This window comes from Streptomyces sp. NPDC057136, assembly GCF_042670885.1.
Classification (GTDB): domain Bacteria; phylum Actinomycetota; class Actinomycetes; order Streptomycetales; family Streptomycetaceae; genus Streptomyces.
The window spans coordinates 1-57135 of record NZ_JBHUUV010000030.1 but is presented as its reverse complement, the minus strand read 5'-3'; the positions used below and the strand labels follow the sequence as shown (position 1 = coordinate 57135).

The 57135-nt window shown below is 70.7% G+C and carries 50 protein-coding genes and 2 pseudogenes (1 of these 52 only partly in view); 36 read left to right on the top strand and 16 right to left on the bottom strand.

Annotated features, from left to right (window positions below):
• On the top strand, positions 1-251 hold the final stretch of the coding sequence (locus ACFT7S_RS28895; protein ID WP_382736837.1) for a multicopper oxidase domain-containing protein. It extends 772 nt beyond the left edge of the window; the window shows 251 of its 1023 coding nt (coding positions 773-1023); its start codon lies off the left edge, out of view; its stop codon occupies positions 249-251.
• A 47-nt stretch (positions 252-298) separates the two neighbouring features.
• Here ACFT7S_RS28895 and ACFT7S_RS28890 read toward each other — a convergent pair whose 3' ends face one another.
• Positions 299-2482, bottom strand: coding sequence for a DEAD/DEAH box helicase (locus ACFT7S_RS28890; protein ID WP_382736835.1), 2184 nt, complete (start codon positions 2480-2482; stop codon positions 299-301).
• 215 nt (positions 2483-2697) lie between these two features.
• Between ACFT7S_RS28890 and ACFT7S_RS28885 the strand changes: the two genes are divergently transcribed.
• On the top strand, positions 2698-3492 hold the full coding sequence (locus ACFT7S_RS28885) for a VOC family protein (RefSeq protein ID WP_382736834.1): 795 nt from the start codon (positions 2698-2700) through the stop codon (positions 3490-3492).
• 71 nt (positions 3493-3563) lie between these two features.
• The gene (locus ACFT7S_RS28880) at positions 3564-3818 is read left to right on the top strand and encodes a WhiB family transcriptional regulator (protein WP_382736832.1); all 255 of its coding nucleotides are present in this window, start codon (positions 3564-3566) and stop codon (positions 3816-3818) included.
• Positions 3819-3843: 25 nt separating this feature from the next.
• Here the strand turns inward: ACFT7S_RS28880 and ACFT7S_RS28875 are convergent.
• Positions 3844-4570: pseudogene (locus tag ACFT7S_RS28875) on the bottom strand (chitosanase).
• Between the two features lie 74 nt (positions 4571-4644).
• Between ACFT7S_RS28875 and ACFT7S_RS28870 the strand changes: the two are divergent.
• The gene (locus ACFT7S_RS28870) at positions 4645-8043 is read left to right on the top strand and encodes a hypothetical protein (RefSeq protein ID WP_382736830.1); all 3399 of its coding nucleotides are present in this window, start codon (positions 4645-4647) and stop codon (positions 8041-8043) included.
• Between the two features lie 73 nt (positions 8044-8116).
• On the opposite strand, the gene ACFT7S_RS28865 is transcribed toward ACFT7S_RS28870, so the two are convergent.
• The 3 genes and pseudogenes from ACFT7S_RS28865 to ACFT7S_RS28855 form a co-directional block, all read right to left on the bottom strand.
• A complete protein-coding gene (locus ACFT7S_RS28865; RefSeq protein WP_382736828.1) occupies positions 8117-9091 on the bottom strand; it encodes an acyl-ACP desaturase in 975 nt (324 codons plus the stop codon).
• A 116-nt stretch (positions 9092-9207) separates the two neighbouring features.
• A pseudogene (locus tag ACFT7S_RS28860) lies at positions 9208-9684 on the bottom strand (N(G),N(G)-dimethylarginine dimethylaminohydrolase); the annotation flags it as partial.
• Between the two features lie 83 nt (positions 9685-9767).
• Positions 9768-10184: an SsgA family sporulation/cell division regulator gene (locus tag ACFT7S_RS28855; protein ID WP_382736826.1), complete on the bottom strand. Its 417-nt coding sequence runs from the start codon at positions 10182-10184 to the stop codon at positions 9768-9770.
• A gap of 180 nt (positions 10185-10364) precedes the next feature.
• Here ACFT7S_RS28855 and ACFT7S_RS28850 point away from each other — a divergent pair, with 180 nt between their 5' ends.
• Positions 10365-11471, top strand: a complete 1107-nt coding sequence (locus ACFT7S_RS28850) for an oxidoreductase (RefSeq protein ID WP_382736824.1) — start codon at positions 10365-10367, stop codon at positions 11469-11471.
• Between the two features lie 25 nt (positions 11472-11496).
• Here ACFT7S_RS28850 and ACFT7S_RS28845 read toward each other — a convergent pair whose 3' ends face one another.
• Positions 11497-11784, bottom strand: coding sequence for a YciI family protein (locus ACFT7S_RS28845; RefSeq protein WP_382736822.1), 288 nt, complete (start codon positions 11782-11784; stop codon positions 11497-11499).
• A gap of 31 nt (positions 11785-11815) precedes the next feature.
• Between ACFT7S_RS28845 and ACFT7S_RS28840 the strand changes: the two genes are divergently transcribed.
• The gene (locus ACFT7S_RS28840; protein ID WP_382736820.1) at positions 11816-12493 is read left to right on the top strand and encodes an endonuclease V; all 678 of its coding nucleotides are present in this window, start codon (positions 11816-11818) and stop codon (positions 12491-12493) included.
• Positions 12494-12556: 63 nt separating this feature from the next.
• Positions 12557-12700: a morphogenic membrane protein MmpA gene (gene mmpA, locus ACFT7S_RS28835; protein ID WP_382736819.1), complete on the top strand. Its 144-nt coding sequence runs from the start codon at positions 12557-12559 to the stop codon at positions 12698-12700.
• 10 nt (positions 12701-12710) lie between these two features.
• On the opposite strand, the gene ACFT7S_RS28830 is transcribed toward mmpA, so the two are convergent.
• On the bottom strand, positions 12711-13901 hold the full coding sequence (locus tag ACFT7S_RS28830; protein WP_382736817.1) for a saccharopine dehydrogenase family protein: 1191 nt from the start codon (positions 13899-13901) through the stop codon (positions 12711-12713).
• A 202-nt stretch (positions 13902-14103) separates the two neighbouring features.
• On the opposite strand from ACFT7S_RS28830, the gene ACFT7S_RS28825 reads away from it, so the two are divergent.
• From ACFT7S_RS28825 to ACFT7S_RS28810, 4 genes are read left to right on the top strand one after another with little or no spacing between them, the layout of a single operon-like run.
• Positions 14104-15258: a CaiB/BaiF CoA transferase family protein gene (locus ACFT7S_RS28825; RefSeq protein WP_382736815.1), complete on the top strand. Its 1155-nt coding sequence runs from the start codon at positions 14104-14106 to the stop codon at positions 15256-15258.
• Positions 15259-15267: 9 nt separating this feature from the next.
• Positions 15268-16410 (top strand): acyl-CoA dehydrogenase family protein, encoded by a 1143-nt coding sequence (locus ACFT7S_RS28820; RefSeq protein ID WP_382736813.1) that lies wholly within the window; start codon positions 15268-15270, stop codon positions 16408-16410.
• Positions 16411-16446: 36 nt separating this feature from the next.
• Positions 16447-17661 carry an acetyl-CoA C-acetyltransferase gene (locus ACFT7S_RS28815; RefSeq protein WP_382736812.1) on the top strand — a complete coding sequence of 405 codons (1215 nt, stop codon included), beginning with the start codon at positions 16447-16449 and terminating at the stop codon, positions 17659-17661.
• Positions 17662-17700: 39 nt separating this feature from the next.
• Positions 17701-19872, top strand: coding sequence for a 3-hydroxyacyl-CoA dehydrogenase NAD-binding domain-containing protein (locus ACFT7S_RS28810; protein ID WP_382736810.1), 2172 nt, complete (start codon positions 17701-17703; stop codon positions 19870-19872).
• A 31-nt stretch (positions 19873-19903) separates the two neighbouring features.
• On the opposite strand, the gene ACFT7S_RS28805 is transcribed toward ACFT7S_RS28810, so the two are convergent.
• The gene (locus tag ACFT7S_RS28805; RefSeq protein WP_382736808.1) at positions 19904-20635 is read right to left on the bottom strand and encodes a MerR family transcriptional regulator; all 732 of its coding nucleotides are present in this window, start codon (positions 20633-20635) and stop codon (positions 19904-19906) included.
• 172 nt (positions 20636-20807) lie between these two features.
• Between ACFT7S_RS28805 and ACFT7S_RS28800 the strand changes: the two genes are divergently transcribed.
• The 5 genes from ACFT7S_RS28800 to ACFT7S_RS28780 all read left to right on the top strand — a co-directional run bounded on the left by ACFT7S_RS28800 (position 20808) and on the right by ACFT7S_RS28780 (position 26347).
• Entirely contained in the window at positions 20808-21284 is a 477-nt protein-coding gene (locus ACFT7S_RS28800) for a macro domain-containing protein (RefSeq protein ID WP_382736806.1), read from the top strand.
• Positions 21285-21381: 97 nt separating this feature from the next.
• Positions 21382-22011: a TetR/AcrR family transcriptional regulator gene (locus ACFT7S_RS28795; RefSeq protein ID WP_382736804.1), complete on the top strand. Its 630-nt coding sequence runs from the start codon at positions 21382-21384 to the stop codon at positions 22009-22011.
• 137 nt (positions 22012-22148) lie between these two features.
• Complete coding sequence (locus ACFT7S_RS28790) at positions 22149-23051, top strand: oxygenase MpaB family protein (RefSeq protein ID WP_382736802.1); 903 nt, start codon at positions 22149-22151, stop codon at positions 23049-23051.
• 144 nt (positions 23052-23195) lie between these two features.
• Positions 23196-24539, top strand: coding sequence for a M14 family metallocarboxypeptidase (locus ACFT7S_RS28785; RefSeq protein ID WP_382736800.1), 1344 nt, complete (start codon positions 23196-23198; stop codon positions 24537-24539).
• 74 nt (positions 24540-24613) lie between these two features.
• On the top strand, positions 24614-26347 hold the full coding sequence (locus ACFT7S_RS28780) for a BCCT family transporter (protein ID WP_382736798.1): 1734 nt from the start codon (positions 24614-24616) through the stop codon (positions 26345-26347).
• A gap of 44 nt (positions 26348-26391) precedes the next feature.
• Here ACFT7S_RS28780 and ACFT7S_RS28775 read toward each other — a convergent pair whose 3' ends face one another.
• Complete coding sequence (locus ACFT7S_RS28775; RefSeq protein WP_382736796.1) at positions 26392-27354, bottom strand: NAD(P)/FAD-dependent oxidoreductase; 963 nt, start codon at positions 27352-27354, stop codon at positions 26392-26394.
• 80 nt (positions 27355-27434) lie between these two features.
• On the opposite strand from ACFT7S_RS28775, the gene ACFT7S_RS28770 reads away from it, so the two are divergent.
• Positions 27435-29072: an ABC-F family ATP-binding cassette domain-containing protein gene (locus tag ACFT7S_RS28770; RefSeq protein WP_382736794.1), complete on the top strand. Its 1638-nt coding sequence runs from the start codon at positions 27435-27437 to the stop codon at positions 29070-29072.
• Positions 29073-29200: 128 nt separating this feature from the next.
• Here the strand turns inward: ACFT7S_RS28770 and ACFT7S_RS28765 are convergent, their stop codons facing one another.
• Positions 29201-31678 carry a Tex family protein gene (locus ACFT7S_RS28765; RefSeq protein ID WP_382736792.1) on the bottom strand — a complete coding sequence of 826 codons (2478 nt, stop codon included), beginning with the start codon at positions 31676-31678 and terminating at the stop codon, positions 29201-29203.
• Between the two features lie 124 nt (positions 31679-31802).
• Positions 31803-32666 (bottom strand): hypothetical protein, encoded by an 864-nt coding sequence (locus ACFT7S_RS28760; protein WP_382736790.1) that lies wholly within the window; start codon positions 32664-32666, stop codon positions 31803-31805.
• Between the two features lie 144 nt (positions 32667-32810).
• On the opposite strand from ACFT7S_RS28760, the gene ACFT7S_RS28755 reads away from it, so the two are divergent.
• Both ACFT7S_RS28755 and ACFT7S_RS28750 read left to right on the top strand, forming a co-directional pair.
• Positions 32811-33773, top strand: coding sequence for a GlxA family transcriptional regulator (locus ACFT7S_RS28755; RefSeq protein WP_382736788.1), 963 nt, complete (start codon positions 32811-32813; stop codon positions 33771-33773).
• Positions 33774-33813: 40 nt separating this feature from the next.
• Positions 33814-34449 (top strand): DJ-1/PfpI family protein, encoded by a 636-nt coding sequence (locus ACFT7S_RS28750; RefSeq protein WP_382736786.1) that lies wholly within the window; start codon positions 33814-33816, stop codon positions 34447-34449.
• On the opposite strand, the gene ACFT7S_RS28745 is transcribed toward ACFT7S_RS28750, so the two are convergent.
• A complete protein-coding gene (locus ACFT7S_RS28745) occupies positions 34436-35221 on the bottom strand; it encodes an enoyl-CoA hydratase/isomerase family protein (RefSeq protein WP_382736784.1) in 786 nt (261 codons plus the stop codon). The two genes, ACFT7S_RS28750 and ACFT7S_RS28745, sit on opposite strands and share 14 nt — an antisense overlap.
• Positions 35222-35301: 80 nt before the next feature.
• On the opposite strand from ACFT7S_RS28745, the gene ACFT7S_RS28740 reads away from it, so the two are divergent.
• Both ACFT7S_RS28740 and ACFT7S_RS28735 read left to right on the top strand, forming a co-directional pair.
• Positions 35302-35940, top strand: coding sequence for an HdeD family acid-resistance protein (locus tag ACFT7S_RS28740; RefSeq protein WP_382736783.1), 639 nt, complete (start codon positions 35302-35304; stop codon positions 35938-35940).
• 136 nt (positions 35941-36076) lie between these two features.
• The gene (locus tag ACFT7S_RS28735) at positions 36077-36532 is read left to right on the top strand and encodes an ATP-binding protein (RefSeq protein ID WP_382736781.1); all 456 of its coding nucleotides are present in this window, start codon (positions 36077-36079) and stop codon (positions 36530-36532) included.
• Between the two features lie 22 nt (positions 36533-36554).
• Here the strand turns inward: ACFT7S_RS28735 and idi are convergent, their stop codons facing one another.
• From idi to galE, 4 genes are all read right to left on the bottom strand, one after another.
• Positions 36555-37148, bottom strand: a complete 594-nt coding sequence (gene idi, locus ACFT7S_RS28730) for an isopentenyl-diphosphate Delta-isomerase (protein ID WP_382736779.1) — start codon at positions 37146-37148, stop codon at positions 36555-36557.
• 169 nt (positions 37149-37317) lie between these two features.
• Complete coding sequence (locus tag ACFT7S_RS28725) at positions 37318-38616, bottom strand: GNAT family N-acetyltransferase (RefSeq protein ID WP_382736910.1); 1299 nt, start codon at positions 38614-38616, stop codon at positions 37318-37320.
• A gap of 251 nt (positions 38617-38867) precedes the next feature.
• Positions 38868-39809: a cation diffusion facilitator family transporter gene (locus ACFT7S_RS28720; RefSeq protein ID WP_382736777.1), complete on the bottom strand. Its 942-nt coding sequence runs from the start codon at positions 39807-39809 to the stop codon at positions 38868-38870.
• 165 nt (positions 39810-39974) lie between these two features.
• Positions 39975-40958, bottom strand: coding sequence for a UDP-glucose 4-epimerase GalE (gene galE / locus ACFT7S_RS28715; RefSeq protein WP_382736775.1), 984 nt, complete (start codon positions 40956-40958; stop codon positions 39975-39977).
• 380 nt (positions 40959-41338) lie between these two features.
• On the opposite strand from galE, the gene ACFT7S_RS28710 reads away from it, so the two are divergent.
• The 15 genes from ACFT7S_RS28710 to ACFT7S_RS28640 all read left to right on the top strand — a co-directional run.
• Positions 41339-43021: a DUF5941 domain-containing protein gene (locus ACFT7S_RS28710; protein WP_382736909.1), complete on the top strand. Its 1683-nt coding sequence runs from the start codon at positions 41339-41341 to the stop codon at positions 43019-43021.
• Positions 43018-43755: a sugar phosphate nucleotidyltransferase gene (locus ACFT7S_RS28705; RefSeq protein ID WP_382736773.1), complete on the top strand. Its 738-nt coding sequence runs from the start codon at positions 43018-43020 to the stop codon at positions 43753-43755. The genes ACFT7S_RS28710 and ACFT7S_RS28705 overlap by 4 nt, the downstream gene beginning before the upstream one ends.
• Positions 43743-44804, top strand: coding sequence for an iron-containing alcohol dehydrogenase family protein (locus ACFT7S_RS28700; protein WP_382736771.1), 1062 nt, complete (start codon positions 43743-43745; stop codon positions 44802-44804). Before ACFT7S_RS28705 ends, ACFT7S_RS28700 begins: the two co-directional genes overlap by 13 nt.
• On the top strand, positions 44782-45561 hold the full coding sequence (locus ACFT7S_RS28695; RefSeq protein ID WP_382736769.1) for a CDP-alcohol phosphatidyltransferase family protein: 780 nt from the start codon (positions 44782-44784) through the stop codon (positions 45559-45561). The genes ACFT7S_RS28700 and ACFT7S_RS28695 overlap by 23 nt, the downstream gene beginning before the upstream one ends.
• Before the next feature lie 20 nt (positions 45562-45581).
• Positions 45582-46454, top strand: a complete 873-nt coding sequence (locus tag ACFT7S_RS28690) for a glycosyltransferase family 2 protein (RefSeq protein ID WP_382736767.1) — start codon at positions 45582-45584, stop codon at positions 46452-46454.
• Positions 46455-46560: 106 nt separating this feature from the next.
• Positions 46561-47490 carry an ABC transporter permease gene (locus ACFT7S_RS28685; RefSeq protein WP_382736765.1) on the top strand — a complete coding sequence of 310 codons (930 nt, stop codon included), beginning with the start codon at positions 46561-46563 and terminating at the stop codon, positions 47488-47490.
• Positions 47483-48268: an ABC transporter ATP-binding protein gene (locus ACFT7S_RS28680; RefSeq protein ID WP_382736764.1), complete on the top strand. Its 786-nt coding sequence runs from the start codon at positions 47483-47485 to the stop codon at positions 48266-48268. Before ACFT7S_RS28685 ends, ACFT7S_RS28680 begins: the two co-directional genes overlap by 8 nt.
• A 416-nt stretch (positions 48269-48684) precedes the next feature.
• Positions 48685-49605 (top strand): squalene synthase HpnC, encoded by a 921-nt coding sequence (gene hpnC, locus ACFT7S_RS28675; protein ID WP_382736762.1) that lies wholly within the window; start codon positions 48685-48687, stop codon positions 49603-49605.
• 29 nt (positions 49606-49634) lie between these two features.
• On the top strand, positions 49635-50555 hold the full coding sequence (gene hpnD / locus ACFT7S_RS28670; RefSeq protein ID WP_382736760.1) for a presqualene diphosphate synthase HpnD: 921 nt from the start codon (positions 49635-49637) through the stop codon (positions 50553-50555).
• Between the two features lie 124 nt (positions 50556-50679).
• The gene (gene hpnE, locus ACFT7S_RS28665) at positions 50680-52068 is read left to right on the top strand and encodes a hydroxysqualene dehydroxylase HpnE (protein ID WP_382736758.1); all 1389 of its coding nucleotides are present in this window, start codon (positions 50680-50682) and stop codon (positions 52066-52068) included.
• Entirely contained in the window at positions 52065-53168 is a 1104-nt protein-coding gene (locus ACFT7S_RS28660) for a polyprenyl synthetase family protein (RefSeq protein ID WP_382736757.1), read from the top strand. The genes hpnE and ACFT7S_RS28660 overlap by 4 nt, the downstream gene beginning before the upstream one ends.
• Positions 53169-53275: 107 nt before the next feature.
• On the top strand, positions 53276-55276 hold the full coding sequence (shc, locus tag ACFT7S_RS28655; RefSeq protein ID WP_382736755.1) for a squalene--hopene cyclase: 2001 nt from the start codon (positions 53276-53278) through the stop codon (positions 55274-55276).
• The gene (locus ACFT7S_RS28650) at positions 55276-55929 is read left to right on the top strand and encodes a 1-hydroxy-2-methyl-2-butenyl 4-diphosphate reductase (RefSeq protein WP_382736753.1); all 654 of its coding nucleotides are present in this window, start codon (positions 55276-55278) and stop codon (positions 55927-55929) included. The genes shc and ACFT7S_RS28650 overlap by 1 nt, the downstream gene beginning before the upstream one ends.
• A gap of 6 nt (positions 55930-55935) precedes the next feature.
• Positions 55936-56955 (top strand): adenosyl-hopene transferase HpnH, encoded by a 1020-nt coding sequence (hpnH, locus tag ACFT7S_RS28645; protein ID WP_382736751.1) that lies wholly within the window; start codon positions 55936-55938, stop codon positions 56953-56955.
• A gap of 4 nt (positions 56956-56959) precedes the next feature.
• On the top strand, positions 56960-57135 hold a 176-nt coding region (locus tag ACFT7S_RS28640; RefSeq protein ID WP_382736907.1), incomplete at its 3' end, for a flavodoxin-dependent (E)-4-hydroxy-3-methylbut-2-enyl-diphosphate synthase.

The window sequence follows — 57135 nt, the reverse complement described above, 5'->3', positions numbered from 1 at the left end:
TCGACACGAAGATCTGCGGGCCCGCCGACTCCTTCGGCTTCCAGTTCATCGCGGGCGAGCAGGTGGGTGCGGGGGCCTGGATGTACCACTGCCACGTCCAGAGCCACTCCGACATGGGCATGGCCGGACTGCTGCTGGTCGCGAAGACTGACGGCACGATCCCGGGCTACGAACCGCACCATGTAGCCGGAGCCGAAAAGGCCGCCGAGGCCGAGGAGGACACCGACAGCGGGGAGGCACACCAGCACTAGGCCCTGTCGGCCTAGGGCCTGTCCGGCGGATCAGGCCCCAGCCCCGGTCAGCCCTCCGCGGCCAGCCGCCGCTGTTCCTCCTCGACGATGCGCCGGGCGAGCGACCCGTCCGACACATCGACGGCATCGGGCGTCGCCTCGGCGACATCGCTGCGCCGTGCGTACGCGTCGAAGAGCCGGTCCTTGCGCGCGAGGATGTCCAGCATCCGCTGGTCGACGCTGTCCGTCGCCAGGAGCCGGTGCACCTGGACCGTGCGTATCTGCCCCATGCGATGGGCGCGGGCCACGGCCTGGTGCTCCATCGTCGGTTTGATCTGCGGTTCGCACAGGATGACCACCGAGGCCGCCTGCATGTTCAGCCCGACGCCCCCGGCCTGGATCTGGCTGAGCAGGACCGCATGCCCCTCTGCCGCGCCGAACGCGTCGACCAGGTCCTGACGGCGGGCGGCCGGCAGACTCCCGGAGACCGGCCCGAACACGCCCTTGCCCAGGGCCTCCTGGACCGTGGCCAGCACCTCGCGGAAGTAGGAGAACACGACCACCTTGAGCCCGTTGCTCTCCGCCTCCGCGACCAGCTCGCACAGCCGGCTCAGCTTTGCGGAGGTGTCCGGCCGTGCGTACGCGGCGCGGCGCATCCGCATGAACTGCCCGGAACTCACGGCCTCGCGGTAGGCGTCGAGATCGGCCGCGCTGAACTCCTCCCACTCGTCGACGCGGACCAGCGCGGGGAGTTCGCTCAGCACGTCCACCTGGTTGCGCCGCAGATAGGCGGGGGCGACCGCTCTGCGGAAGGCGTGCGAACCGGCGGCGCCGTGGGTCGTGGAGACGGCAGGGGCCAGTTCGGGCCGGAGCTGGCGGACGAGGCTGCGGAACTCCTCGACCCGGTTCTCCATCGGAGTGCCGGTCAGATACAGGACCCGCTCGGTGCGCTCCGCCCAGCCGGCCACGCTCCGGGCGCGGCGGGTCGCCGGATTCTTCACGAAGTGGGCCTCGTCCACCACCAGCATGCCCGGCCGCACCGCACCGGCCCACGCGTCCGGCAGGGTGTGCAGGGCGTCGAACGTGGTGAGGGCGACCCCGCCGCTCCCGCACCACTCGGTGAACGCCTCGCGCCGCTCCGGACCGTGCACCGGGAGCGCGCGCAGCGTGGAGCGGGCACGGATCTCCCGCGTCCAGTTGATCAGCACGCTTGCCGGGCACACCACCAGGAAGTGGGTCTCGCCCCGCGCGGAGAGATGGGCGAGCGCCGCGATGGCCTGGACGGTCTTACCGAGTCCCATCTCGTCGCCGAGGATCACCCGCTTCTGCGCCAGGGCGAACCGCGCGCCGAACGACTGGTAACCGCGCAACGAGACCCGCAGGTGCGCATCGTCGAGCCGCAGCCCGCGCACCCGGTCCGCGATCCCGGTCGGGAGAAAGCCCTCGGCGGCGTCCCGGTCGGGTCCCGTGCCCGACATCTCGGCCAGCAGGCTGTAGTACTCGGCGGACCGCAGCTCGAAGTCGACCCAGGCTCCGGGCGCGGACTCCGGTGCCCGCAGCAGGTCGACCGACACCTGCCCGAACAGCAGCGGCACGTCCCGTTGGTCCGCCTCGGCCACGACGGTCCGTACGGAGAGGGCCGCGGCCAGCACCTGTTCCCGGGCCGCCCGGCCGGTGAACAGCATGCGCAGCCGGCCCGCGGCCGGTCCGGCCGTGGTCAGCAGGGGCTCCAGCCGTGCGAGGAGCCCGCGTGCGGCGTCGCAGGCCCGCCGGACGTCGGGCCCCGCCTCGACCAGCCGGTTCAGGGCCACCACCAGCGCGGTCGTCGGCTGGTCGGGAGCGTCCACGTCTATGCGTACCGAGACTGTGTCACGGACGGCGTGCGCGATCTGGCGTGCCGCGGCCAGCGCCTGGTCGGCGGTCTGCGCCCCCACGCCGGGGATCTGCCGGAGCTCGTAACGGCTCGCCGTGTGCACCTGGCCGACCGTCGCGTAACCGGCCTCCTCGACCGCACCGATCCGCAGGCGCCCCTCGGTCACGTCCTTGAGCCGCGACACGGGGATGGCCGCCAACTCCTGGCTGACCAGGCTGTCCAGCAGCGGATCGAGTGAGCCGCGGACGGCATCGAGGGCCCGGCCGCGATCGGCCAGCACCGCGCGGGCCGTCTCCAGCAACCGCTCCGCGCGGCCGAACAACTCCCGGGCGGCTCGTCCCGTGGGCGCCTCGGTAGGCGTCGCCCCGGCCTCAGTCATGTACGTCCCTCTGTCCCACAGCCCTGCCCTCAAGCCCTGCCCTCACCGTGGCACTCACTCACCCGCCCGGCCGGTGCTCATGGTCCCACGGCCCCAGTCCGCCCCGGCCGTGCCGGCCTGCGGTTGTCAGTGCCCGGTGCAAGACTCGGTCGTGCGGGGAATTTCCCCGCGCCACGAGACGAGCGAGACAGCCGGGCTCGCTGAAGGGGCACACCATGCTCAACCCCAGCTTTGTCACCGGAGTCCCCAACTGGATCGACCTGGGCACGCCCGACCTGGCCGGGGCCACCGCGTTCTACCGCGGCCTGTTCGGCTGGGAGCTGGTGCCCGGTGGCCCCGAGACCGGTGAGTACGGGATGTACACGCTGAACGGGGATGCGGCCGCGGGTGTGATGACCGTGCCGGAGGACCAGGCGAAGCCCTCCTGGTCGGTCTACTTCCAGACGCCCGACGCGGACGCCACCGCCAAGACCGTGGCCCAGGCCGGGGGCAATGTGCTCTTCGAGCCGATGGACGTCCTGGAATTCGGGCGGATGGCCGGCTTCACGGACAACGAGGGGGCGTACTTCGGTGTCTGGCAGCCGGGAACCAACCGCGGCCTGGCCGTCATTCAGGAACCGGGCTCCCTGCTCTGGTCGGAGCTGCACACCCCCGACGTGCCGGCGGCCGTCGCGTTCTTCCAGACGCTCTTCGGCTGGGAAGCCGACGAGACAAGCTTCCCCGGCGGCTCCTACACCACGGTGAGACCGGCGGGCGGCAGCCCGGAGTCGGCCTTCGGCGGGCTCGTCCACCTGGGCGATGTGCGGGCCGAGGCCGACCGGGGCCCGCACTGGCTGCCGTACTTCACGGTGGAGGACTGCGATGCCGCGTCGGCGGAGTCCGAGCGGCTGGGCGGCAGTGTGACGGTGGCGCCCCAGGACATCGAGGGCGTGGGCAGGATCGCCCATCTCGCCGACCCGTTCGGCGCGGCGTTCGCCGTGATCAAGCCCGCACCGATGCCGCACGACTGAGCACGTCTGCGGTGCGCCGTATTGACGGGTCGTTGATCGGTTGTTTATCGGCACCCGGCACTGTGGTCACCATGCTGATCAACACCATCACCGACGACGCGATCGCCTGGCGGGAGACGGCGCTCTGCGCGCAGGCGGGACCCGAATTCTTCTTCCCTGCTCCGGGCAGCTCGACGCGCGAGGCCAAGCAGTTGTGCAACGCCTGCGAGGGCCGGGTCGCCTGCCTGGAGTACGCACTCGCCAACGACGAGCGGTTCGGCGTCTGGGGCGGGCTCTCCGAGAAGGAGCGGGACCGGATGCGCAGAGGAACGCGCGACCAGGGCTGACCGCCCGGGTGCCGCACCCGCCGGTTCAGGACGGAATGCGGAAGGTCTCGCCGTACGTCTGCCACACCAGAGGCGCCCGCAGGTCCAGATTGCCGTCGCGCAGGAACACCCGCTGCGCTGCGTCGATCCGTGAGGTGTCGCGCTGGGTCTTCCTCGCCTGGATCACCGACCTGCCCGCGTCCAGGAAGGCATCGAGATACGCGGTCTCGTCGCCGCCCTCGGCCGCCGTGTCGGCCGCCTCCATCGCCGCGTCGCGGATTCCGTAGAAGCCCGTCGCCTCGATTCCGGGGCCGTGCAGGACCATCGCGTCGTAGTAGATGAACTGCCCCAGCGTGCCGAGCCCGTTCGTCGAGTCCTTCACCGAGGAGCATCCGGACAATCCGAAGCTGAAGCATGTCGTTCGTCCCGGAACAGAAGCCGATGATGCCCGCCGTGTAGCCGGTGCCGTCCCCGACGTCCTCGATGGTGCCGTACTGGCTGCGCCAGTCCAGGGTGGAGTTCTCCGCACTGGCCACCAGCTGCGAGGCGATCTCCTTCGTCCGCGGCTTCGCGAGCCCGGCGGGCAGACCGGCTATCTCCGCGTCCTCCGCCTCCCGCTTGGCCGAGGCACTGGCGTCGCCGCCGACAGGCGTGGCCGGTGCGGGCTCCGCCGCCTGCGGCGAACCCGTGGGCAGCGACGGGTCGCCGCTGCTGCCGAACACGATGGATGCGGCGATGGCGATCGGCGCGCCGAAGAGGAAAAGACGCGTCACTGGCTTCACCCGGCACGGAGTACGGTCCGGAAACCTCTGGGGTCGGGCCACCCTCGCACGGCACAATCAGCCCCATGACCGATGCCCGGCCCGTCGCCCTCGTCTGCGCCCTGCTCGATACCGTCGACTCCCTGTCGTATCCGCAGCGCATGCGGGAACTCGCCGCGCGCGCCCGGCGGTTCAGGGCCGACGGCGTGCTGCGGGCCGTCCTGGAGGAGCTGGAGAACGGCGGCGGACCGTACGAGCGGGGCCTCGCCGTCATCGCCGCAGCCGTCGGTCAGGACCGCGAGTGGATCGAGAGGTGTCTCGCCGACGAGGACTCCTTCGTCCGGAGTCACGCACTTCAGGTGGCCCGCAGTCTCGGCGTACCGGACACGGCGTACGAGAGGGCACTGGCCGACGCGCCCACGGCCGTACGCCGCCGGCTGATGCGGGCGATCGTCGCCGACGGCCGCACCGGGCTCGCCGACCGGCTGATCGACGGGGTACGCGAGACCTGGGGCGACGCCGAGGCGGCGCGCCTGCTGCCGGGTTGCTCCACCGGCACCGTGAGCCGGCTGCTGCCCGACCTCTTCCGTTCGGTCGGCGGCTGGACCGCGCTGGGCCGCCGCCACCCCGGCCCGCTCCTGGACGCCGCCGAACAGGACCTCGCCGCACAGCCCGAGGCGCTGCGCGACGACTGGTGGCGGTGGTACGGACACGACCGCGCGGTCGCCGCCGCCGCGCCCCGGCTTCCGCACCGCGTCCTCGACCTGCTCGAACGCCACGGACCTTCCACCGTGCCCGTGGGCCTCCACGGCAGCCTCGGGCCCCTCGCGACAGCCGACCCCGCCCGGCTCCTCCGGCTCCTCGTCGCCTCCGGCGGCCTCGACGCGCTCGCGGTCTCGCGCAGCGGCGCTCTCGGCCACACGGTGCTGCACCGACTCGCCAGGCAGGCGCCCGAGGGCCTGGTCGTCGCACTCGCCCGGACCCTGGCCGGTCACGGCGACGTCCTGAACAGGCTGCTCCTCGCCCTGCCTCCGGCCCGGCGCGCCGCCTTCCACGAGGCGGTCGTCGAAGGCCGGGGCGAGAGCGACACCGTGGACGCCCCACTGCTCGATGCGATGCCCCGCAGCCATGTGGCGCACCTGGCGCGGCGGATGGCGGACCGCGCCCGGGACCGCGGAGAGCACTGGAGCAGCGTGCTGCTCGCCGAGTCGTATCTGCCGCCCGCCGAGGTGCGCGAGCGGCTGCTGACCGCCACCCGCCGGCCGGCCGCCGCGGACCGCGCCGAAGCCTGGCCGCTGCTGATCCGCAACGCCGGGCGCTCGGGCGACCCGTCCGTCGTCGCCACCGTCCTCGACGACATGCTGCGCCTGCGCAACGAGCAGGACCCGGTCCGGTCCGCCGCGCTCCGCGCCCTGCTCGGCACGGCGCCCGCCCTCTTCACCGACGAGGTGGAACCGCTGCTCGACCGCATCACCACCGATGCCGTCGAGGCCCCCGACTCCTCCCCGCACACCCGGTCCACGCTGAGCTCCCTCGCGCTCGGCATCCTGCGCGAACACACGGCCACCGGGCAGCGCGCACTCGTCAACTGGGCGCTGCGCACGCTCGTCAGGCTGTCCGGGAGCACCGGCCACGCCGACCTCGGCCGGCTCGACCGCACGCTGCGGCGCGGCCAGGAGCACACCGTCTTCGAGGCGCTGCGGCCGTGGCTGGAGGCGGGGAGCGACAAGTCCGACTACGGGCTCGTGTTCGCGCTCACCCGGGCCGTCGGCCGGCGCGCCGCCGCCATGCCGGAGCTCCAGGAACTGCTGTGGCAGGCGGTCCGCTACGGAAACAACAGCGCCGCCCGGACCGCGATCGGCCTCTGGCTGCAACCGGCCGCCGACCGGGACGAGCGGGTGGAACGCGTCCTCGCCCGGGAGCCGTCCGCCGCCGTACTGCCGGACATCATCGCGCTGCTCACCGGCCGCCGCACCGATTTGCTCGACCCGTACCTCGCCGAAAGTCCGCCGTACGGGCGCTTCCTTACCCACGGGACCTCCTGGACACCACCGGTGGAGCACAGCGCGCGTTGGGTGCCCCGTCAGCAACTGGCCGCCGCCCACACCCTGGCGCGGGCCGCCCGGGACGAGAAACTGCCCCTCTACGCACGGGCCGCGGCCATCACCGACCTGGCCCGTATCCCCGGGCACGGCGTCGACGCGATACGGGAGTGGACCGCGTCCACCGACGTGGTGCTCGCCGAGGCGGCCCTCGCCGCACTCGCCCGGACGGACGCGCCGGCCGACGCACTGCCCGAACTGCTCGCCCACACCGGCGACGACCGCGCCCGCGTCGCTGTGTACGCCGCGAGCCGCGCCGCGCTCCACACCCGCCCCGCCACGCTGGGCGCACTGCTGCGGGACCGCACCGCGCCCGGCACCGGCAAGGTGACCAGCCGCAAGGAGATGGTCAGGCTCGCCGCGACCCGGCTGCCGGTGGACCAGGCCGCACAGGTGCTCGCCGAGGCGTACGCGACGGCGGACCAGCATCCGGACGTGCGGGCGGCGTGCGTGGCGTTCGGTACGGATCTGCTCGGCGACGAGCGGATGTGGGAGGTGATGACGGACGCGGCACGCGGTGGCCGCGCCCTGCGCACCGCCGTACTGCGGGCACATCCGGCGCAGCTGCCCGAGGCCCACCGTCCCCGCTACGCGCGGCTGGTGCAGGAGGTGTGCGCCACCGACGACGAGGAGCTTGCCGCCCTCGCCCACCACACCCTGGCCCGCTGGGTGCCCTGGGCGCCCGGGGCCTGCGACGTATTCGTGGCCGCGGTCATCGGTCTGGACCGGCGCGGGGCCTGGCAGTCGGCCGCCGACGCACTGGTGGGCGCCGCCTTGAGCACGCCGGAGGCGGCACTCGCCCTGAACCGGACGCTGCTGGCCCTGGCCGTCAACGACACCGCCGACGAGGCGGGCAGCGAACGGGACCGCCCGGCCAGACAACGGGTCGTGCACACGGTCCGGTCGCTCACCGCACGTTCGACGCCCCGGCACTACACCGCCCGCCCCGTGCTCGCCGCCGCGGGCACCCTCCTCGCCGCGCACCGGGACTTCGTACCGCAGGCCGTCGAACTGCTCGTGCACGCCGTCGATCCGGACCCGGAGTCCGGGCCGGGCGCGCTGCACACCGAGCTGGCCCGGCTGGCCGTGCTCCACGAAGGGCGGCCGGTGCTCGCCTCCCGCACGGCCAGGACACTCGGCGAGCGGATCAGCTCCGGCAACCGGCCGGCGAGCGGGGACACCGACGGACTGCTTACCGTCGCCGCCCGGCTCACGGAGAGCGGCGGCTGCGCCGAGGGGCTCTTCGCGGCGGCGATCACCGCGGCCGCCGGACGGCGCACCGCCTGGACGGGACCCTGGCGCACCCAGCTGAGACTGCTGCGCCAGCACCCGGTCGCCGATGTGCGGGACGCGGCGTACGCACAGGTGACGGCAACGGAGTGAGGGCGCCGGGCATACGCCCGGCGCCCTGACTCACAGGACCTCACTCACAGGACCTGACTCACATGGATCTGCCTCACGCCTTGCCGCGTGCAACCATCCGCGCCTTGCGGGCGGCCAGCTTCTCGTCGAACTTCGACGCCTCGCTGTCCAGGCCGCTCATGTACATACCGAGCTCTTCCTGCGCCTTGAGGCCCTCCGGGCCGAGCCCGTCGATGTCGAGGACCTTCAGGTAGCGCAGCACCGGCTGGATGACGTCGTCGTGGTGGATGCGCATGTTGTAGATCTCGCCGATCGCCATCTGCGCGGCGGCCCGCTCGAAGCCCGGCATGCCGTGTCCGGGCATCCGGAAGTTGACCACGACGTCGCGCACGGACTGCATCGTCAGATCGGGGGCGAGCTCGAAGGCCGCGCCCAGCAGATTCCGGTAGAAGACCATGTGCAGGTTCTCGTCGGTCGCGATCCGCGCGAGCATCCGGTCACAGACCGGGTCGCCCGACTGGTGGCCGGTGTTGCGGTGCGAGACGCGCGTCGCCAGCTCCTGGAACGCGACGTACGCGACGGAGTGCAGCATCGAGTGGCGGTTGTCGGACTCGAAGCCCTCCGCCATGTGCACCATCCGGAACTGCTCCAGCTTGTCCGGGTCGACGGCACGCGAGGTGAGGAGGTAGTCGCGCATCACGATGCCGTGCCGGCCCTCTTCGGCGGTCCAGCGGTGCACCCAGGTGCCCCAGGCGCCGTCGCGGCCGAAGAGGGAAGCGATCTCGTGGTGGTAGCTGGGGAGGTTGTCCTCGGTCAGCAGGTTGACGACGAGGGCGATCTTGCCGATGTCGGTGACCTTGGACTGCTCGGCCTCCCACGCCTGGCCGTCCTCGAAGATGCCGGGGAAGTTGCGCCCGTCGGAGAACGGGACGTACTCGTGCGGCATCCAGTCCTTGGCGACCTTGAGATGGCGGTTGAGTTCCTTCTCCACCACCTCTTCCAGTGCGTACAGCAGCTGGGCGTCTGTCCACGCCTTCGAACTGCCGAGATGGGGAGAGGTGATCGTCACGGGGGCTCCTGGGGACGGGAGAATTACCTACGGCTTCGTAGGTTACGTGACCGTAGGTTAAAGCGAGGGTAAGGCCCCGGCCAAGCCCGTCCCCGGCTGTGCCCGATTACGCCCCGTTATGTGTGCAGGTCACGGACGCATACGGAGAGACAAGTCACGCAGCCTTCGAGCTTCTCGTACTCGCTGATGTCCACCACAACGGGTTCGAAACCGGGGCTCCGAGAACAGCTCGGCGGACTTGGGCGCGCTCGCGGCCATCAACAGTTTTCCGCGGCTGAGCAGCACCATGTGCGCGCCCGCCTCCTCCGGAACCGGCAGGAAGCGACCGAAGGGCTCGTCGACCAGGGGCGGATATCCGATGACCGTGCCGTCCGGAAGCGCCGTCACCGCGGACTTGAGGTGTGCCACCTTGCTGATCGGTACGGCTACGACACGGGCTCCCAGCGGTTCGAAGGCGGCCCGGAGCTGCCGTACCCCCTCCGCGTTCGTCCGGCCGCCCCGCCCGACGTGGATCCGGTCTCGCCCCTGCGGGACTCCGCCCCGGACCGGGCGATCAGGGCGACGTTCCGGAACATCACCACCGTGTCATGTAGCGCTCCGCCGTACACCGTCACGCCGCCTGCCGACCCCGGCAGCGCAGCACAACGCCCCGCCCCGTGACGGGCGGTCGGGAGAGTCAGCAGGACCCACCCAGCAGATCGGTCAGATTCCGGTCGAGGTCCAGGAAGCGGTGCTCGTCACCGACCGGTACCAACTCCTGTGCACGCTCCAGGAACCGGCGCAGTTCCGCGGTCCGCACATGCACCATCGCGACACCTTCGGCGGCATGGAATTCCAGGACCGTCCGCTCGTAGCCGAAGGGCCGCACCCGTACGTCGCCGATGCCGGCCGGGGCGTCCACGCCCGTCGTCAGCAGTTCGCGCGAGAACTCCCAGGAGACCTCCGTCCCCTCCAGAGTCGCAGGGGCCGGGAACGCCATGCGTACGGCGAACGGGTTCTTGCGGTCGTACTGCAAGGTGGCGGGCAGGGTCTCCATCCGCGGAGCGGATGCGACCATGCGGGCCTGTACGGACTGCTCGATAACGCTGGACAAGACCTGCTCCCTCTCGCGCGCGGTGAACGGTTCCCGGCATTGGAGTAGACGACGGAACTCCCTCTTTCGTGCACTGGGGTGCGGCGTGAGCTGCGTCACCGCATGCATCACCTCCGCGTGTGCCCACTTCCGGGTGTGCACGCTGGACGGCCCGCCGCCCGTGGGTTAGCTTCCAGCGCCATGAAGGCCATGGGAAAGACGAGACGACTGATAGCAATGGGGCTGTGCGGGGCGGCTGTTACCGCCGCTCTGGCCGCACCGACCGCGCAGGCCGCACCGGACGCATCAGCGGGACCGGAGGGGCGGAGCGCGAGCTGGTCCCTCACCGACACCGGTACGACGGCACGCTTCCGAGGACTCGCCGCTGTCAGCCGCAGTTCCGCCTGGGTCGCCGGATCGAAGGGCACGGTCCTGCGCACGTCCGACGGCGGCAGGCACTGGCGCGACGTATCGCCGCCCGGGGCGGCCGAGCTGGAGTTCCGTGACATCGAGGCATTCGACAGCCGGCGCGCCGTGGTGCTGGCCATCGGCGAGGGCGAGGCATCCAGGGTCTTCCGTACGGCCGACGGCGGAGCGACCTGGACGGAGTCCTTCCGTAACACCGACGCCCGCGCCTTCTACGACTGTCTGACCTTCTTCGACCACCGGCACGGTCTCGCGATGAGCGACCCGGTGGACGGGAAGTTCCGCATCCTGTCGACCGACGACGGCGGCCGCAGCTGGAAGGTGCTGCCCCCGGCCGGGATGCCGGCCGCCCAGCCCGGCGAGGCGGGCTTCGCCGCGAGCGGCCAGTGCCTGGTCAGCTCGGGGCCGAAGGACGTCTGGCTGGCCACCGGCGGCGCGGCCACCGCGCGGGTCCTGCACTCCGGGGACCGCGGCCTGACCTGGACCGCGACCGACTCGACGATCCCGGCGGGCGACCCGGCGCGGGGCGTCTTCGGCGTCGCGTTCCGCGACCGTACGCACGGCATCGCGGTCGGTGGTGACTACCGCGCCGACCAGCAGTCGCCGAAGAGTTCCGCGGTCACGGCCGACGGGGGCCGCGGCTGGCAGCAGTCCGCCACCACACCCCCCGCCTACCGCTCGGGCGTCGCCTGGCTGCCGCACAGCCGGTCCGGCGCACTGACGGTCGGGCCGACCGGTACGGACCTCACGCTGGACGGCGGCCGGACCTGGCGCACGGTCGACACCGGTTCGTACGACACGGTGGACTGCACGGCCGACTTCGGCTGCTGGGCATCGGGGGAGAAGGGCCGGGTGGCGGTTCTCACCCCTTCCGGCGGCTGAGGAGCCCCGGGGAAGCCCGGGCCGACTACTGCCGGTACGGCGCCAGCTCCGGTGACGTTTTCGTTGCGATGAACTCCGTGATCCGGTAGTCGCACACGCCTTCGGCCGCGAAGGGGTCGGCCGCCGCGATCTTCTCGATCTGCGCGCGGTCGTCCCCAACGGCCAGGATCACGCCGCCGTCCCGGGGGTTCTTGCGGCCCGAAGCGAGGAAAACCCCGGCGGCGTACTGCGCGTCCAGCCAGGTGATGTGGTCCTGCATCAGCGCGTCGACGCGCTCGACGGGGGCTGTGTAGGTCAACTCGAGTACGAACATGATCGCCAGGCTACCTAAGCTGGACCCCACTATGACTACCTTCCGTATGCCTGCCGACGAGGCCGAAGCCCGGGCCATTCAGGACTCCCTGCGCGCCCAGGTGGTGCTCGACGAACCCGGGCCGCCGCCCGGCACCGGTCTGGTGACCGGCGTAGACGTCGCCTACGACGAGAAGAAGGACGTCGTGGTGGCGGCGGCCGTCGTCCTGGACGCCGAGACGCTCGACGTCGTGGAAGAGGCCACTGCCGTCGGTAGCGTCACCTTCCCCTATGTTCCCGGGCTCCTCGCCTTCCGCGAGATGCCCACCGTGCTGGAGGCGCTGGAGTCCCTGACCGTCGACCCAGGGCTCGTCATCTGCGACGGCTACGGGCTGGCGCACCCGCGCCGCTTCGGGCTGGCCAGCCATCTGGGCGTACTCACCGGGCTGCCGGTCATCGGCGTCGGAAAGAATCCGTTCACCTTCCACTACGAGGCGCCGGGGCCCCTGCGAGGGGACACCTCGCCGCTCCTCGACGGGGAGGAGGAGGTGGGCCGGGCCGTGCGTACCCAGGAGGGCACCAAGCCGGTATTCGTCTCCGTCGGCCACCGGATCAGCCTCGACAACGCCTGCGCCCACACCCTCCGGCTGGCCCGTCGTTTCCGCCAGCCGGAGACCACCCGCAGGGCCGACGCGCTCTGCCGCCAGACGCTGCGCGAGGCGACCGCCTGAGTACGACCGCCTGAGTATCCGTACGGATGGCGCCCGCCGCTCATGATCGGCAGGCTGGAACGTATGAACACGCATCGCACGAGTGTCCGACCCGTACCTATTCAGCATGCCCAGCGCCGTGTCGCGGTGGGCATGCTTCTAGGCGTCGTCGCGGGGCTCGTCTGGGCCGGCGCGATGCTCTACACCCTGGCCTCCTGGGTCCTCTGACCCACCGGACTCAACGGACCGCGGCCACCCGGAAGCCCATTCCGGCCGCCTTCAGCCGCTCCAGCAGCGCATCACCCATCGCCACCGCGGTGGTGACCTGCCCCGAGGTCGTGGGAAGGTCGTCCAGGGCGAGGCAGAGCGCCGACTCGGCCAGCATCTTCGCCGTCTCGTCGTAGCCCGGATCGCCGCCCGACACCTCGGTGAAGACCCGGCGTCCGCCGCCCTCCCCGACGAAGCGCACCGTGAACCAGCTGTTCTTCCGGCGCTGCTCGTCCGGTCCCTTCCCCGGTTCGTAACGCTCCATCATCCAGTCCCTGGCGGCGGGGAGCTGGGCGGCGGCCAGGAGCGCCCCGATGGCAGCGGTGCCGCCGAGCGCCACCGGAAGACGCTTCACCGAGGCGAAGTGCCGGTAACGGAAATCGGGGCCGTACCGCTCAAGCGCCCGCGCCGAACGTGCCACGACCTGCGGGTCCAGGGTCGGCAGCGGGAGCGCCCAGGTGCCGGTCGCCCCGCTGAAGTGCGGGGCTCCCAGCGGGGACCTGGCCCGGCGGCCGACCAGACGGGGCTCGTGCAGATGCCGCTCCTTCGCCGCCCGCAGCAGCTGCGGGCCGCGGCCCATCGCGGTCAGGGCCGAGGCGAACGTACCGCCGGAGAAGGCGGCGTTGCTGCGGACGAAGCCGTCGACGGTCAGCGGCACCCCGGTCGGCAGCTGCTGGACGGTGAAGTACACCCCGAGGTCGTGCGGCACGGAGTCGAAGCCGCAGGCGTGCACGATCCGAGCCCCCGTCTCGCGGGCCCGTGCGTCGTGTTCCAGATACATCCGGTCGACGAACTCCGCCTCGCCCGTGAGGTCGGCGCAGTCCGTCCCGGCCTCCGCGCAGGCGGCGACCAGTTTCTCCCCGTACCAGACGTACGGTCCCACCGTCGTGGCCACCACGTGCGTGGACTCGGCCAGCGCGCGCAACGACTCCGCGTCGTCGGCGTCCGCGTGCAGCAGGGGCAGATCCGCACAGCCGGGGTCGATGGCCGTGAGGCGGTCACGCAGCTGTTCCAGCTTGGTCCGGTTCCGGCCGGCCAGTGCCCAGCGGCACGTGGCGGGGGCATGCGCGGCCAGATATTCGGCCGTCAGCACCCCCACGAAGCCGGTGGCACCGAAAAGGACGACGTCATAGGGGCGTTCTGCCCCGTTCTGCCTGTTCACGAGTGCCTCCGCAGGGGCCGGCGCCGATGTAGCAGGCAGAGGTTAGCGGAGGCCGACATGGTGGTGCGCGGCGGGCGGGGTCGTGCGGGAGGGCCCGGAAGAGGAAACTAAGCGCTTGCTCGGCCCAAAGGGTTGTGCGGAGTGCCGTGCGTTCTTAGCATCGTTGATGTTACATCGGTTGTGTCATACCTTTGGGGGCTTGATGGCAAGGGCAGAGAGCGTTCCGCAGGGCCCGCTGACCGGGGTACGTGTGGTCGAACTGGCCGGCATCGGTCCGGGTCCGTTCGCCGCCATGCTCCTGGCCGACCTCGGCGCCGACGTGGTCCGGGTCGACCGGCCGGGCGGTGCGGGTCTCGGTATCGACCCGGCCCTCGACCTCACCAACCGCAACAAGCGCTCGGTCATCGTCGACCTCAAGGCCGAGGACGGAGCGGCCCGGGTGCTGGACCTCGTCGAGCGCGCCGACATCCTGATCGAGGGCTACCGGCCCGGAGTCGCCGAGCGTCTCGGCGTGGGCCCCGACGCCTGTCTGGCCCGCAATCCGCAGCTCGTCTACGGGCGGATGACCGGCTGGGGCCAGGACGGCCCGCTCGCCCAGCGCGCCGGGCACGACATCGCGTACATCGCTGTCACCGGCACCCTCTCCATGATCGGGAAGCCCGGAGAGCCCCCGACAGTCCCCGCCAACCTGGTCGGCGACTACGCGGGCGGTTCCCTCTACCTCGTCGTCGGCGTCCTCGCCGCCCTCCAGCACGCCCGGACGCCGGGCGGCGCGGGCCAGGTCGTGGACGCGGCGATCGTCGACGGCGCCGCCCATCTGGCCACGATGATGCACGGGATGCTGGCGGCCGGCAGCTGGCAGGACCGGCGCGGCTCGAACCTGCTTGACGGCGGCTGCCCCTTCTACGGCACCTACGAGACGGCCGACGGGCAGTACATGGCGGTGGGGCCGCTGGAACAGCGGTTCTACGAGGAGTTCATCACGCTCCTCGGGATCGCGGACACTGCCCCGGACCGGGGAGACCTCACCCGCTGGGGCGAGCTGCGCACCGCCGTCGCCGAGCGGTTCCTGACCCGTACGCGTACGGAGTGGACCGAGGTCTTCGAGGGCACGGACGCCTGCGTCGCCCCCGTCCTGTCGCTCCGTGAGGCCCCGCACCATCCGCACATCGCCGCCCGCTCCACCTTCGTCGAGCACGGCGGACTCACCCAGCCGGCTCCCGCGCCCCGCTTCTCCGCCACACCGGTCTCCGTGCGCAGCGGGCCCGCCCGGCCGGGCGCCGACACCGAGGACGTGGCCCGCGACTGGGACGTACCGGGCCTCCGCATCAGCTCCACCGACGACAACCGGCTCTAGGGGGCCTCAGTGCAGCGGCAGATCTTCACCGAAGAACACGACGCATTCCGCGAAACCGTCCGCACCTTCCTCACCAAGGAGGTCCTCCCGCACTACGAGCAGTGGGAGAAGGACGGCATCGTCTCGCGCGAGGCCTGGCTCGCGGCCGGACGGCAGGGACTTCTCGGTTTCGCCGTCCCCGAGGAGTACGGCGGAGGCGGCAACGCCGACTTCCGCTACAGCGCCGTCCTCGCCGAGGAATTTACCCGTGCGGGCGCCCCCGGCCTCGCCCTCGGCCTGCACAACGACATCATCGGCCCCTACCTCACCGGGCTGGCCGACGACGAGCAGAAGCGGCGCTGGCTGCCCGGCTTCTGCAGCGGCGAGATCATCACGGCCATCGCGATGACCGAACCGGGCGCGGGCTCCGACCTCCAGGGCATCCGCACCACCGCCGAGGACAAGGGCGACCACTGGCTGCTCAACGGCTCGAAGACGTTCATCTCCAACGGCATCCTCGCCGACCTCGTGATCGTCGTCGCCCAGACCACGCCCGAGGGCGGCGCGAAGGGGCTCTCCCTGATCGTCGTCGAGCGTGGCGCGGAAGGCTTCGAGCGGGGCCGCAACCTCGACAAGATCGGCCAGAAGTCCCAGGACACCGCCGAGCTGTTCTTCAACGATGTCCGGGTCCCCAAGGAGAACCTTCTCGGTGAGCGGGACGGCGCCTTCATCCACCTCATGACCAACCTGGCACAGGAACGGATGGGCATCGCGGTCGCCGGAATCGCCGGCGCCGAATACCTCCTGGAGATCACCACCCAGTACGTCAAGGAGCGCGAGGCATTCGGCCGGCCGCTCTCCAAGCTCCAGCACATCCGGTTCGAGATCGCCGAGATGGCCACCGAATGCGCCGTCACCCGGACCTTCCTCGACCGCTGCATCGTGGACCACTCGGACGGCGTGCTCGACGCCGTACACGCCTCCATGGCCAAGTGGTGGGCCACCGAACTGCAGAAGCGCGTCGCCGACCGCTGCCTCCAACTCCACGGCGGATACGGCTATATGGCCGAATTCCCGGTGGCCAGGGCATTCACCGACGGCCGCATCCAGACCATCTACGGCGGCACGACCGAGATTATGAAAGAGATCATCGGCCGCTCGATCCTCGCCTGACCTCCGCTGCGCAACCACCCTCGAAAGGCTGCTGTCTTGAGTACCGAAGCGTTCGTCTACGACGCGATCCGCACCCCGCGGGGCCGCGGCAAGGCCAATGGCGCCCTGCACGGCACCAAGCCGATCGACCTGGTCGTCGGCCTCATCCACGAGATCCGCGACAGGTTCCCCAACCTGGACCCGGCGGCCATCGACGACATCGTCCTCGGTGTGGTCAGCCCGCTCGGTGACCAGGGTTCCGACATCGCCCGTGTCGCCGCCATCGCGGCCGGCCTCCCCGACTCCGTCGCGGGCGTCCAGGAGAACCGCTTCTGTGCCTCCGGCCTCGAAGCGGTCAACCTGGCAGCGGCCAAGGTGCGCTCCGGCTGGGAGGACCTCGTCCTGGCCGGCGGCGTCGAGTCGATGTCCCGCGTGCCGATGGGCTCCGACGGCGGCGCCTGGGCCATGGACCCGATGACCAACTACGAGACCGGCTTCGCCCCGCAGGGCATCGGCGCCGACCTCATCGCCACCATCGAGGGCTTCTCCCGCCGCGATGTCGACGAGTACGCCGCACTCTCCCAGGAGCGCGCGGCCGAGGCATGGAAGGACGGGCGCTTCGCCCGCTCCGTCGTCCCCGTCAAGGACCGCAACGGCCTCGTCGTCCTCGACCACGACGAGCACATGCGCCCCGGCACCACCGCCGACTCGCTCGCCTCGCTCAAGCCGTCCTTCGCCACCATCGGCGAGATGGGCGGCTTCGACGCGGTCGCGCTCCAGAAGTACCACTGGGTCGAGAAGATCGACCACGTCCACCACGCGGGCAACTCCTCCGGCATCGTCGACGGTGCCGCCCTCGTCGCCATCGGCTCGAAGGAGGTCGGCGAGCGCTACGGCCTCACCCCGCGCGCCCGGATCGTCTCCGCCGCCGTCTCCGGCTCCGAGCCGACCATCATGCTGACCGGGCCCGCGCCCGCCACCCGCAAGGCGCTCGCCAAGGCCGGGCTGACCATCGACGACATCGACCTTGTCGAGATCAACGAAGCCTTCGCCGGCGTCGTCCTGCGCTTCGTCAAGGACATGGGTCTCTCCCTGGACAAGGTCAACGTCAACGGCGGCGCCATCGCGCTCGGCCACCCGCTCGGCGCCACCGGCGCGATGATCCTCGGCACCCTCGTCGACGAGCTGGAGCGGCGCGACAAGCGGTACGGCCTCATCACCCTCTGCGTCGGCGGCGGCATGGGCGTCGCCACCGTCATCGAGCGTCTCTGACCGTCCCCGGCCACCCCTGCTTACGGAGAAGACAAGCCAATGACCGAGAGCACGACCATCCGCTGGGAACAGGACGAGACCGGCGTCGTCACCCTCGTCCTCGACGACCCCAACCAGTCCGCCAACACGATGAACCAGGCGTTCAAGGACTCCATCGCGGTCATCGCCGACCGCGCCGAGGCCGAGAAGGACTCCATCCGGGGCATCATCTTCACCTCCGCGAAGAAGACGTTCTTCGCGGGCGGCGACCTCAAGGACATGATCAAGGTCGGCCCCGAGAACGCCCAGCAGGCGTTCGACACCGGGACGGCCATCAAGCGCTCCCTGCGCCGCATCGAGACCCTCGGCAAGCCCGTCGTCGCCGCCATCAACGGCGCCGCCCTCGGCGGCGGTTACGAGATCGCGCTCGCCAGCCACCACCGCATCGCCCTGGACGCGCCAGGCTCCCGCATCGGCCTCCCCGAGGTCACCCTCGGCCTGCTGCCCGCGGGCGGTGGTGTCACCCGCACCGTACGGCTCATGGGCATCGCCGACGCGCTGCTCAAGGTCCTGCTCCAGGGCACCCAGTACACGCCGCGGCGCGCGCTGGAGAACGGCCTGGTCCACGAGGTAGCGGCCACCCCCGAGGAGATGCTCGACAAGGCGCGCGCGTTCATCGACGCCCACCCCGAGTCGCAGCAGCCCTGGGACGTCAAGGGGTACAAGATCCCCGGCGGCACCCCGTCAAACCCGAGGTTCGCCGCCAATCTGCCGGCCTTCCCCTCCAACCTGAAGAAGCAGATCGCGGGCGCCCCGATGCCCGCGCCGCGCAACATCCTGGCCGCCGCCGTCGAGGGCGCACAGGTCGACTTCGAGACCGCGCTGACCATCGAGGCCCGCTACTTCACCGAGCTGGTCACCGGCCAGGTCTCGAAGAACATGATCCAGGCGTTCTTCTTCGACCTCCAGGCCGTCAACTCCGGTGCCAGCCGCCCCAAGGGCATCGCGGAGCGCCCGGTCCGCAAGGTCGCCGTGCTCGGCGCCGGGATGATGGGCGCGGGCATCGCGTACTCCTGCGCGCGCGCCGGCATCGACGTCGTCCTCAAGGACGTCACCACCGAAGCGGCCGCCAAGGGCAAGGCGTACAGCGAGAAGCTGCTCGACAAGGCGCTCTCCCGGGGCCGTACGACGGAGGCGAAGCGCGACGAGCTCCTCGCCCGGATCACCCCGACCGGCGACCCGGCCGACCTGGCGGGCTGCGACGCCGTGATCGAGGCCGTCTTCGAGGACACCTCGCTCAAGCACAAGGTGTTCCAGGAGATCCAGGACATCATCGAGCCCGACGCGCTGCTCTGCTCCAACACCTCCACGCTGCCCATCACCGTCCTCGCCGAAGGCGTGTCGCGACCGGTGGACTTCATCGGGCTGCACTTCTTCTCGCCCGTCGACAAGATGCCGCTCGTCGAGATCATCAAGGGCGAGCGGACCGGCGACGAGGCCCTGGCACGCGCCTTCGACCTGGTCCGGCGGATCAAGAAGACCCCCATCGTGGTCAACGACTCGCGCGGCTTCTTCACCTCGCGCGTCATCGGCCAGTTCATCAACGAGGGCGTCGCCATGATCGGCGAGGGCGTCGAGCCGGCCTCGGTCGAGCAGGCCGCGGCGCAGGCCGGCTACCCGGCCAAGGTGCTCTCCCTGATGGACGAGCTGACGCTCACCCTGCCCCGCAAGATCCGCAACGAGACCAGGCGGGCCGTCGAGGAAGCGGGCGGCTCCTGGGCCGGGCACCCCTCGGACGCCGTGATCGACAGGATGGTCGACGAGTTCGAGCGCCCGGGACGCAGCGGCGGCGCGGGCTTCTACGAGTACGACGAGGCCGGCAAGCGGACCCGCCTCTGGCCCGGGTTGCGGGAGCACTTCGCCAAGCCCGGTGTGGACGTCCCCTTCATCGACATGAAGGAGCGGATGCTCTTCTCCGAGGCTCTGGACAGCGTCCGCTGCCTGGAGGAGGAGGTCCTCATCACGGTCGCCGACGCCAACATCGGCTCCATCATGGGCATCGGCTTCCCGGCCTGGACCGGTGGAGTGCTCCAGTACATCAACGGGTACGAGGGTGGCCTGCCCGGCTTCGTGGCACGCGCACGGGAACTTGCCGAGAAGTACGGCGACCGCTTCCTGCCGCCCGCCCTGCTCGTGGAGAAGGCGGAGAAGGGCGAGACCTTCCACGACTGACCCACTCCGTGCGGGCCGCGCTCATCCGGTGCTACTGCGCCGTGAACGCGGCCCGCAGCTCTTCCTTCAACGAACGCTGGAACGCCGTCACCAGGGCCTGCACCACCATGGGCTGCATATGGGCCGACAGCGACTTCATCGCCGTGACATGCTCCGGATCGGACTCCCGCTCCCGGTACGGACTCCACACCTCGTCCCGGAACAGCCGGGTCAGCTCCTGTGCCGCCGAGCGGGTGTGCTCCAGCAGCACCGTGTGCGCGGCAAGGATCGTCTCGTGCGCGATCGGTACGTCCAGGAGCTCCACGCCGAGCCGGAGGAGCCCCGGATCGACCCGGAAAGCGTCCCCGCCGGCCTCGGGTCGCTCCAGCATGGCCATCGCCGTCAGCAGATCGAGATCCGGCTCGGTGAGCGCCCGTCCCGCGCGCCGTTCCAGCTCGGCCCGTGTCATGTCCTCGGCCTTGTCCGGAGCCCAGGACGCCACAAGCGCGCGGTGGATCGCCAGATCCCGCGCACTCAGATCGGGCGGCAACTGCTCCAGATACCGCTCGATCGCGGCCAGGGTCATGCCCTGGTGCTGGAGCTCCTCGATCAGGGCCAGCCGCGCGAGGTGGTCGCGCCCGTAGTGTCCGACCCTGCGCGGCCCGATCACCGGCGGCGGCAGCAGCCCCCGGGTGCTGTAGAAACGCACGGTGCGGACCGTGACCCCGGCGCGCGCCGCAAGCTCGTCGACGGTGAGCGTCGGCTCCTCGGTCCCGGTCGCCATGTCTGCTCCTCGCTGCTGACTGCTCTGTACTGCCGGGTAGCACTGACCTGCGTACCCATGGGTTCAACAGTATTGCTGTCTCACCACTGTTGTGAAAGTGCGCGGCGGTATTCGGCAGCCCGGGGGCGACGGCAGCGGGCCGACTGTCAGTGGCTCCGCCTACCGTGAGGACATGTCGGAGATCATGTATGTGCGGGGCGATGCCACCGCTCCACAGGGCAAAGGCGTCAAGCTGATCGCGCACATCTGCAACGACCTCGGTGGCTGGGGCAAGGGATTCGTCCTCGCCGTCTCCCGCCGCTGGCCGGAGCCCGAGGCGGCCTACCGCCGTTGGCACCGGGAGCGCGCGGCCAACGACTTCGGTCTCGGGGCGGTGCAGTTCGGTCAGGTCGGCCCGTACACCTGGGTGGCGAACATGGTGGGACAGCGGGGGATGCGCACCGGCAGCAAGGGGGTTCCCGTGCGGTACGAGGCGGTGGACGCGGCCCTGGAAAAGGTGGCCGACCGGGCCGTCGAGCTTGGGGCCACGGTGCACATGCCCGGCATCGGCTGCGGGCTCGCGGGCGGCAAGTGGTCCAGGATCGAGCCGCTGATCGAACAGCGCCTGGTGAAGCGGGGCATATCCGTCACCGTGTACGACTACGACTGACGGATACGGCCTACGCCACCTGGTGTCCGGATGTCTCCATATCCATGTGTCGACCTGGCTATCGTTGAGAGCACAGGGGCGAATCGGGGGAGGGCCCATGGCGCAACGGAGTACGAACGAGAAGCTGCTCGCCCGCGCGCTCACGGAGACGCCGCCGTCCGACGCCCTGAGCGAGCAGATACTCGACGCTGCCCGTGAGCAGTTCATGACGCACGGGGTCCGGCGCACCACCGTCGACCGGATCGCCGGACGGGCCAGGGTCTCCCGGCTCACGGTGCACCGGCGGATCGGCGGCAGGGACGACCTGCTGGCAGCCTGTCTGCTGCGCGAGTACCGCCGTTTCGTCGTGGACGTGGACGCGGTGGTCGCGGCCCTGCCCACCCGGGAGGAACGGCTCGTGGAGGGCTTCGTCGCCGTCCTCCGGCACGTCCGCGAACACCCGCTCGTCGCCGGGTTGTTGCGGATCGAGCCGGAGGTCGTGCTGCCGCTCCTCACCGCGGAGGACGGCCCCGTCCTGCTCGCCCTGCGCGGCTACCTGGCCGACCGGCTGCGCCACGTCGAGTGTGCGCGGGGGCGGCCGGAGGCGGATACCGCACCCGCCGCCGAGCTGGCGGTGCGGATCATCGTCTCCTTCCTTCTCAACCCGGCCGGCTCCTTCGCCCTCGACGACGACGAGCAGCTCCGGTTCCTCGCGCGCCGCTGCCTGGTGCCCTTGCTGGCCACCTGACGGACCGGGGCGATCCGGCCCCCCGACCCCGCTCCCCGGCCCCGCCCCCCCGGCGCACGGACCGCCCGTGATCGCATACTGGAAGACATCAGGGCCGGTCACGGGACCGCACGCCCGCCGACCGCCGGGAGCGCCGCATGGACAGCACAGCAGTCGAGGTGCCGGACGAGGGCGAGGCCCCCGCGCCGCCCCCGCCCGGCGGCGTGCTGTGGAGTCTGACCGGTGATATCCGCTCCCTGCTGATCCTGCCCTCCGCCCTCACCCTCCAGGTCGCCCACCCGGCGGTCGGCGCGGGCGTCGACGAGCACTCCGTCTTCCGCACGGACCCGTGGGGGCGCGGCGAGCGGTCCCTGCGTTCGCTCCAGCTCTGGGTGTACGGAGGCGAGGCAGCGGCCGAGGAGGGGCGCCGGCTCCGCAGACTGCACCGGACCATCCGGGGGACCGACACCCGGGGCCGCCGCTACCACGCGCTGACGCCCGCGAACTACGCCTGGGTGCACGCCACCGGCTTCCCCGTGTACCGGCACGCGGCGCGCTATCTGGTCCGCCCGATGACCGAGGCACAGGAGCGTGCCCTCTACCGCGAATGGCTCCAGGTGGGCCGGATACTCGGCATCCACGACCGGGACATGCCGCAGACGCTCGAGGAGTTCTGGCCGTACTACCGCAGGATGCTCGCCGAGGAGATCGAGGCGACCGCCGTCGTCCGCGAACTGGTGGCCCCCGACGCGACCGTCCCCCCGCCGGACCGTGGCCCGCTGCCCGTACGGCTCCTGCTCCGGGCTCTGTGGCCGGTACTGCTGCCGCCCCTGGCCCGGTTCCGCAGCTTGGTCACCGTCGGTCTCATGCCGCCGGATGCCCGTGCGGCGATCGGTCTGGAGTGGACGCCGGAGCAGGAGCGGAAGCTGCGTCGTTTCTGCCGCGTCGTACGGACCGTGGTCCCCGTGCTTCCCGAGCGCCTGCGCTATCTGCCGCTCGCCCGCAGGGCGCGTGCTGCGCACCGGCGGGCGAGCAACGGACCGGTTCCGTCGGGACGGTAGCCGCCCCGCTTCACCGGCGCACCGGCACGTCACCCGGTGATCGCCCCCTGTTGCACAGCAGTTGACCGAGGTACCTTCCGCACACGCTGATACGTGGGCGGGCACCGTCGTGCCCGCCCACCGCATCCCGGGAGGCAGCCGCAGATGACCCCTCGCATCGCCCGTGCACTCCGCAGCACCCGAACTCCGGACGTTCCCCGCAGGCGCCGCGCCGGCCTGCGCGGCTTCGCCCTGACCGTTGCCGCGGCGGCGCTCGCCGTACCGTTCGCCACCGGCCCCGCCGAGGCCGCGGACTCCGCGCCCCGTACCGGATTCGAGACGAGCAACGGGGCCCGCTGGACCGGGCAGCCCGAGGAGCAGGACTTCCTCGCCGCGGTCGACCGGGCGAGCGACCGCGTCGCGATCGAACGGATCGGGACGACGAAGCAGGGCCGGCCCCTCCAGCTGGTCCGCATCGGCGCCCACCGGCCTGCCGCCCATACGATGCTGTTGATCTGCAGTCAGCACGGCAACGAACCGTCCGGCCGCGAGACATGTCTCTCCACCGTCCGGGATCTCGCCTACGCCCGGGACCGGGCGACCAGCACCTTCCTCTCCCGTACGAATGTGCTGGTCCTGCCCACCGCCAACCCCGACGGACGGGCGGCGAACACCCGCGGCAACGCGGACGGCGTCGACATCAACCGTGACCACATCGCGTTGCAGACCGTCGAGGGCCGTGCCATGGCCGGTGTCATCCGCGACCAACAGCCCGATGTGATCTACGACTTGCACGAATACGGGGCCACCCCGCCGTACTACGACAAGGACCTCTTCGTCCTCTGGCCCCGTAACCTCAACGTCGACGACGGGGTGCACGACGCCTCGCAGACCCTGTCCGACAGGTACGTCAGGCCCGTGGCGGCGGAGTCCGGCTACAGCAGCGGCATCTACGGAATCTGGACCGACCCGGTCACCGGAGACCCCATCAAGCAGACCGCGGGCGACGGGCAGGAGCGCATCCTGCGCAACACCTCGGGCCTCAAGCACGCGGTGGGCCTGCTCATCGAGTCCCGCGTCGACGCACTCTCCGCCGCCGAGAAGGCCGATCCGGCACTCAATCAGCGGCGCCGGGTCGAATCCCAGCAGGCCGCACTCGACGGCCTGTTCACCTTCGACGACGAGCGGCGCGGCCGGACCGAGGCCGCCACCACGGCGTCCCGCACCGCGGGCTTCGCCGACCGCGGTCCGGTCTATCTCGGCGGTGCCGACAACGACCCGGCGGAGCCCGGCGAGATCCTTCAGGACCCGCCCTGCGGATACCGGCTCTCCGCGGCCCAGTACACCGAGGTCAAGGACGAACTGGCCCTGCACGGTGTCACCTCCCGGCCCGACGGTGACGGAGCGTATGTGCCGCTGAGGCAGTCGGCCCGTGATCTGGTTCCGCTCCTCCTGGACGAGAGGGCGACATATCACCTCACAAACGGTCAAGCCGATACGGCTTGTTGATCCCTGGAGATGTGCGTTGCGTGTGGTACTGCCTACGGAGAGCGAAATTTCGTACTCCGTGAAAGGTGCCATTTGTGTCGCAGGACGATCAGAAGTCGGGTGGGCGGGGGGAGCTGCCGGTCACGGCGGACCTCCCCGCCGGTCCGCACCACGGCGGGCAACCCACGACCGACCGGGTGGTATTCGGAGTCACGGCGGTACTCACTCTCGCCTTCGTGGTCTGGGGCGCCACCGCCACCGACTCACTGGAGAGCGTCTCCAGCAAGCTGCTCAACGGCCTGATCCACAACGGTGGTTGGGCCTTCATGCTCGCGGCATCCGGGTTCGTCGTCTTCGCCCTGTGGCTCGCGATCAGCCGCTACGGGAAGATCGAGCTCGGGCAGGAGGGCGAGAAGCCCGAGTTCCGGACCATCTCCTGGGTCGCCATGATGTTCAGCGCCGGCATGGGCATCGGTCTGATGTTCTACGGAGTGAGCGAGCCGCTGGCCCACTTCATCGCTCCGCCGCCCGGCACGCACCCCGCCGACGCCGCCGAGGCGATGCAGACGGCGATGGCCACCACCCTCTTCCACTGGACGTTGCACCCCTGGGCGATCTACGCGGTGGTCGGGCTCGCCATCGCGTACAGCACCTACCGGCGGCGCAGACGGCAGACGATCAGTGCGGTTTTCGAGCCGCTCATCGGGGAACGGCACGCCCACGGCGGCGCCGGCCGATTCATCGACATCCTCGCCATCTTCGCCACACTCTTCGGCTCCGCGACCTCACTGGGGCTCGGCGCACTCCAGATCGGCAGCGGATTCCACGAGCTGAACTGGCGGGAGAAGGCGGGCACGGGTCTCCTGATCACGATCATCGGTGTCCTGACGATCGCCTTCGTCGCCTCCGCGATCTCCGGCGTCGAGAAGGGCATCCAGTGGCTGTCCAACATCAATATGGTGCTCGCCGTGACCCTCGCGGTCTTCGTGTTCATCGCCGGTCCCACGATCATCGTGCTGGACCTGCTGCCCACCTCGCTCGCCGCCTACTTCGGTGACCTCGCCCAGCTCGCGGGACGTACCGAGGCGACCGGCAAGGGCGAGGTGGCCGACTGGCTCAGCAGCTGGACGGTCTTCTACTGGGCCTGGTGGATCTCCTGGACGCCGTTCGTAGGCATGTTCATCGCCAGGATCAGCCGCGGCCGTACCATCCGCCAGTTCATCGGCGGCGTCATCCTGGTCCCCAGCGCCGTCAGCCTGGTCTGGTTCGCGGTCTTCGGCGGCACGGCGATCAAGCTGCAGGAAGCCGGCAAGCTCGCTGACGCCACCACTCCGGAGGGCCAGCTCTTCGGCGTCCTCCAGCAGTTCCCGGTGGCCACCCTGATGAGCATCCTGGTGATGGTTCTGGTCGGCATCTTCTTCGTCTCCGGCGCCGATGCCGCCTCCATCGTGATGGGCACGCTCTCGCAGAAGGGCATCCTCGAACCCGCCACATGGGTCGTGATCTTCTGGGGCGTCGTCACCGGCGCCGTGGCCGCCATCATGCTGCTCATCGGCAACGGCAAGGGCGACGCACTCGCCGGACTGCAGAACCTCACCATCCTGGTGGCCGCCCCGTTCACCCTGGTCATGGTCGGCATGTGCGTGGCCCTGATGAAGGACCTTCGCCAGGACCCGATGATCGTCCGCCAGGAGTTCGGCATCGAAGCCGTCGAGTCCGCGGTCATCGCGGGCCACACCAAGTACGACGGCGACTTCGAGATCCGGATCGGCCCCGGCGCGGGCCAGGTCACCACGGACGAGCGGCACAAGTCCGACCCCGACGGCTGACGGTGGCTCCAAGGGGGCGGCCCGGAAGGGACACGGCGGCGGGCTCAGCCCACCAGCCGGGCCGCCGCCTCCGCACAGCCCCAGGCGACCGTCACCCCGGCGCCCCCGTGCCCGTAGTTGTGCACGAGGCGCCCGCCGCCCGGCATCGGCCCGGCCTCGATCCGCACCCCGGCATCCCGGGCCGGCCGCAGCCCCACCCGGTGCCCGATGATCCGGGCCCCGGCGATCTCCGGCCTGATCCGGGCACACCGCGCCACGATCTCCTCGGCCGTACGGGCATCGGGTTCCGTGCGCAGGTCGTCCACCTCGGCCGTGCCGCCGAGCACAAGACCACCGGGCTGCGGAAAGAAGTACGTCGTCGCGCTCGACGCGGCGTCCGCCTCCGTGAACCACTCGTCGATCCCCGGGTTCTCCACCACGGTCAGCTGACCGCGCACCGGCCGCACCCCGGCATCCGGAACCAGCTCGCGCGCACCCAGCCCGGTGCAGTTCACGACCGTCGGCGCCTCGGACGCCGCCTCCTCGAAGCTCGTCGCCGTACGCCGCTCGACCACACCCCCGCCAGCTGCCAGCCGCCGCTCCAGCCAGCCCAGATGCACCGGCATATCGAGGAGCGGCAGCGTCACCCGCAGCCCGTCCGCCACCTCGGCCGCGTCCCGGAGCTGCCTGGCCCACGGCCCGAGCCCCGCGAACCGCTCCCCCCGGTGCACCCCGGCGACCAGCCGTACACCGGTCTCCTCGGACGCGGCGGCCAGTTCCTCGTACACCCGCAGGGTCTGCAGTGCCCAGTCCCCGACCAGCGCCTCGGGCTCGATCCGGTACGGCCACCACAGCGCGCCGGCCACCGCGGACGTCGTCGCCGCAGCCGGCTCCCGCGACCAGACCCGGACCCGGCGGCCCGACTCCGCGAGGACCACCGCGGTGGTCAGCCCGATCACCCCGCTCCCCACCACGATCACGTCCGCCACCGCTGTCACCCCTGCCGCTCCGGTTCCGACCGCATTCATAGCCGGGACGCTAACGGATCTCCGCGCAAACCGGTCGGCTGCTCCGGCCCCCCCCGGACGCAGATTAGGATCGAGCCCTGATGACTGCCACTCTCGTCGCCAAGGATCTCGCCGCCGGACACGGCGACCGCACTCTCTTCGCAGGGCTCGACCTCGTCGTCGCGCCCGGCGATGTGATCGGTCTCGTCGGAGTCAACGGCGCCGGAAAATCGTCCCTGCTCCGTCTCCTCGCCGGACTCGACCGCCCGGAGGAGGGTGAGCTGCGTCTCTCGCCGCCCACCGCCACCGTCGGACACCTCCCGCAGGAGCCCGAGCGGCGCCCGGAGGAGACGGTGCGGACGTTCCTCGCCCGCCGCACCGGGGTCGCCGACGCCCAGGAAGCGATGGACGCCGCGACCCAGGCCCTCGTCGACGGAGCGCCGGGCGCGGACGACGCGTACTCCGAGACGCTGGAGCGCTGGCTCTCCCTCGGCGGCGCGGACCTGGACGAGAGGGCCGAAGAGGTCGCTGCCGACCTCGGCCTGACCATCAGTCTGGACCTCCCGATGACGGCGCTCTCCGGTGGCCAGGCCGCCCGCGCGGGACTCGCCTCGCTCCTGCTGTCGCGGTACGACATCTTCCTGCTGGACGAGCCCACCAACGACCTGGACCTGGACGGCCTGGAACGCCTTGAGCGTTATGTGGCCGGTCTGCGGATGGGCACGGTCGTCATCAGCCACGACCGTGAGTTCCTGATGCGTACGGTCACCAAGGTCCTGGAGCTGGACCTGGCCCAGCAGGAGATCAACCTCTACGGCGGTGGCTACGCGGCCTATCTGGAGGAGCGCGACCGCGCCCGCCGGCACGCCCGCGAGGAGTTCGACGAGTACGCCGACAAGCGCTCCGCCCTCGAAGGACGCGCACAGACGCAGCGCTCCTGGATGGACAAGGGCGTCAAGAACGCCCGCCGCAAGGCCACCGACAACGACAAGATCGGCCGCAAGTTCCGCAGCGAGTCGAGTGAGAAGCAGGCCGCCAAGGCCCGGCAGACGCAGCGCATGATCGAGCGGCTCGATGTCGTCGAGGAGCCCCGCAAGGAGTGGGAGCTCCGGATGGAGATCGCCTCCGCCCCGCGCTCCGGTTCGGTCGTCGCCTCCCTCCGCGACGCCGAGGTCGTACGCGGCGACTTCGCGTTCGGCCCGGCCACGCTGCAGATCGACTGGGCGGACCGGGTCGCCATCACCGGAGCCAACGGAGCGGGCAAGTCCACGCTGCTCGCCGCCCTGCTCGGCAGGCTCCCGCTCGACTCCGGCCATGCCACGCTCGGCTCGGGAGTCGTGGTCGGCGAGGTCGACCAGGCCCGCAAGCTGTTCCACGGCTCGGAGAGCCTGCTGGACGCGTTCTGCGCGGCCGTGCCCGACACCGAACCGGCCGAAGTCCGCACGCTGCTCGCCAAATTCGGCCTCCGCGCCGACCATGTGACGCGCCCCGCGACGACGCTCTCCCCGGGTGAACGCACCCGCGCGGCACTCGCCCTCCTCCAGGGCCGGGGCGTCAACCTCCTGGTCCTGGACGAGCCGACGAACCACCTGGACCTTCCGGCGATCGAACAGCTGGAGTCGGCGCTCGACTCCTACACGGGCACGTTGCTGCTGGTCACACACGACCGTCGGATGCTTGAGGCGGTGCACACGACGCGCCGCGTCGAGGTGACGAACGGCAAGGTAACGGAGATCTGACGCCGCTGAAATCCCGGCCTCGCCGGCGTTTGAGGCGCGGGGGTCCGGGGGCGGAGCACCCGGTTTCGGGAAGGGGCGGGGTGGGGCAGCCCGGCGCAGCGGCTCCGCCTCACCCCCACCTCACCCCGCTACCGCTTCTTGCCGCCCTGCTTCGGGTCCACCAACCCCGCCCGCCGCAACGCGTCCGCCATCGCACTGTTGCCCGGCGTCTGAGCAGGAGCCTGGCGCGCACCGCCACTGCCACCACTGCCACCACCGCCACGCCGGTCACGCCCCTGACCGCTCTGGGCTCCCTGGCCACCGCCCTGGCCACCCTGACGCGGCCGGGGCGGCCGACCGGACCGGCCGCCCCGCTCGCCGCCCTCGCCCGACTCCCGCTTCCGGCCACCGTCCTGCCCCGGCTGTCCCGCCTGCCCGGCCGGCACTGCCTCGTCGTCCAGCCGCAGCGTCAACGAGATCCGCTTGCGCGGAATGTCGACGTCCATGACCTTGACCTTCACGATGTCACCCGGCTTCACGACATCCCGCGGGTCCTTCACGAAGGTCCTGGACATCGCCGAGACGTGCACCAGACCGTCCTGGTGCACGCCGATGTCCACGAACGCGCCGAACGCCGCCACGTTCGTGACGACACCCTCCAGCACCATCCCGGACGCCAGATCGCCGATCTTCTCGACGCCCTCCTTGAAGGTGGCCGTCTTGAACGCCGGACGCGGGTCACGGCCCGGCTTCTCCAGCTCCTTCAGGATGTCCGTGACCGTCGGCAGCCCGAACTTCTCGTTCACGAAGTCATCGGCCCGCAGCGTCCGCAGCACACCCGCGTTGCCGACCAGCGACGCCACCTCGCTGCCCGTCGTCTTCACCATCGCCCGCACCACCGGATACGCCTCGGGGTGCACGCTCGACGCGTCCAGCGGGTCGTCCCCGCCCCGGATGCGGAGGAAGCCCGCGCACTGCTCGTACGCCTTCGGACCCAGCCGCGCCACATCCTTCAGCGCCCGGCGCGAACGGAACGGCCCATTGGTGTCCCGGTGCGCGACGATGTTCTCGGCGAGGCCCGAGCCGATGCCGGAGACCCGCGAAAGCAGCGGCGCGGAAGCGGTGTTGACGTCGACGCCGACCCCGTTCACACAGTCCTCGACGACCGCGTCCAGCGAGCGCGACAGCTTCACCTCGGACAGGTCGTGCTGATACTGGCCGACCCCGATCGACTTCGGGTCGATCTTCACCAGCTCGGCCAGCGGGTCCTGGAGACGCCGGGCGATCGAGACCGCGCCGCGCAACGACACGTCCATGTCGGGGAGTTCCTGCGAAGCGAAGGCGGACGCCGAGTACACCGAAGCGCCGGCCTCCGACACCATCACCTTGGTGAGCTTCAACTCCGGGTGCTTGTCGCACAGTTCGCCGGCGAGCTTGTCGGTCTCGCGGGATGCCGTGCCGTTGCCGATCGCGATCAGATCGACGGAGTGGGCCTTCGCGAGCCGCTCCAGCTTGGCCAGCGACTCGTCCCACTTGTTGGCGGGGACGTGCGGGTAGATGACGTCCGTCGCCACCACCTTGCCGGTCGCATCGACGACGGCGACCTTCACGCCCGTACGGAATCCGGGGTCGAGCCCCAGCGTCGCCCGTGTCCCGGCCGGTGCGGCGAGCAGCAGATCGCGCAGGTTCGACGCGAAGACGCGTACCGCCTCGTCCTCCGCCGCCGTACGCAGCCGCAGCCGCAGATCGATCCCGAGGTGGACCAGAATCCGGGTGCGCCAGGCCCAGCGCACCGTGTCGCCGAGCCACTTGTCGCCCGGCCGCCCGCGGTCGTTGACCCCGAAGCGCCGGGCGATCATGTTTTCGTACGCCGACGGGCCGGGCCGCTCCGCGGCCTCCGGCTCCTCGGGCTCCAGGACGAGGTCGAGCACGTCCTCCTTCTCGCCCCGCAGCATGGCCAGCACACGGTGCGAGGGCAGTACGGTGAACGGCTCCGCGAAGTCGAAGTAGTCGGCGAACTTCGCGCCGGCCTCCTCCTTGCCGTCCCGGACCTTCGCCGTCAGCCGTCCGCGCGACCACATGCGTTCACGCAGCTCACCCGTGAGGTCGGCGTCCTCGGAGAACCGTTCGGCGAGGATGGCGCGGGCGCCGTCCAGCGCCGCCGCCCCGTCCGCCACGCCCTTGTCCGCGTCGACGAACGCGGCAGCCGCCACGAGCGGATCGACCGACTGGTCGCCGAGCAGCCTGTCCGCCAGCGGTCCGAGCCCCGCCTCGCGGGCGATCTGCGCCTTCGTCCGGCGCTTCGGCTTGAACGGGAGGTAGATGTCCTCCAGGCGCGCCTTGGTGTCGGCGGCCCGGATCCGCGCCTCCAGCGCCTCGTCGAGCTTGCCCTGCTCGCGTACGGATTCGAGGATCGCCGCCCGGCGGTCCTCCAGCTCCCGCAGATACCGCAGCCGTTCCTCGAGCGTGCGCAGCTGCGCGTCGTCGAGCATCTCGGTGGCTTCCTTGCGGTAGCGCGCGATGAACGGCACGGTCGACCCGCCGTCGAGCAGCTCGACGGCCGCCTTCACCTGACGCTCGCGTACGCCGAGCTCCTCGGCGATCCTGCCTTCGATGGACGTCGTCACGGTTTTCCCGACTCGCCTTCTCGTACTGGCTGTGCTGGCTGTGCCTGCTGGGGATGGTCCCCTTCGCCTGCATTGTGCCGGGTGGCCGGGGGTCGTGTCGCGTGACCCGGGGTCTGTGACCGGTTCAGCCCTTCCCGGTCAGGTCCTGCGGGAACGCTCCGGCGGAGGCGGCCGTGAAGAGGAATCCGCGCCCCAGATCGGTGAGCCGCGCAACGGCGTCCGCGCCCAGCAGCTCGTACGGCGCGGCGTCCATCTCGTCCGTCGCCTCTTCGAGCCCGGCCCGCAGTGTTACACCCGCCTCCGTCAACTCGCCCTCGCCGTCCAGGAGTCCGCGTACGCGCAGCCGCTCGACCGCCGCGTCCCAGTCGGCGCGGCGCCAGCCGCGGGTGGCGAGAATCCAGCGCGGCGCCATGCCCTTGCCGGTGGCGGTGTGGCTGACCATGGCCTCGACCGGGTCCAGGCCGGCGGCGAGGAGCGCGGCGAGGTGGGCGTCGCCGCGGTGTTCGCGCAGGAGGGTCGCGGCGTGCCAGTACGCCAGGTGCGGCGCGTCCGGGACCGGCAGATCGGCGTGGGCGGCATACAGCGGCCGGGCGTGGCGGGTGCAGCCCTCGGTGGCGCGCAGCGCCAGCTGTGCGGCCTCGGCCAGCTCGGCCGAGGCGATGATCTCCTCGCCGAGCAGCCGGCGCAGTGTCACGTCGGCTGCCCGCAGCCGGGCGTCCAGAACCGCCTGCGGGGAGGCGACGGACCACACGGCGGGCAGATGGCGTGCCACCAGCTCGTGGTTGAAGTTGTAGAACGTCGCACTGACGGTGCCCGCTCCGACCGCGCCCATCGCGGCGCTGCGCGCGGCGAAGTAGGCGGCGTTGGAGTCGTCGATGCCCAGCTCGCCCATCTCCTTTCCGAGGTCGGGGGAGAAGTAGACCGTGGAGTGCAGCGGGTTGAGGGCGTTGTGGCAGCGGCGTGCGGCGCGGGGAGGGAGAGTACTCATACCCGCAGGTTACCGACTGGTCGGTACGTCGCGGAACCCGTACGGCGAGGATTTCCCACGGCAGGGGACTGGCGGGGGAAATGGCAGGAAAGGTGGGGTACTCGTCATTGCGGCCATCCGGCCGTGCCGCCCAGGATGGTGGACATGAAGCAGCGATCCGTACTCGTCGTCCTCTTCGACGGCGTCCAGAGCCTCGATGTCAGTGGCCCGATGGAGGTCTTCGCCGGTGCCTCCCGGCTCCCCGGGGCCACGTACGAGCTGCGCACCGCCTCCCTGAACGGCGCCCCGGTCCGCAGCACCAGCGGACTCACCCTCGTCCCCGACAGTGCTCTCGCCGATGCCCGGCCGCCCCACACGCTCCTCGTACCCGGCGGCCAGGGCACGCGCACCCCCGACCCCGCACTGATCGACTGGCTCCGCGACCACGCCCCGCACGCCGACCGGCTCGTCTCCGTCTGCACCGGCGCGCTGCTGCTCGCCGAGGCGGGGCTGTTGGACGGCCACCGCGTCACGACGCACTGGGCGGTCTGCGAGCATCTCGCCCGCACGTATCCCGCCGTCGAGGTGGACCCGGACCCGATCTTCGTACGGGACGGCAGGCTCGCCACCTCTGCCGGAGTCACGGCGGGCATCGATCTCGCGCTCGCGCTGGTCGAGGAGGACCACGGCCGGGATGTGGCGCTCACCGTGGCCCGTCATCTCGTCGTGTTCCTGCGACGGCCGGGGAACCAGGCCCAGTTCAGCGCCCAGCTCACCGCCCAGACGGCCCGCCGCGAACCCCTGCAGGACGTCCAGCACTGGATCACCGAGCACCCCGAGGGCGACCTCTCCGTGGAGGCGCTCGCCGAACGCGCCGGACTCTCGTCCCGGCACTTCGCCCGCGCCTTCCAGGCGGAGACCGGTATGACACCGGGTCGCTATGTCGACCGCGTACGCCTCGAACAGGCCCGCCGGCTGCTGGAGGACACCACGGACGGCGTCGCCCGGATCTCGCGGTCCAGCGGCTACGGCACCCCGGAGGCGATGCGCCGCGCCTTCGTCAAGGCGCTCGGTGCGGCTCCCGCCGAATACCGGCGCCGCTTCCGCCCCTCCCACCCCGCGCCCTGACCGGCAGGACCCGGCAGGACGCCGACCGAAAGGAATCACCATGCAGATCGCCATCGTGCTCTTCGACCGTTTCACCGCACTCGACGCCGTGGGCCCGTACGAAATGCTGAGCCGTACCCCCGGCGCCGAGACGGTCCTCGTCGCCGAGCGGACCGGACCCGTCCGCAACGACAGCGGAAGCCTCTCGCTCGTCGCCGACCGGACGCTCGCGGATGTGCCGTCGCCGGATGTGGTGATCGTGCCCGGCGGCCCCGGCCAGAGTGCGCAGATGGAGAACGAGGCGCTGCTCGGCTGGCTGCGCTCGGCCGATGCCACCAGCACCTGGACGACCTCCGTGTGCACCGGCTCGCTGCTGCTGGCCGCGGCCGGACTGCTGACCGGCCGGCGCGCCACCTCTCACTGGCTCGCACTCGACGCCCTGAAGGGTTACGGCGTCGAGCCGACCGGCGAACGCGTCGTCACCGACGGCAAGTACGTCACGGCCGCGGGCGTATCGTCCGGCATCGACATGGGCCTGACCCTGCTCGGCCGGATCGCGGGTGACGAACATGCCCAGGCGGTGCAGCTCCTGACGGAGTACGACCCGCAGCCGCCGTACGACTGCGGATCGCCGGCCAAGGCCCCGGCGGCCATGGTCGAGGAGTTCCGCACGAAGAGCCGCTTCATCCTTCGGTAGTCGCGCCGTTCACAGGCCCCGTCGTCCAGGTGAAGACGGGCGCGCGCCGCTCCAGGAACGCGGCGACCCCCTCCGCGGTGTCGCCGCTGCGGCGCGCCTGGTCCGCCCAGTACGGGTCCCGGTCCTCGCGCCCCGAGGCGAATTCCTTCGCCGCCGCCTGCGTCAGCTGGGAACGGGAGGCGAGGACGCGTACGAAGGAATCGACCCGCTTGTCCAGGTCACCGGCCGGCAGCACCTCGTCGACCAGCCCGGTGCGCAGCGCCCGTTCCGTACCGATCAGCTCTCCCGAGAACAACAGGTACTTCGCCGTGGCCGGGCCCACCAGAGCGACCAGCCGCCGGGTGGACGACGAGGGATAGACGATGCCGAGCCTGGCCGGGGTGATGCCGAAGGAGGCACCTTCCTCGGCGAACCGCAGATCGCAGGCGGCCGCCAGCTGGCTGCCGCCCCCCACGCAGAACCCGCGCACGGCGGCGAGCGTCGGCCGGGGGAAGGCGGCGAGCGCCTCCTCGGCCCGCACCGCGAGCGTCTGCGGGCTGCCGCCCGGTTCCTGGAGCGAGGAGATGTCCGCGCCCGCGCAGAAGGTGTCACCGGCGCCCGTCAGTACGAGCGCACGTACCGCCCGGTCGGCGGCCAGTCGCTCCAGCAGGGCGGGCAGCGCCTGCCACATACCCGCCGTCATCGCATTGCGCTTGGCGGGATTGCTGATGACGACGGTGGCGATCCCGTCCACCACGGTGTGTTCCAGCCGGGGCTGATCCGTACGGTCCATGCGCCGGATGCTATCGGGACCGTTCGAACCTATGATCAAGAAGGGGTCGCGAAGCGGACACGCACGGTGAGGAGCTGTCGATGGCCGGTCCCGCAGCCGAGGGCAAGAAGCTCAGCCGCAGTTTCAGCTGGCTGGCCGTGCTCGGCATTCTGCTCGTCCTCGCGGGTCTGGTGGGGCTCGTCTACACGGGCGTGGCCACCCTGACCTCGATGCTGCTCTTCGGCTGGCTGTTGCTGATCGGCGGCCTGGTCGGACTACTGCACGCGATCCAGTCCAGGGGTACGAGTTTCTTCTGGCTCGGCGTGGTGGTCGCCGCGCTGAACATCGCGGCCGGAGTCGTGGTGATCCGTCACCCGCAGGGCTCCGCCGAGGCGCTGACCATGTTCGCCGCGCTGCTCTTCCTCACCGGTGGGGTGTTCCGTCTGGTGGGCAGTGTCGTCGTACGAGGCCCGCAGTTCGGCTGGACGCTGCTGCAGGGCGCGTTCGGTCTGCTGATCGGCCTGCTGGTGCTCTTCGACTGGCCGCACAGCAGCCTGTATGTGCTGGGCACCTTCTTCTCGCTTGCGCTGCTGTTCGACGGCCTCGGCCTGATCGCGTTCGGGGTCGGCGGCCGGAGCATCGTCGGTCTGATGTCGGACCAGATGGCGGCCGAGGAGAAGCTCGACGCGCCCGCTGCGGGCAAGGCATCAGAAGGCCATCAGAAGCGGTCCAACAACTGACGCCGTCATACTCATACTGATCAAATTCCGTCGATAAGTGGCTATTTGTGATCAGTGGCACGGTACGGACCGCACGATTCCCAACACTCATTACTCGACGGTCAGTGATGTGCGAGTCGAGAGCGGGTACCCGATTATGGAGAGCCTCGGGAGTGTCCCGGCCCATACCGTGTCGTACGAGGGGGTGTGGCGCTTCACCGCCCCCGCGGTCGACGTCTCTGTGCCGCAGGCGCGGCACGCCGTACGGGATCTGGTGCACCGCCAAGGCGTGCCCGTCGTGGACGACATCCTCCAGGGCCTGCTGCTGATCGTCTCGGAACTGGTCACCAACGCGGTGAAGCACGCGGCACTTCTCTCGCCCGAGCTCGCCGTCGAGGTGGCCATCGGCGCCGAATGGATCAGAGTCTCGGTCGAGGACAACCATCCGTACCGCCCCACCGCCCTGGAGACCGACTACGCCCAGACGGGCGGCCGAGGGCTGCTGCTGGTCCGGGAGGTCACCGCGGAGGCGGGCGGCATCTGCGACGTGGAGCACACCGCGAGCGGCGGGAAGATCATCTGGGCGGCGCTGCCGTTGAAGACGCAGCTCTGACCGCCCCGTACGGAATGCGCCGTCACCAGCCCGCGGACGGCCCCGTCAGCTCTCTGATCGCCGGCCGCGCGGCATCCAGCACGGTCATGAACCACGCCGAGAACGGTGCCTGCGCATGCCGCTCGGTCAGCTCCTGCGCGGTCACGAAGGCCGTCTCGCCGACCTCCTCCGCATCCGGCTTCAGCTGCTCCTGGGCCATGCCCACGAAGAGATGGTTGAACTCCTGCTCCACCAGGCCCGATGCCGGGTCCGGGTGGTTGTAACGGACCGTGCCGGCCTCGGCGAGCAGCGAGGGGGAGATCCCCAGCTCCTCGAACGTACGCCGGGCGGCGGCGGCGAAGGGCGCCTCGCCCGGATAGGGGTGGCCGCAGCAGGTGTTCGACCAGACGCCGGGGGAGTGGTACTTGCCGAGCGCGCGGCGCTGGAGCAGCAGCCGCCCCTGCTCGTCGAAGAGGAACACGGAGAACGCCCGGTGCAGCTGACCGGGAGCCTGATGGGCAGCAAGCTTCTCCGCGGTGCCGATGGTGGTGCCGCTCTCGTCGACCAGTTCGAGCATGATCACTTCTGCAGTGCCGTTCGACGAACTGTGCGCGGCGGTGGCTGGTGTGGTCGGCATACCCATCCTTCGCTTTGGTCCCCGGCCCCGTGCGCCGGGCCCCTGGAGTCCGGTCAAGTCTGCCGCACAAAAGCCGCTTGTCAGTACTTCGGCTCCGGGCATGTCCCCCTGCCGCGCCGTTGCGGCGCGGCAGGGGAACGCGGCCCCGGCCGGAAGCGGAACGCGAGGCTCAGACTCCGAAGGCCGCCGGGTACTGGATCATGCCCGTCGGCACCGGCACGGAATCGTCGAGCACCAGCGCCATCATCGCCTCGTCGGGCACCTCGAATCCGGGCCGGATCCCGAACCGCGACGCCGGCACGAAGCCGAACGCCGGGTAGTAATCCGGATGGCCGAGAACCAGGACCAGTGGCTCGCCCCGCAGCCGGGCCGCGTCCAGCACCGCCCGCACCACCGCCCGGCCCGCGCCCTGCCGCTGGTACGCGGGAGCGGTGGCCACCGGAGCCAGCGCGAGCGCCGGGGCGTCCCCGACCCGGCACCGGGTCAGCAGGGCGTACGCGGCCACTGAGCCGTCCGGTGCCTCAGCGACGTACGAGAGACCCGGCAGCCACGCCCCGGGATCGTCCCGCAGCGCGTCGACGAGACCGGCCTCGTCGGGCGTCGGGAACGCCGCCGCGTTCACGGCGTGCACGGCGGCCCGGTCCGCTTCCGTCTCCGGACGGGTCGGCCAGCGCGGATCGGCGGGGCGCAGCACATAGCCGGCGTAGCCGTACTCCGCGCCGTGCTCGCGCCGCATGGCCAGCTCCTCACGGGTGGACGCGAGCGCCCACTTCATGCCGGGAGCCGAGGGATCGGCGGCGGCCACGTGCGCGGCGAGCGGGACGTAGTACTCGTCCCAGTCGCTCTCGGGCTGCACCAGCGCCCCGAGCACATGGCAGCCCGCCGCGACGGCCGCCGCCGTGTTCGCGGCCACCGGGCGCAGCGAACCGTGCAGCTCCCAGAAGGCCCGGGCCTCATCGGTGGGTGCGTCCGTCGTCCAGACGCACTCGGTCATCACCAGCGAGCCGCCCGGAGCGAGCAGCCGCTGCCAGTCGCGCAGCGCGGTGTCGAAACCGATGAGGTACGCGGAACCCTCGGCCCAGATCAGATCGAACGATCCGTCCGGGAAGTCGGGCCCGGTGAGGTCGGCCATGTCGGCCCTGACGGTGTGGATACGGTCGCTGAGCCCCCGGGACTCGGCGGCCTCGCGCAGTTCGTCGAGGAACGGCTCGTGCAGATCGACGGCGGTCACCTCGGCGCCCGCCTCCGCCGCGAGCAGCAGTGCGGCCCGGCCGGGGCCGCAGCCCAGATCGAGGACGCGCGGACGGGTCGGCTGCGGACCCGCGAGGGCGAGCAGCCGCCGGGTGGTGGCATCGGAGCCGGGGCTCTGCCGGGGAAGGTGGTGGTGCAGGGAGAAGAACGCTTCGTAACGAACGGCGGCGTCGGAGTGGTCGGACGACGTGCGGTCGGACGACGAGTGGTCGGTCAACGTGCGGTCGGACGACGAGTGGTCGGTCAACGTGGGAAACCCTTGAGTGAGAGGGCTCCGGCCAACGCGGCGACGGTGAGTCGAGGAGCTAGCCGAGAACCCGGGAGACGAGGAAGGACCGAATGCTGCGCCGGGCAGCCGTCGTGACGGTCATCAACCTCAGCTCCTCTCTCGTATCTCTCGTACAGGGTGTCGCACCACAGGAAGACCCGTAGAGCTCGGGGAACCCTAGCACTGGCCGCCCGCGGGCGTCAGAGGCAGAGCTTCGCCTCGTGCTCGGCATGCCCGGCCGGTTCCAGCTGGAAGGTGCAGTGCTCCACGTCGAAGTGGTCGCCGAGGCAGCCCTGGAGCTCGTGGAGAAGCTTCTCGTGCCCTATCGAGTCCAGCGCCTCCTGGTGCACCACCACATGGGCGGAGAGAACCGGCATGCCCGACGTGATCGTCCAGGCGTGCAGATCGTGGACGTCCAGCACCCCAGGCAGCGCCGTGATGTGGGCCCGGACCTCGCCCATGTCGACGCCCTTGGGCGCCGCCTCCAGCAGTACGTTCAGGGTCTCCCGCAGCAGTTTCACCGTACGGGGGACGATCATGAGGCCGATCACCAGCGAGGCGATCGGGTCGGCGGCCTGCCAGCCGGTGGCCATGATGACGCCCGCCGACACCAGCACCGCGACCGAGCCGAGCGTGTCCGCCAGCACCTCCAGATAGGCGCCCCGGACATTGAGGCTGTCCTTCTGCCCGCGCATCAGGAGGGACAGGGAGACCAGATTGGCGGCCATACCCACGGCCGCGAAGGCGATGGCGAGTCCGCCCTTGGTCTCGGTGGGCGTGATGAAACGGTCGACCGCCTCGAAGACCAGATAGCCGCCGACGCCGAGCAGCAGCAGACAGTTGGCCAGCGCCGCAAGGATCTCGGCGCGGGCGAAGCCGAAGGTCCGGTTGAGTCCGGCCGGCCTGTTGGCGAAGTGGATGGCGAGCAGGGCCATGCCGAGCCCCAGCGCGTCGGTCGCCATATGGGCCGCGTCCGCGATCAGGGCCAGCGATTCGGAGAGCAGGCCACCGACGATCTCCATGACCATGACGCCGAGCGTGATGCCCAGGGCGATCCGCAGCCGTCCCTTGTACGCGGCGGCCGCCGTGCCCGTCGGGGGAGGCCCGCCGTGCGTATGCCCGTGATCGTGGCCAGCCCCCATGAAAACGCCTCCGGTCCGGTGGAACGACGAGGGCGCGATCCGCCCGATGGAGCCAGTCAACTACGGGCGGGGGGTATAGGGCAACACGGCACTGAACACCGTTGTCATATGCTCTGACCTGCGGAAACGTTCGCAGGTCAGAGCCGTGCAGCGATCGCGTACGAGTCAGAGGGCGCGCGCCTCGGGATGGCGCAGGCACCAGCCCTCCCAGGCCGACTCGACCATCTCGCGCACTCCGCGACGTGCGCTCCACCCCAGCTCCTCCGACACCCGGGCGGCCGAGGCGACCGCCCGGGCCGCGTCACCGGCCCGGCGCGGCTCGACGACGGGCTTCAGCGGCCGGCCGGTGACCTCGCCCACCAGATCGGCCAGTTCGCGCACCGAGACGCCCTCGCCCCGGCCCACGTTCACCGTGAGATCTCCCGCGCCCGTCCCCTCGCCCAGCTTCCGGGCGACCGCGAGGTGTGCGTCGGCGAGATCGGCGACATGGATGTAGTCCCGGACGCAGGTGCCGTCCGGCGTCGGATAGTCGTCGCCGAAGATCCGGGGGGCCTTGCCGCGCGTGAGCCGGTCGAAGAACATCGGGACGACGTTGAAGACTCCGGTGTCCGCCAGCTCGGGCTGTGCCGCACCCGCCACATTGAAGTAGCGCAGACAGGCGGTCGACAGGGAGTGCGCCCGCCCCGTCGCGCGCACCAGCCACTCGCCGGCGAGCTTCGTCTCACCGTACGGATTGATGGGGGCACACACGGTGTCCTCGGTGATGAGCTCCACATCGGGCACGCCGTAGACGGCGGCGGACGAGGAGAAGAGGAAGTTCCGCACACCGGCGGCGACGACGGCTTCGAGCAGCACGGTCAGGCCGCCGACGTTCTCCCGGTAGTAGAGCAGCGGCTGCTCCACGGACTCACCGACCTGCTTCTTCGCCGCGAGATGCACCACACCGGTCACCGCGTGCTCGGCGAGCACCCGGTCGAGCAGTGCGCGGTCCGATGCGGAGCCCCGCACCAGCGGAATGTCCGCGGGCAGCCGCCCCTCGATGCCCGTGGAGATGTCGTCGAGCACGACGACCCGTTCCCCTGCCGTGGCCATGGCCTTCGCCACATGCGCCCCGATGTAACCCGCTCCACCTGTAATCAACCACGTCATGGGCGTCAGCTTAGGCGCTGGCCCCACCGCGGTTTGTGAGCCGAGGTGTTGATCGACGATGATGATCGCGAACGGCGCCGGATAGTGCCCGACCGTCCCGAACGGGGCTTGAACGGGCGGTGAACTCGGCCTTCCGTTCATCCGATAGCCTCAGCCGACGTGCCGCGGGCCCACCCTTTTGGGCCGCACAGTCGCGCGCCTTTTCCGTCAGCGCCAAGGAGTGAGTTCGTCTGTCGACCGCCATCCTCACCGGTGCGCCGGTACCCGGATCGTCGCTCGAGGACGATCTGCGGTCACTGGGCTTTGACGTACGGGCCGCCAACGACGCCACCGAGGCCGCCGAACTGCTCGCCGCGGTTCCCGCCGGCGGACGCGTCGCGCTGGTCGACCCCCGGTTCGTCGGCCACGTCCACGCGCTGCGGCTCGGGCTGACCGACCCCCGGTTCGCCGCCGCCACCGTCCCCGGCGCGCTCACCGCGCAGCCCGAGGCCCGGGCGGCACTGGTGCGTGCCCTGGACAGGACCGTGGCCGCGGTCGGCGCAGGAAGCCCCGTCGGACCCGCGCCCGCCGACCCGGACGCCGAGGACCGTACGGTCCCGGGCCGTCTCGCCGTGGCCCTGGAGACCGAGGGCACCCCGGTGCAGCGCCCCGAGCTCGGTTCGCTCACCGCCGCCGTCCCCACCGGCCCGGAGGCACGCGCCGCCGCCCAGGGGGCCGTCGCCGCCGTCGACGACGAGGCGGTACGGCTGCGCAGTGCGGTGAAGGCCCACGACGGCTTCGTCACCACGTACTTCGTCAGCCCGTACTCCCGCTACATCGCCCGCTGGTGCGCGCGGCGCGGACTCACCCCGAACCAGGTCACCACCGCCTCGCTGATCACCGCGCTGATCGCGGCGGGCAGCGCGGCGACCGGCACCCGCGGCGGCTATGTCGCCGCCGGAGTGCTGCTGCTCCTCTCCTTCGTCCTGGACTGCACGGACGGGCAGCTCGCCCGCTACTCGTTGCAGTACTCGACGATGGGCGCCTGGCTGGACGCCACGTTCGACCGGGCCAAGGAGTACGCGTACTACGCGGGCCTCGCACTCGGAGCGGCCCGCGGCGGCGACGACGTATGGGTCCTCGCGCTCGGCGCGATGGTGCTCCAGGCGTGCCGCCACATCGTCGACTTCTCGTTCAACGAGGCCAATCACGACGCGGTCTCCAACACGAGCCCCACGGCGGCCCTGTCCGACCGGCTCGACAGCGTCGGCTGGACGGTCTGGCTGCGGCGGATGATAGTGCTGCCGATCGGCGAGCGCTGGGCCATGATCGCCGTGCTGACCGCGGTGACCAGCCCTCGGATCGTCTTCTACGCCCTGCTCGTCGGCTGCTCCCTGGCCGCCTGCTACACCACCGCCGGCCGTCTGCTGCGCTCGCTGACCCGCAAGGCGCGGCGCACCGACCGGGCCGCCCAGGCGCTCGCGGACCTCGCGGACTCCGGACCGCTCGCGCGGGCCGTCGCCGCCGTGGGCCCGCGACCGCGAGGCGGCTTCACCGCCCCGCTGGTGGCGCTCACCGGTGCTGCGGCGATCATCGCGGCGGCCCTCCTCCTGCCGTACGGCAGCTGGCTGACCGTGGCCGCGGCCGGGCTCTACGCGGTCCTCTCGGGGATCGCGGTGGCGCGACCGCTCAAGGGCGCGCTCGACTGGCTCGTACCCCCGGTTTTCAGGGCCGCGGAGTACTGCACGGTGCTCGTGCTTGCGGCCCGCAGTGACGTGCCGCATGCCGTTCCCGCGGCCTTCGGACTGGTCTCGGCCGTCGCCTACCATCACTACGACACGGTGTACCGCATTCGCGGCGGCACCGGCGCGCCGCCCCAGTGGCTGGTGCGGACGATCGGTGGACACGAGGGCCGGACCGTTGTGGTGGCCGTGTTCGCCGCCGTACTGACTCAGCACACAGGTTTCACCACGGCTCTCACCGCGCTCGCGGTGGCCGTGGCTCTGGTGGTGCTCGTGGAGTCCATCCGTTTCTGGGTGTCCTCCTCGGCCCCCGCCGTACACGACGAAGGAGAACTCGCATGATCGGCCTCGTACTGGCAGCTGGTGCAGGACGACGTCTGCGCCCGTACACGGACACGCTTCCCAAGGCGCTCGTCCCTGTCGACGGTGACACGACGGTCCTCGACCTCACGCTCGCCAACTTCGCCGAGGTCGGACTCACCGAGGTCGCGATCGTGGTCGGCTACCGCAAGGAAGCCGTCTACGCCCGCAAGGCGGAGCTCGAGGCGAAGTACGGCGTGACGCTCACCCTGATCGACAACGACAAGGCCGAGGAGTGGAACAACGCCTACTCCCTGTGGTGCGCGCGTGAGGTCCTGAAGCAGGGCGTCATCCTCGCCAACGGCGACACCGTGCACCCGGTCTCCGTCGAGAAGACCCTCCTGGACGCCCGTGGCAAGGGCCAGAAGATCATCCTCGCCCTCGACACGGTGAAGAGCCTCGCCGACGAGGAGATGAAGGTCATCACCGAGGGCGACAAGGGCGTCCGCCGCATCACCAAGCTGATGGACCCGGCCACCGCGACCGGCGAGTACATCGGCGTCACGCTCATCGAGCCCGAGGCCGCCGAAGAGCTCGCCGACGCGCTGAAGACGACCTTCGAGCGCGACCCGGACCTCTACTACGAGGACGGCTACCAGGAGCTCGTCAACCGTGGCTTCATCGTCGACGTGGCCCCCATCGGCGAAGTGACGTGGGTCGAGATCGACAACCACGAGGACCTCGCGAAGGGCCGGGAGATCGCGTGCCAGTACTGACCCGGCTCATTCCGTCCCCGGTCGTCGTCGACATCAGCCGGGGGGCGATAGGAGACCTCGCCGGTCTCCTCGCCGACCAGCGGATCTCCTCCTCCGGCAAGCTTGCCTTCGCCGTCAGCGACGGCTCGGGACAGAAGCTCCGGGAGAAGCTGTCGCCCCTTCTTCCGGGCGCCGACTGGTACTCGGTGTCGGACGGCACCATCGACTCCGCCGTGAAGCTCGCCGACGGCATCAAGGGCAAGCGGTACGACGCCGTGGTCGGCCTCGGCGGCGGCAAGATCCTCGACGTGACGAAGTACGCCGCGGCCCGGGTCGGTCTGCCGATGGTGGCGGTCGCGACGAACCTCTCGCACGACGGCATCTGCTCCCCGGTGTCCACCCTGGACAACGACAACGGACGCGGCTCCTACGGAGTCCCCACCCCCATCGCCATGGTCATCGACCTCGATGTGATCCGTGCCGCGCCCGCCCGCTTCGTCCGGTCCGGCGTCGGCGACGCGATCTCCAACATCTCCGCGATCGCCGACTGGGAGCTCTCGCGCAAAGTCACCGGCGAAGCGGTCGACGGACTGGCCGCCGCCATGGCCCGTACCGCGGGCGAGGCCGTGCTCCGCCACCCCGGCGGCGTCGGTGACGACGAGTTCCTCACGGTCCTCGCCGAAGGGCTCGTCCTCTCCGGCATCGCGATGTCGATCAGCGGTGACACCCGCCCCTCGTCCGGCGCCTGCCACGAGATCAGCCACGCCTTCGACCTGCTTTTCCCGAAGCGCGCGGCGAGCCACGGCGAGCAGGTCGGCCTCGGCGCCGCCTTCGCGATGCATCTGCGCGGAGCGGTCGAGGAGTCCGGTCTCTTCGCCGAAGTGCTGCGCAGGCACGGGCTGCCCGTATTGCCGCACGAGATCGGCTTCAGCGCCGATGAGTTCGTGCAGGCCGTCGAGTACGCCCCGCAGACGCGGCCGGGCCGCTTCACGATCCTGGAGCACCTCAATCTCTCCTCCGACCAGATCAAGGACGCATACGCCGACTATGCACAAGCCATCGGTAGCTGAGCTCCGACCGGTCGTCCACCCCCCGGGTGTGAAGGACCGTCGCAGCGGCGAGCACTGGGCCGGCCGGCTCTACATGCGCGAGGTCTCCCTGCGCATCGACCGGCATCTGGTGAACACCAGGGTCACGCCCAACCAGCTGACCTACGTGATGACCGTCGCGGGCGCCCTCGCCGCTCCGGCGCTGCTCGTCCCGGGCATCACGGGCGCCCTGCTCGGCGTGCTGATGGTCCAGCTCTATCTGCTGCTCGACTGCGTCGACGGTGAGGTGGCCCGCTGGAAGAAGCAGTACTCGCTCGCCGGGGTCTACCTGGACCGGGTCGCCGCCTATCTGTGCGACGCAGCGGTCCTGGTCGGCTTCGGCCTGCGCGCCGCCGACCTGTGGGGCGAGGGGCGGATCGACTGGCTGTGGGCCTTCCTCGGCACTCTGGCCGCGCTCGGCGCGATCCTGATCAAGGCCGAGACCGACCTCGTCGGTGTTGCCCGTCACCAGGGCGGGAAGCCGCCGGTGCAGGAGTCGGCGTCCGAGCCGCGTTCCTCCGGCATGGCGCTGGCCCGCAAGGCCGCCGCCGCGCTGAAGTTCCACCGGCTGGTTCTCGGGGTCGAGGCGTCGCTGCTGATCCTGGCCGCGGCGATCGCGGACAGCATCAGGGGCGACCTGTTCTTCTCACGGCTCGGCGTCGCCGTCCTGGCCGGGATCGCGCTCCTGCAGACACTGCTCCACCTCGTGTCCGTCCTCGCTTCCAGCAGGCTGAAGTGAGCACGGGAACACGCGGGGGCATGAAACTCGGCGCAGTCGTCATCACGATGGGGAACCGGCCCGCCGAGTTGCGTGCCCTCCTCGATTCGGTCGCCAAGCAGGACGGCGACCGGATCGAGGTGGTGGTCGTCGGCAACGGAGCCCCCGTGCCCGACGTGCCCGCAGGTGTACGGACGGTGGAACTGCCGGAGAATCTGGGTATCCCCGGTGGCCGTAATGTCGGCATCGAGGCGTTCGGCCCGTCCGGTGCCGATGTCGACGCCCTGCTCTTCCTGGACGACGACGGCCTCCTCCCGAACACCGACACCGCCGAGCTCTGCAGGCAGGCGTTCGCCGCGGACGACAAGCTGGGCATCGTCACGTTCCGGATCGCCGATCCGGACACCGGAGTCACCCAGCGCCGGCACGTTCCCCGGCTCCGCGCGTCCGATCCGATGCGCTCGTCCCGGGTGACGACCTTCCTCGGCGGCGCCAACGCCGTACGCACGCAGGTCCTCGCCGAGGTCGGCGGGCTGCCGGACGACTTCTTCTACGCGCACGAGGAAACCGATCTGGCCTGGCGGGCACTGAATGCCGGCTGGATGATCGACTACCGCGCGGACATGGTGCTCAACCACCCGACCACCGCTCCTTCGCGGCACGCCGTCTACCACCGTATGGTGGCCCGCAACAGGGTCTGGCTCGCACGTCGCAACCTCCCCGCGCCCCTGGTTCCCGTCTACGTCGGTGTCTGGCTGCTGCTGACCCTGGTCCGCAGGCCGTCCGGTCCCGCACTCAAGGCATGGTTCGGCGGTTTCCGGGAAGGCTGGGCAACGCCCTGCGGACCTCGACGTCCGATGAAGTGGCGTACGGTGTGGCGGCTGACCAGACTGGGCCGCCCTCCCGTGATCTGAGAAGCTCGCCTCTGAGAGCATGAGGCGTACTTTTTCTTTCCGGGACCTGTCCGCCTGAGCCGCGCCCGCGACTGGCTGCGCATCTTGAAGACGAGAGTTTCAACTTGTGAGTGACACAACCCATGACGGCTCGGTCGCGCTGAGCGCCCAGCCGTCCGCCGACGAGGGCCTCAGCGCGGCCCAGGTGGCCGATAAGTACGGCCTGACGGTGAGCGGCGCCCGGCCGGGGCTGACCCAGTACATCGGGCAGCTCTGGGGCCGGCGCCACTTCATCATGGCGTTCTCCCGGGCGAAGCTGACGGCCCAGTACAGCCAGGCCAAGCTCGGCCAGCTGTGGCAGGTGGCGACACCGCTGCTCAACGCCATGGTCTATTACTTGATCTTCGGGCTGATCCTGGGGACCAGGAAGGGGATGAGCCAGGAGGTCTTCATCCCGTTCCTGGTGACCGGCGTCTTCGTGTTCACCTTCACGCAGAGCTCGGTCATGGCGGGAGTCCGCTCCATCTCCGGCAACCTCGGGCTGGTCCGGGCGCTGCACTTCCCCCGCGCCTCCCTGCCCGTCTCCTTCTCGCTCCAGCAGCTCCAGCAGCTGATGTTCTCGATGATCGTTCTGGTGGCCGTGGCCGTGGGCTTCGGCAGTTATCCGACGCTCTCCTGGCTGCTGGTCCTGCCCGCGCTGGTGCTGCAGTTCTTCTTCAACACGGGTCTGGCGCTCGCCATGGCCAGACTGGGCAGCAAGACGCCCGACCTGGCCCAGCTGATGCCGTTCGTGATGCGGACGTGGATGTACGCGTCGGGTGTCATGTTCTCCATCCCGGTGATGCTCGCGGACAAGCCGCAGTGGATCGCCGACGTGCTCCAGTACAACCCGGCGGCCATTTATATGGACCTGGTGCGCTTCGCGCTCATCGACGGTTACGGCTCCGAGAACCTGCCGCAGCACGTCTGGGCCGTCGGCCTCGCCTGGGCGCTCCTCGTGGGCGTCGCGGGCTTCGTGTACTTCTGGAAGGCAGAGGAACGGTACGGCCGTGGCTGAGGACAAGATCCAGGGGAAGATCCCTACCGTCATCGCCGACGACGTGCACATCGTGTACCGCGTCAACGGTGCGGCCGGGGGCAAGGGCAGCGCCACCGCCGCGCTGAGCCGGATAGTGCGCCGCGGCAAGGGCGAGTCGCGTGGCGTCCGCAAGGTCCACGCCGTACGCGGTGTCACCTTCACCGCGTACCGCGGCGAGGCCATCGGCCTCATCGGAACCAACGGCTCGGGCAAGTCGACGCTGCTCCGGGCCATCGCCGGACTCCTTCCGACGGAGCACGGCAAGGTCTACACCGACGGTCAGCCCTCGCTGCTCGGCGTGAACGCGGCGCTGATGAGCGATCTGACCGGTGAGCGCAACGTCGTCCTCGGTGGCCTGGCCATGGGGATGAGCCGCGAGGAGATCCGCTCGCGCTACGACGAGATCGTCGAGTTCTCCGGGATCAACGAGAAGGGCGACTTCATCACGCTGCCGATGCGGACGTACTCCTCCGGTATGGCCGCCCGGCTGCGCTTCTCGATCGCCGCCGCCAAGAACCACGACGTCCTCATGATCGACGAGGCGCTGGCCACCGGTGACCGCAAGTTCCGCATCCGCTCCGAGGAGCGCATCCGTGAGCTCCGCAAGGAAGCGGGCACCGTCTTCCTCGTCAGTCACAACAACAAGTCGATCAGGGACACCTGCGACCGCGTGCTGTGGCTGGAGAAGGGCGAACTCCTGATGGACGGGCCCACCGAAGAGGTACTGAAGGCGTACGAGCGCGAGACCAGCAAGTAGTCGCCCGCCGTTCCTGTGGCCTCCGCCCGATCAGCTCGGGCGGAGGCCACAGCGGTGCAGGCGCCGGTGCACGGACCGCGGTACGGCCCGGAATCGGTCTCCTCCCGCCGGATGACGCCAATTCCCTTGGCGCCGGGGAAGGTTGGCTGAGATCGCTGCGTTGTTGTAACGCGCCGAATACCCCGCCGGGGGCGTGTGAGCTGTACAACGTAAGCTGTACCGGTGCTGATCGTGGCAAGTGGGGCGATACGGCCCAGGGCGAGCGGCCCTGCTGCTCCCCCGCACCGGGGAGAGTGAGCGGCGTGTCCGAAAAGGGATGTTTTGGGTCAGCAGTGTAGAACGGGAGATGTGACGGCAATGACGGAAAATCTCCAGCTCCGACGTGGTCTCGCCGTCCCCGCGCCGGGCGGTACGCAGTGACCCGTACCCATCAGGTACGCCCCGACGCGGCGGCGACCGGCACGCTCGACAAGGCCGCGGACGAGAACTTCCCCGTGGCCCCCTTCTTCCTGCCCCGGGCCTGGCGCGACGATCTGATGGCCGTCTACGGATTCGCCCGCCTCGTCGACGACATCGGTGACGGCGACCTCGCCCCCGGCGGCGCCGACGCCCGCCACCTGGGTCTGGAGCCGGCGCAGACCGACGACCGGCTCGTCATGCTCGACGCCTTCGAGGCCGACCTGCACCGCGTCTTCGCCACCACCGGTGACGGCCCCCACCACCCCCTGCTGCGCGCACTGCGCCCCACCGTGCGGCGCTGCGCGCTCACCCCCGAGCCCTTCCTCGGACTCGTCGAGGCCAACCGGCAGGACCAGAAGATCCGTCGCTACGGGACGTACGGGGAGCTCCTCGCCTACTGCGAGCTCTCCGCCAACCCCGTCGGCCGATTGGTCCTCCAGATCACCGGAACCGCCAGCCCCGAACGCATCCGCCGCTCCGACGCCGTCTGCACGGCCCTGCAGATCGTCGAGCACCTCCAGGACGTCACCGAGGACCTCGGCCGCGATCGGATCTATCTGCCGGCCGAGGACATGGCCCGCTTCCATGTCGGCGAATCCGACCTGGCCGCACCGTCCGGGGGCGCATCGGTGCGCAGCCTCATCGCGTACGAGGCCGAACGCGCTCGTGACCTGTTGAATGAAGGCACCCCACTCGTGGGTAGCGTCCACGGCAGACTCAAGCTGCTGCTCGCCGGATTCGTCGCCGGAGGGCGCGCCGCCCTCACCGCGATCGGGGCCGCCGGGTTCGACGTACTGCCCGGACCGCCCAAACCCACGACGCCCAGCTTGCTGCGCGAAGTGGGAGTTGTCTTGCGAAGAGCGCGTAGAGAGGGGTGAGCCGGACCGTGGAGGGACAGACGACGTACATGTCGGCACCGGTACAGGCCGCATACAGTTACTGCGAGGCCGTCACCGGACAGCAGGCCCGTAACTTCGCGTACGGCATCAGGCTGCTGCCGTACGAGAAGCGTCAGGCCATGTCGGCGCTGTACGCCTTCTCCCGTCGGGTCGACGACATCGGCGACGGTGAGCTGGCCCCGGAGATCAAGCGGACCCGGCTGGAAAGCACCCGGGAGCTGCTCGACCGGATCAGGGACGGCGCCGTCGACGAGGACGACACCGACCCGGTCGCCGTCGCACTCGCCGACGCCGCCCGGCGCTTCCCCCTGCCGCTCGGCGGGCTCGACGAGCTCATCGACGGCGTGCTGATGGACGTGCGCGGCGCGACGTACGAGACCTGGGACGACCTCACGACGTACTGCCGGTGCGTCGCGGGTGCCATCGGGCGACTCAGCCTGGGCGTTTTCGGTACGGAACCGGGCACACCCGGCGCCGACCGTGCTGCCGAGTACGCCGACACCCTCGGCCTCGCACTCCAGCTCACCAACATCCTGCGCGACGTCCGCGAGGACGCCGCCAACGGCCGTACGTATCTGCCCGCCGAGGACCTGGCCAAATTCGGCTGCTCCGCCGGATTCCACCGGGCCACCCCGCCCCCCGGCTCCGACTTCGCGGGCCTGGTGCACTTCGAAGTCCGGCGCGCCCGGGCCCTGTTCGCCGAGGGCTACCGGCTGCTGCCGATGCTCGACCGTCGCAGCGGCGCGTGCGTGGCCGCGATGGCCGGGATCTACCGCCGCCTCCTCGACCGGATCGAGCGCGACCCGGAGGCCGTGCTGCGCGGCCGGGTCTCGCTGCCGGGACACGAGAAGGCGTACGTGGCGGTGCGCGGCCTGTCCGGTCTCGACGCGCGCCACGTCTCGCGCCTCACGACGAGGGGACGTGCCTGATGCCTTCCACCGGCCGCACCCCCTGGTGCAACGGCGACCCGGAACCGCGGGCAACCCTCCAGTGGCCTGACGCGTCCCTGACTGCGACGATCTGGGTGGCGGAGAACCGGCGAAAGGGGGACGCATGAGCGACGAGAGCCTGCGCTCCTCCCGCGCGGTGGTCGTCGGCGGTGGCCTCGCCGGAATCACGACGGCCCTGCGTCTCGCGGACGCCGGCGTCGACGTGACCCTGCTCGAAGGACGGCCCCGGCTCGGCGGACTCGCCTTCTCCTTCCTCCGCGGAGAGCTCAGCGTCGACAACGGCCAGCACGTCTACCTGCGCTGCTGCACCGGCTACCGATGGTTCCTCGACCGGATCGACGGTGCCCGGCTCGCTCCGCTGCAGGACCGCCTCGACGTACCCGTGCTCGACGTCGGACGCGCCGCGGGACCGCGCCTCGGCAGGCTGCGCCGCACCGGTCTCCCCGTACCCCTGCACCTGGCGGCGGGGCTCGCCGCCTACCCGCACCTCTCACTGGCCGAGAAGGCGAGCGTCGGGCGGGCCGCACTCGCGCTCGGCCGTCTCGACCCGGCCGACCCGGCACTCGACGGCATCGACTTCGGGACCTGGCTCGGCCGGCACGGGCAGTCGCCCCGCACCATCGAGGCCCTGTGGGACCTCGTCGGCGTGGCCACGCTCAACGCCACCGCCGGGAACGCCTCCATGGCGCTCGCCGCCATGGTCTTCAAGACGGGGCTGCTCTCCGAGCCCGGCGCGGCCGACATCGGCTGGGCGGCCGTACCGCTCGGCGAGCTCCACGACACCCTCGCCCGCAAGGCGCTCGACTCCGCCGGCGTACGGACGGAGCTGCGTACCCGGGTCAATTCCCTGACCCGCACCGAGGACGGCCGCTGGGCCGTCGAGACGGACAGCGAGCGGATCGAGGCGGAGACCGTCGTCCTCGCCGTCCCCCAGGGCGAGACCCACGACCTGCTGCCCGAGGGCGCGCTGCACGACCCGGACCGGCTGCTCGACATCGGCACCGCGCCCATTCTCAACGTGCACGTCGTCTACGACCGCAAGGTGCTGCGCAGGCCGTTCTTCGCCGCACTCGGCTCGCCGGTCCAATGGGTCTTCGACCGCACCGAATCCTCCGGACTCCAGGGAGCCGGGCAGTACCTCGCGGTGTCCCAGTCGGCGGCCCAGGACGAGATCGACCTGCCCGTCGCCGAACTGCGCAGGCGCTATCTGCCCGAGCTGGAGCGGCTTCTTCCGGCCGCCCGCGGGGCAGGTATCCGCGACTTCTTCGTCACCCGGGAGCGCACCGCGACGTTCGCCCCCACACCCGGCGTCGGCCGGCTCCGGCCGGGCACCCGTACCCGCGCCCCCGGCCTCCACCTGGCCGGCGCATGGACCGCAACCGGCTGGCCCGCGACGATGGAGGGCGCGGTGCGCAGCGGTTTCAGCGCCGCGGACGCCGCCCTCGGCGCGCTCGGCCGCCCCCATGAACATCCGCTGCAGGAGGCGGCATGAGCAGTACCACCGGAACAAGAGGAGAGTCAGTGACCCCGGCGAATCCGGCTATCGACACCGTGGCAGACACCGCGGACGTCACCGCGCTTCTGGAGCGCGGACGGGCCATGTCAGCGCCGGTGCTGCGGGCTGCCGTGGACCGGCTCGCGCCGCCCATGGACACCGTCGCCGCCTACCACTTCGGCTGGATCGACGCCCAGGGCCGCCCCGCCGACGGTGACGGCGGCAAGGCGGTGCGCCCCGCGCTCGCCCTGCTGTCCGCCGAGGTGGCGGGTGCCCCGGCCGAGACCGGTCTGCCCGGCGCCGTGGCCGTCGAACTCGTGCACAACTTCTCGCTGCTGCACGACGACCTGATGGACGGCGACGAGCAGCGCCGCCACCGGGACACCGTATGGAAGGTGCACGGCCCGGCGCAGGCGATCCTCGTCGGCGACGCGCTGTTCGCGCTCGCCAACGAGATCCTGCTGGAGCTCGGCACCGTCGAGGCGGGCCGGGCGGCCCGCCGGCTGACCACCGCCACCCGCAAGCTCATCGACGGCCAGGCCCAGGACATCTCCTACGAGCACCGCGAGCGGGTCACCGTCGAGGAGTGCCTGGAGATGGAGGGCAACAAGACGGGCGCCCTGCTCGCCTGCGCCGTCTCCATCGGTGCCGTCCTCGGCGGGGCCGACGACCGCACCGCCGACACGCTCGAGGCGTACGGCTACCACCTCGGCCTGGCCTTCCAGGCCGTCGACGACCTGCTCGGCATCTGGGGTGACCCGGAGGCCACCGGCAAGCAGACCTGGAGCGATCTGCGCCAGCGCAAGAAGTCCCTGCCGGTCGTCGCCGCGCTCGCCGCGGGCGGACCGGCGTCGGAGCGCCTCGGCGAGCTGCTCGCCGCCGACGCGAAGAGCACCGACTTCGACAGCTTCTCCGAAGAGGAGTTCGCCGCTCGCGCGGCACTCATCGAGGAGGCGGGCGGCCGCGAGTGGACCGCCCAGGAAGCCCGTCGCCAGCACGCGGTCGCCATCGAGGCGCTGCACGGTGTCGACATGCCGGAACAGGTGCGGGCGCAGCTCACGGCGCTCGCCGACTTCGTCGTCGTACGAAAGAGATGATGACCATCCGCTCCATATGACTCGCAGTCGCCGGCCGGCGCCCGTACCGGGTGCCGGCCGACGGAGCCCCCAGCACAGCAGAGGACCAACTGCACGAAGGGGAAGCCATGACAGCGACGACCGACGGAAGCACCGGAGCCGCGAACCTCCGCGCAGCCTCGGCCAGCGAACCGACCGAAACAACCATCGCCGCGGACGACGTTCTCGCCGCCGCGCGGCGGGCCGCGGAACGCTCGGTGGAGCATCTCCTCGGCAGGCAGGACGAGCAGGGCTGGTGGAAGGGCGACCTCGCCACCAACGTCACCATGGACGCCGAGGACCTGCTGCTGCGGCAGTTCCTCGGGATTCAGGATCCCGCCACGGTCGAGGCCACCGCCCGCTTCATCCGGGGCGAGCAGCTCGGCGACGGCACCTGGGCGACCTTCTACGAAGGGCCAGGTGACCTCTCCGCCACCATCGAGGCGTACGTGGCACTGCGGCTGGCCGGAGACCGGCCGGAGGACCCGCACATGGTCCGGGCGGCCGGCTGGGTCCGGGAACAGGGCGGTATCGCAGGCGCCCGCGTCTTCACCCGCATCTGGCTCGCCCTCTTCGGCTGGTGGAAGTGGGACGATCTGCCGGAGCTGCCACCCGAGTTGATGTTCTTCCCCAAGTGGGTTCCGCTCAATATCTACGACTTCGGCTGCTGGGCACGGCAGACCATCGTGCCGCTCACCATCGTCTCGGCCAAGCGCCCGGTCCGGCCCGCGCCGTTCGCCCTGGACGAGCTGCACACCGATCCGGACTGCCCGAACCCGCCCAAGCCCGTGGCCCCGACGGTGAGTTGGGACGGTATCTTCCAGCGGCTCGACAGGGCGATGCACCTCTACCACAAGGTCGCACCGCGCCGACTGCGGCGCCTCGCCATGAACGCGGCGGCCCGGTGGATCATCGAGCGCCAGGAGAACGACGGCTGCTGGGGCGGAATCCAGCCACCCGCGGTGTACTCCGTGATCGCCCTGCATCTGCTCGGCTACGACCTCGACCACCCGGTCATGCGGGCCGGACTCGCCTCGCTCGACCGGTTCGCCGTCTGGCGCGAGGACGGCGCCCGCATGATCGAGGCGTGTCAGTCCCCGGTCTGGGACACCTGTCTCGCGACCATCGCACTCGCCGACGCCGGTGTCCGCCCCGACCACCCCGCCCTGGTGAAGGCCGCCGACTGGATGCTCGGCGAGGAGATCGTCCGGCCCGGCGACTGGTCCGTACGCAAGCCCGAACTTGCCCCGGGTGGCTGGGCGTTCGAGTTCCACAACGACAACTACCCCGATATCGACGACACCGCCGAGGTCGTCCTCGCGCTGCGCCGGGTCCGCCACCCCGACCCCGCCGGTATCGAAGCCGCCATCGAGCGGGGCGTGCGCTGGAATCTGGGCATGCAGTCGCGCAACGGGGCCTGGGGGGCTTTCGACGCGGACAACACCAGCCCGTTCCCCAATCGGCTGCCGTTCTGCGACTTCGGCGAGGTCATCGATCCGCCGTCCGCCGACGTCACCGGCCACGTCGTGGAGATGCTGGCCATCGAAGGCAGGTCCCACCACCCCAGTACCCGGCGGGGAGTCGAGTGGCTGCTCGCCGAACAGGAGGCGAGCGGAGCCTGGTTCGGACGCTGGGGCGTCAACTACATTTACGGAACAGGGTCCGTGGTGCCCGCGCTGATCGCCGCCGGGATCCCCGCCCAGCACCCCTCGGTCCGCCGCGCAGTGAGCTGGCTGGAGTCCGTCCAGAACGACGACGGCGGCTGGGGCGAGGACCTGCGCTCCTACCAGGAGGAGAAGTGGATCGGGCACGGCTCCTCGACCGCGTCCCAGACGGCCTGGGCGCTCCTCGCGCTCCTGGCCGCCGGGGAGCGTGACGGCAGGGCCGTGGAGCGGGGCGTGACCTGGCTGGCCGAGGCCCAGCAGCCGGACGGCTCCTGGGACGAGCCGTACTTCACCGGGACCGGATTCCCCTGGGACTTCTCCATCAACTACCACCTCTACCGGCAGGTCTTCCCGCTCACCGCGCTCGGCAGGTATGTGTACGGCGACCCGTTCGCCGACCGCGCCCCCGTCCGTAAGGGGGCCTGATGGGCCATACGCAGGGGCCACCCGGCCCTGTGAACCCGCTCCTGATCGCCTGCGCGCTCTCCATCGAGCACCTCGCACTGCGCAGCGGCAGGGCCGGCGGGGCCTCCGGCCCGGTGACCGTCATCAGGACCGGGATGGGCCGGAAGGCGGCCGAGGCGGCCGTCGGGCGCGCACTGGGCCTGGAGCGCGGCGCCGGGGCCGCGGTCATCGCCTCCGGCTTCTGCGCGGGCCTGGCCCCCGGTATGCACCCCGGTGACCTGGTGGTGGCCGAGGAGACCCGGGACGCCGGTGGCAGGTCGGTCTGCACCGGTACGGAGGTCCTCGTCGACGCCCTGGCCAGGACAGTGCCCGGCCGCACCGTCCACACCGGTCCGCTCACCGGGTCCGACCATGTCGTACGTGGCCCCGAGCGGGCCGAGCTGAGGGCCACCGGAGCCATCGCGGTGGACATGGAGTCCGCCGCCACGCTGCGCACCGCCCTGCGCGCGGGGCCACGCCCGGTTGCGGCCGTACGGGTGGTCGTGGACGCTCCAGAGTACGAGCTCGTCCGCATCGGCACGGTTCGCGGTGGAATATCGGCCTTCCGCGTTCTTCGTGCTGTCCTACCGGCTTTCTATGAATGGCACCGATCTTTGCTGCTCCCCAGGAGGTGAGCCCAGATGGCCATGCCGCTCCGTCAGTCCATCAAGGTTGCGACGTATCTCATCGAACAAAAGCTCCGCAAGCGGGAGAAGTTTCCGCTGATTGTTGAGCTGGAGCCCCTGTTCGCCTGCAATCTGGCGTGCGAGGGCTGCGGGAAGATCCAGCATCCGGCAGGCGTGCTCAAGCAGCGCATGCCGGTGGCCCAGGCCGTCGGCGCGGTGCTCGAATCAGGTGCCCCGATGGTGTCCATCGCCGGTGGCGAGCCGCTGATGCACCCTCAGATCGACGAGATCGTGCGGCAGTTGGTGGCGAAGAAGAAATACGTCTTCCTCTGCACCAACGCGATGCTGATGCGCAAGAAGCTCGACAAGTTCACCCCCTCGCCCTACTTCGCCTTTGCCGTGCACATCGACGGGCTGCGCGAGCGGCACGACGAATCCGTTGCCAAGGAAGGCGTCTTCGACGAGGCGGTGGCGGCGATGAAGGAAGCCAAGAGTCGCGGCTTCCGGGTCACCACCAACTCGACCTTCTTCAACACCGACACCCCTCAGACCATCATCGAGGTCCTCAACTACCTCAATGACGACCTCAAGGTCGACGAGATGATGATCTCGCCCGCCTACGCCTACGAGAAGGCCCCCGACCAGGAGCACTTCCTCGGGGTGGAACAGACCCGGGAGCTGTTCAAGAAGGCTTTCGCGGGCGGCAACCGGGCCCGCTGGCGCCTCAACCACTCGCCGCTCTTCCTGGACTTCCTGGAAGGCAAGGCCGACTTCCCGTGCACGGCGTGGGCGATCCCCAACTACTCGCTCTTCGGCTGGCAGCGGCCCTGCTATCTGATGAGCGACGGGTACGTACCGACGTACCGCGAGCTCGTCGACGAGACCGACTGGGACAAGTACGGACGGGGCAAGGACCCGCGCTGTGCCAACTGCATGGCGCACTGCGGATACGAGCCGACCGCCGTCCTGGCCACCATGGGGTCGCTGAAGGAGTCCCTGCGCGCCGCACGGGAGACCATCGGGGGGAACAGGTGACGTCATGACCGCTGGAGAACCAGTCGCACTGGGTCTCCCCGGGTTGCCGGCCCGGCCGCTCGCGATGCGCCGCCACTCGCGGCGCATCCAGGTCGGGTCGGTGGCGGTCGGCGGAGACGCACCTGTGTCGGTGCAGTCGATGACGACGACGCGTACGTCGGACATCGGGGCGACGTTGCA

Coding starts and splice junctions, on each gene's coding strand:
- ACFT7S_RS28720 (WP_382736777.1), bottom strand. CDS start 39,809: ATGGGGGCTGGCCACGATCACGGGCATACGCACGGCGGGCCTCCCCCG.
- ACFT7S_RS28785 (WP_382736800.1), top strand. CDS start 23,196: ATGACCCCTCGCATCGCCCGTGCACTCCGCAGCACCCGAACTCCGGAC.
- ACFT7S_RS28840 (WP_382736820.1), top strand. CDS start 11,816: ATGACTACCTTCCGTATGCCTGCCGACGAGGCCGAAGCCCGGGCCATT.
- mmpA (WP_382736819.1), top strand. CDS start 12,557: ATGAACACGCATCGCACGAGTGTCCGACCCGTACCTATTCAGCATGCC.
- ACFT7S_RS28845 (WP_382736822.1), bottom strand. CDS start 11,784: ATGTTCGTACTCGAGTTGACCTACACAGCCCCCGTCGAGCGCGTCGAC.
- ACFT7S_RS28825 (WP_382736815.1), top strand. CDS start 14,104: ATGGCAAGGGCAGAGAGCGTTCCGCAGGGCCCGCTGACCGGGGTACGT.
- ACFT7S_RS28660 (WP_382736757.1), top strand. CDS start 52,065: ATGAGCAGTACCACCGGAACAAGAGGAGAGTCAGTGACCCCGGCGAAT.
- hpnE (WP_382736758.1), top strand. CDS start 50,680: ATGAGCGACGAGAGCCTGCGCTCCTCCCGCGCGGTGGTCGTCGGCGGT.
- shc (WP_382736755.1), top strand. CDS start 53,276: ATGACAGCGACGACCGACGGAAGCACCGGAGCCGCGAACCTCCGCGCA.
- ACFT7S_RS28795 (WP_382736804.1), top strand. CDS start 21,382: ATGGCGCAACGGAGTACGAACGAGAAGCTGCTCGCCCGCGCGCTCACG.
- ACFT7S_RS28790 (WP_382736802.1), top strand. CDS start 22,149: ATGGACAGCACAGCAGTCGAGGTGCCGGACGAGGGCGAGGCCCCCGCG.
- ACFT7S_RS28690 (WP_382736767.1), top strand. CDS start 45,582: ATGAAACTCGGCGCAGTCGTCATCACGATGGGGAACCGGCCCGCCGAG.
- hpnH (WP_382736751.1), top strand. CDS start 55,936: ATGGCCATGCCGCTCCGTCAGTCCATCAAGGTTGCGACGTATCTCATC.
- idi (WP_382736779.1), bottom strand. CDS start 37,148: ATGCCGACCACACCAGCCACCGCCGCGCACAGTTCGTCGAACGGCACT.
- ACFT7S_RS28775 (WP_382736796.1), bottom strand. CDS start 27,354: ATGAATGCGGTCGGAACCGGAGCGGCAGGGGTGACAGCGGTGGCGGAC.
- ACFT7S_RS28810 (WP_382736810.1), top strand. CDS start 17,701: ATGACCGAGAGCACGACCATCCGCTGGGAACAGGACGAGACCGGCGTC.
- ACFT7S_RS28770 (WP_382736794.1), top strand. CDS start 27,435: ATGACTGCCACTCTCGTCGCCAAGGATCTCGCCGCCGGACACGGCGAC.
- ACFT7S_RS28805 (WP_382736808.1), bottom strand. CDS start 20,635: ATGGCGACCGGGACCGAGGAGCCGACGCTCACCGTCGACGAGCTTGCG.
- ACFT7S_RS28850 (WP_382736824.1), top strand. CDS start 10,365: ATGAAGGCCATGGGAAAGACGAGACGACTGATAGCAATGGGGCTGTGC.
- ACFT7S_RS28650 (WP_382736753.1), top strand. CDS start 55,276: ATGGGCCATACGCAGGGGCCACCCGGCCCTGTGAACCCGCTCCTGATC.
- ACFT7S_RS28750 (WP_382736786.1), top strand. CDS start 33,814: ATGCAGATCGCCATCGTGCTCTTCGACCGTTTCACCGCACTCGACGCC.
- ACFT7S_RS28760 (WP_382736790.1), bottom strand. CDS start 32,666: ATGAGTACTCTCCCTCCCCGCGCCGCACGCCGCTGCCACAACGCCCTC.
- hpnD (WP_382736760.1), top strand. CDS start 49,635: ATGTCGGCACCGGTACAGGCCGCATACAGTTACTGCGAGGCCGTCACC.
- ACFT7S_RS28745 (WP_382736784.1), bottom strand. CDS start 35,221: ATGGACCGTACGGATCAGCCCCGGCTGGAACACACCGTGGTGGACGGG.
- galE (WP_382736775.1), bottom strand. CDS start 40,958: ATGACGTGGTTGATTACAGGTGGAGCGGGTTACATCGGGGCGCATGTG.
- ACFT7S_RS28890 (WP_382736835.1), bottom strand. CDS start 2,482: ATGACTGAGGCCGGGGCGACGCCTACCGAGGCGCCCACGGGACGAGCC.
- ACFT7S_RS28740 (WP_382736783.1), top strand. CDS start 35,302: ATGGCCGGTCCCGCAGCCGAGGGCAAGAAGCTCAGCCGCAGTTTCAGC.
- ACFT7S_RS28885 (WP_382736834.1), top strand. CDS start 2,698: ATGCTCAACCCCAGCTTTGTCACCGGAGTCCCCAACTGGATCGACCTG.
- ACFT7S_RS28695 (WP_382736769.1), top strand. CDS start 44,782: ATGCACAAGCCATCGGTAGCTGAGCTCCGACCGGTCGTCCACCCCCCG.
- ACFT7S_RS28880 (WP_382736832.1), top strand. CDS start 3,564: ATGCTGATCAACACCATCACCGACGACGCGATCGCCTGGCGGGAGACG.
- ACFT7S_RS28870 (WP_382736830.1), top strand. CDS start 4,645: ATGACCGATGCCCGGCCCGTCGCCCTCGTCTGCGCCCTGCTCGATACC.
- ACFT7S_RS28755 (WP_382736788.1), top strand. CDS start 32,811: ATGAAGCAGCGATCCGTACTCGTCGTCCTCTTCGACGGCGTCCAGAGC.
- ACFT7S_RS28735 (WP_382736781.1), top strand. CDS start 36,077: ATGGAGAGCCTCGGGAGTGTCCCGGCCCATACCGTGTCGTACGAGGGG.
- ACFT7S_RS28800 (WP_382736806.1), top strand. CDS start 20,808: ATGTCGGAGATCATGTATGTGCGGGGCGATGCCACCGCTCCACAGGGC.
- ACFT7S_RS28705 (WP_382736773.1), top strand. CDS start 43,018: ATGATCGGCCTCGTACTGGCAGCTGGTGCAGGACGACGTCTGCGCCCG.